We start from the raw sequence: 56525 nt of genomic DNA, 5'->3' as shown, positions 1-56525 counted from the left end.
AGCGGCCTGGTGATGCTGGTGGCGATCCTCGGCCTGGTGTTCGTGCATTTCGACCAGACCGGCGTGTTGACCTTCAACTACGCCGATCTGCTGCAGACCAAGATGGCCGCCGGCACCGAGTACATCCTGATGCTCGGCTTCTTTATCGCCTTCGCGGTGAAGTTCCCGGTGGTGCCGTTCCACTCCTGGCTGCCGGACGCCCACGCCCAGGCACCAACCGCTGGTTCCGTGGACCTGGCCGGTATCCTGCTGAAAACCGCCGCCTATGGCCTGATGCGCTTCGCCCTGCCGCTGTTTCCCAATGCCTCGGCCGAGTTCGCGCCGATTGCCCAGTGGCTTGGCGTGTTCGCCATCATCTATGGCGCTCTGCTGTCGTTCGCACAGACCGATATCAAGCGTCTGGTGGCCTTCTCCAGCGTGTCGCACATGGGCTTTGTGCTGATCGCCATCTACTCGGCCAGCGAGATCGCCCTGCAGGGCGCGGTGGTGCAGATGATGGCGCACGGGCTGTCCGCGGCGGCGCTGTTTATCCTCTGCGGTCAGCTGTATGAGCGCCTGCACACCCGCGACATGCGCGAGATGGGCGGCATCTGGGCGCGTATGCCCTGGCTGCCGGCCATCAGCTTGTTCTTCGCCGCTGCTGCCTTGGGGTTGCCGGGTACCGGTAACTTCGTCGGCGAGTTCCTGATTCTGATCGGCAGCTTCCAGAGTGCGCCTTGGGTCACCGTGGTTGCCGCAACTGGCCTGGTGTTCGGCTCGGTCTACTCGCTGATCATGATTCACCGCGCCTACTTCGGTCCGGCCAAGGCGGATAGCGCCCTGCCAGGTCTGAAGCTACGCGAGCTGAGCATGGTGCTGGGCCTGGCCGTGCTGCTGATCCTGCTCGGCGTCTATCCGCAGCCGGTGCTCGACACCTCCGCCGCCAGCATGCAAGGCGTGCAGCAGTGGCTGGGTAGTGCAATCAATCAACCTGTTCCGGTCCGGTAAGTAGCGTATGGAATTCACGACTCAACACTTTATTGCGCTGCTGCCGCTGCTGATCACCAGTGTCACCATCGTGCTGGTGATGCTGGCGATTGCCTGGAAGCGCAATCACGCCATGACCTTCGGCCTCTCGGTGCTGGGTCTCAACCTGGCCCTGCTGTCGTTGCTGCCCGCCCTGGACGTGACGCCGATTGAGGTCACCCCGCTGTTGCTGGTGGATAAATTCGCCTGCTACTACATGGCCCTGGTGCTAGCCGCCACGCTGGCCTGTGTGACCCTGATCCACGCTTACCTGGGCGGCGAGTCCGGCAAGGGCTATCCAGGCAACCGTGAAGAGCTGTACCTGCTGATGCTGCTGTCTGCCGCTGGTGGTCTGGTGCTGGTCAGTGCGCAGCACTTGGCGGGCCTGTTTATTGGCCTGGAACTGCTCTCGGTGCCGACCTACGGCATGATCGCTTACGCCTTCTTCAACAAGCGCTCGCTGGAAGCCGGCATCAAGTACATGGTGCTGTCCGCCGCAGGCTCTGCGTTTCTGCTGTTCGGCATGGCGTTGCTGTATGCCGAGTCGGGCAACCTGACCTTCGCCGGTATCGGCGCCAAATTGGCCGCCGATGGCCTGCCGAGCATGCTGGCGCAGTTGGGCGTGGGCATGATGCTGATTGGTCTGTCCTTCAAACTGTCGCTGGTGCCGTTCCATTTGTGGACCCCGGACGTTTACGAGGGCGCGCCGGCTCCGGTGGCGGCCTTCCTCGCCACGGCCAGCAAGGTCGCGGTGTTTGCCGTGCTGTTGCGTCTGTATCAGATGTCGCCGGCCACCGCAGGCGGCTGGTTGAATGACCTGCTGACGCTGATCGCCATCGCCTCGATCATCTTCGGCAACCTGCTGGCGCTGTTGCAGAACAACCTCAAGCGTCTGCTCGGTTATTCCTCCATTGCCCACTTTGGCTACCTGCTGGTGGCGTTGATCGCTAGCAAGGGCTTGGCTGTGGAAGCGGTTGGCGTTTACCTGGCCACCTATGTGCTGACCAGCCTGGGTGCATTCGGAGTAATTACCCTGATGTCGACGCCCTACAGCGGCCGTGATGCCGATGCTCTGTATGAATACCGTGGGCTGTTCTGGCGCCGCCCTTACCTGACCGCGGTGCTCACCGTGATGATGCTGTCGCTGGCTGGCATTCCGCTGACGGCCGGGTTTATCGGCAAGTTCTACGTAGTCGCTGCTGGCGTGCAATCGCAGCAGTGGTGGCTGCTCGCCGCCCTGGTGATCGGCAGTGCCATCGGTGTGTTCTATTACCTGCGGGTGATGGTCACCCTGTTTATGGTCGAGCCGAACCTGCGCCGCCATGACGCGCCTCTGCATTGGGGGCAGCAGGCGGGTGGTGTGATGTTGCTGTTCGTCGCGTTGCTGGCGTTCTTCCTCGGTGTGTATCCGCAGCCGCTGCTGGAGCTGGTGCAACAGGCCAGCTTGGTGGCACTGTTGCCCTAATAAGCAACAGCCCTAAGGAATACGCAACGATGAGTAAGACACTGATGATTGCCGGCTGTGGTGATGTCGGCGGCCGTCTGGGTCAGCAGCTAAGCGCTGCAGGCTGGACGGTGTATGGCCTGCGCCGCAGTGTGGCGCTGCTGCCACAGGGTATTCGCCCGGTAGCCGGAGATCTGCATGCCGATGCCTGCCCGGCCGCCTGGCCGAGCGAACCGCTGGATTACCTGGTCTATTGCGCGGCCGCCACCGACCATGATGAGGCCGGTTACCGCGCCGCCTATGTCGATGGCTTGCGCCGCGTGCTCACCTGGCTGGCACAATACAGCCAACGGCCCAAGCGCCTGCTGTTTGTTTCCAGCAGTGGCGTCTATGGCCAACAACTCGGTGAATGGGTGGATGAGCAGTCCCCTGCAGAAGCTGGCAGCTATTCCGGCCGCATCATGCGCGAGGCTGAACAGCTGGCGTTGAACAGCGGGCTGCCCGCCAGCCTGGTTCGCCTTACCGGCCTATATGGTCCCGGCCGCGAGTGGTTGCTCAAGCAAGTGCGCCAGGGTTATCGGGTGGTCAGTGAGCCGCCGTTGTATGGCAACCGCATCCATGTCGATGACGCGGCTGGGCTACTGGCCTATCTGCTGCAGGCCGATGCCCGTGGTGTGGCGCTGGATGACTGCTATATCGGCGTCGACGATCAGCCTGCGCCGCTGTATGACGTGGTGGCGTGGTTGCGTGAGCAGCTGGAAATCAGTCATTGGTCCGACGACTCAACGGTGCGCCGTTCCGGTAGCAAACGTTGCAGCAACGCCCGTGCTCGCGCCTTGGGTTGGACACCGCAATACCCGAGCTACCGCGAGGGTTACCGGGCGATTTTGCAGCAGCTGTAGCTTGGCATTTCGCGTGGTTTAGCGTTTGACTAACAGCCAGCGCTGCTGGCCTTTGTAGTAGTTGGGCATTTCATCGATCTGTGAGCGATTGAGCGCTTCAAAGACGCGCAACTGGTCGCCTTCACGCTCGAACAGCCAGCTCTGACCTTGGTCGCCCAGTTGCAGCCAGAGGCTGTCGAACTCGCCGCTCATGGCCGCGCAATCACCCGCCAGACAAAGGGCATAACGCTCGGCGCCTGGCAGGCCCTGCAAGCTGCCGTCGGCCTGGAACAGTACCAGGCCGCCTTGGCCCAGCCCTTCCTCGATCAACCAGGTGCCGCCCAGGTAGGCGCTGTACAACGCCTGCTCGAAGCTGCTCCCTGGTGGTGCAAGTGGACCTGGGGCTGTCGGTGCGCGGACAAAGCGCTGCTCCGGCCAGGTATCGCTCTGCGCCTGAATCAGCTCGTCATTGTTAAGGCTTAGGCTTTCTTCAAAGTCGCCGTAGAAGTGCACGCGCAGTTCGCCATCTGCCTGGCGTTTAAAACGCCCTTCACCACGTTCAAAACCGTTGCTGAAACTGGCCAGCTGGCGCGGGCTGTCGAGCTGCCACTCCAGGTTAGGCCCATAAGCCAGCAAGGCTTCGCGCAGATTTCCGCTTTCGACGGCGGCATCAATTGCGGCCTGGTTGATCCAGGTGCCGCTTGGGTCTTGCGGTGTGCTGGCGCAACCGCTGAGCAGGACACCGGTGAGCAGGGCAACAAACAGGCAACGCATGCGGCGTCCTCAAGAGAGAAGGGCGGGACAGCGGCCCCGCCGAGGGACTTATTCGAGAACCAGAATAGCGTCCATTTCCACCTGTGAGCCGCGTGGCAGGGCGGCTACGCCGATGGCGGCGCGGGCTGGGTAGGGCTGCTCGAAGTAACGGCCCATGACTTCATTGACCTTGGCAAAGTGCGACAGGTCGGTGAGGAAGATATTCAGCTTGACGATGTCCTTGAACGAACCGCCAGCGGCTTCGGCTACGGCCTTGAGGTTCTCGAATACCTGAACGGTCTGGGCTTCGAAGCCTTCCACAAGCTCCATGGTTTTCGGGTCCAGCGGGATCTGCCCGGACATGAACACGGTGTTGCCCGCCTTGATCGCCTGGGAGTAGGTGCCAATTGCCGCAGGGGCCTTGTCGCTGGTAATAACGCTTTTGCTCATGGGAACTCCTGTAAAGCTGATGTGGAGGAACATTGCAGCGCCATCGGCACGCTGCCAGTTAGATTGCCTAGGTTGGGTGAAAGCCACCGCAGCTGTCAAAGTACAGCTGGCGGCTGATTGCGCTGTTCAATTCGGGTATTCGCCGATCAGGCGCGCGCGCGGGTGATGCGGATCACCCCGGTGAGGGCGCGCAGTTTCTTGATCACCCGGGCCAGATGCACGCGGTCGTGCACGCTGACCACCAGCTGCACGACGCTGATGCGGCCATCGCGCTCGTCCATGCTGATTTTCTCGATGTTGCCATCGGCGGCATTCACGCTGCCGGCCAGCAGGGCAATCAGGCCGCGCTGGTGCTCCAGCTCGACGCGCAGTTCGACATTGAATTCGCCGGTAACGTCCTTGGCCCAGGACAGCTGGATGCATTTTTCCGGGTTGTGGCGGATCTCGCCGATGTTCTTGCAGCTGTCCAGGTGCACCACCATGCCCTTGCCGGCGGACAAATGGCCGACAATCGGGTCGCCCGGAATCGGCGTACAGCATTTGGCGTAGCTCAACACCAGACCTTCGGTGCCGCGAATCGCCAGTGGGCCTTCGCTGCTCGGCAGCGCTTCGTTGCTGTCACTGAGCAGGCGACGCGCGACCACGTAGGCCATACGGTTACCCAGGCCGATGTCTTCGAGTAGGTCTTCGAGTACATCCTGGTGATATTCGGCGAGCACCGTCTGCACCCGCTCGGGCGAGAGCTTGTCGACGCGGCTGTCGAAACCGGCCAGCACCTTGTTCAGCAGGCGTTCGCCAAGGCTGATGGATTCCGAGCGGCGCTGCAGTTTCAGTGCATGGCGAATATGCGTACGGGCCTTGCCGGTAACCACGAAGCTCAGCCAGGCCGGATTCGGTCGTGCACCAGGCGCGGTGACGATTTCCACCGTCGAGCCACTTTCCAGGGCTTGCGACAGCGGGGCCAGGCGGCGGTTGATGCGGCAGGCGATACAGGTGTTGCCGACGTCGGTGTGCACGGCGTAAGCAAAGTCGACCGCCGTGGAACCTTTTGGCAGCTCCATGATGCGGCCCTTGGGCGTGAACACGTAGACCTCGTCGGGGAACAGGTCGATCTTCACACTCTCGATAAATTCCAGCGAGTTGCCGGCGCGTTGCTGCATCTCCAGCACGCCCTTGACCCACTGCCGCGCGCGGGCGTGGCTGCCCTTGGGCTGGTCTTCCTCGTTGGATTTGTACAGCCAGTGTGCGGCAATGCCGTTGTTGGCCAACTCTTCCATCTCGCGGGTACGGATCTGGATCTCGATCGGTACGCCGTGCATGCCGAACAGCGTGGTGTGCAGCGACTGGTAGCCGTTGGCCTTGGGGATCGCGATGTAATCCTTGAAGCGCCCCGGCAGGGGTTTGTACAGGTTGTGCACGGCGCCGAGCACGCGGTAACAGGTGTCGACCTTGTCGACCACGATGCGGAAGGCGTAGACGTCCATGATTTCGTTGAACGCCCGGCGCTTGCCACGCATCTTCTGGTAGATGCCGTAGAGGTGCTTCTCACGGCCCATTACCTCGCCTTCCATGCCTTCGCGGGCCAGACAATGGATGATCGACTCTTCGATCTTGTTGACGATTTCCTTGCGGTTGCCCCGAGCCCGCTTGACCGCTGTGCGGATGCGCTCGGAGCGCATCGGGTGCATGGCCTTGAAGCCCAGATCCTCGAACTCGATGCGCATGCTGTGCATGCCCAGGCGGTTGGCAATCGGTGCGTAGATTTCCAGGGTTTCCTTGGCAATGCGCCGGCGTTTCTCACCGGACAGCACTTCCAGGGTGCGCATGTTGTGCAGGCGGTCGGCGAGTTTGACCAGGATCACCCGGATATCACGGGCCATGGCCATGGCCATTTTCTGGAAGTTCTCGGCCTGGGCTTCGGCCTTGGTCTCGAAGTTCATCTGGGTCAGCTTGCTGACCCCATCAACCAGTTCAGCCACGGATTCGCCGAACTGGGCGTCTAGAGCTTCTTTGGCGATACCGGTATCTTCGATTACGTCATGCAGCATCGCGGCCATCAGACTCTGATGGTCCATGTGCATGTCAGCCAGGATGCTCGCCACCGCTAGGGGATGGGTGACGTAAGCTTCGCCGCTGCGGCGGCGTTGGCCGTCGTGGGCTTGTTCGGCATAGAAATAAGCGCGGCGAACCAGGTTGACCTGATCGCCGTCGAGGTAGGTCGAAAGTCTGTCGGCGAGGGCGTCTATACTCGGCATGGGCGTTCCCCTTGCCGATTCAGATGACCCTGCGCCTGACGACGTCGACCCGGCATAGGCTTACAGAGGCTCGTTAGCCTCTTCCTCGAATGCAGCAAACAGTGGTTCTTCTTCGACGATATCGTCTTGCGCGATGACGTCGTAGCTCATCAGGCCAGCAGCGATTTCGCGCAGCGCGACTACGGTCGGCTTGTCATTTTCCCAAGCCAGCTTCGGCTCTTTGCCACCGGTAGCCAGTTGGCGCGAGCGCTTGGTAGCGAGCATGACCAGCTCGAAGCGGTTATCAACGTGATCCAGGCAATCTTCGACGGTAACGCGGGCCATGGTGTTCCTCGTAGCAAATGCGTAATAGAGCTGGGCCCAAATGGGCGAGCGGACTGGATAGTCTAAAAAATCACCAGCATTAAGGGAAGCTTTGATTTGCCGCAGCGTAATAAGTCAGACCAGTAACTCGCTGAGTAAGCCGCTGTGGCGTTGCTGTTGCGGGCCTTGCAGCAGCTGATTGGTGCGGAAAATCGCCTTCAGATCGCTCAAGGCGTGGGCGAAGTCATCGTTGATCAGCAGGTAGTCGTATTCGACGTAGTGGCTCATCTCGCTGACGGCTTCACGCATGCGTCGCTCGATGATCTCGCCGCTGTCCTGGCCGCGGTTGGTCAGGCGGTGGCGCAGCGCTTCCTGGGTCGGCGGCAGAATAAAGATTGATTTGGCTTCCGGCATCAGCCGGCGTACCTGCTGCGCGCCTTGCCAGTCGATCTCCAGAATCAGGTCGAAGCCGTCGCGCAGGGTCTGTTTGACCCATTCCTGCGAGGTGCCATAGAGGTTGCCGAAGACTTCCGCGTGCTCAAGGAACTCGGTCTTGTCGAGCATGGCGTGGAACTGCTCGCGGCTGACGAAGTGGTAATTCACCCCATCCACTTCGCCCGGGCGCATGGCGCGGGTGGTGTGCGACACGGAGACTCGGATCTGCGCCTCGCTGTCGATCAGCGCTTTGACCAGGCTGGTTTTGCCTGCGCCGGACGGGGCGGAAATGATGTAGAGGGTGCCGGTGGTTATGCTCATGGATCAATCCTGGAACGCGTTGTTCGAAGAGTAGCAGTAGCGGTTTGTCTTACTCGATGTTCTGCACTTGTTCGCGCATCTGCTCGATCAGCACTTTGAGGTTTACTGCCGCCTGAGTGCTGCGGGTGTCGAAGGCCTTGGAGCCGAGGGTGTTGGCTTCGCGGTTCAGTTCCTGCATCAGGAAGTCCAGGCGGCGACCGGCCTGGCCGCCGGTTTTCAGCACGCGGCGCACTTCGCTGACGTGGGTGCTGAGGCGATCCAGCTCTTCGGCGACATCACTTTTCTGCGCCAGGATCACTAGCTCTTGTTCCAGGCGCTGCGGGTCCAGCTCGGCCTGCATCTCGGCGCAGCGGTCGAGAATCTTCTGCCGTTGTCCGGCGAGCATCTGCGGCACCAGTTCGCGCAGGGCGACTACCTGCTCAAGAATGCTATCCAAGCGTTCATTGAGCAGCTTGGCCAGTTCGCTGCCTTCGCGCTCGCGGCCGTTCTTCAGTTCGTTCAGCGCCTCGGTGAACAGGCTCAGGGCGCTCTGATTCAATGCTTGTGGGTCAGCTGCATCGGCCACCAGTACGCCTGGCCAGCCCAGCACTTCCAGCGGGTTGAGTGCGGCAGGTTGCTTGATCAAGCCGGCCACGCTTTCGGCGGCGGCGACCAGTTGGGCGGCGCGTTCAAGGTCCACTTGCAGGGCTTTGCCGACATTGTCGTCGCTAAAGCGCAGGGTGCATTCGACTTTGCCGCGCGACAGGCCGTTGCGCAGTGCTTCGCGTACCGCACCTTCGAGGTCACGGAAGCTTTCCGGCAGGCGCAGATGAGGTTCCAGGTAGCGATGGTTGACCGAGCGCAGCTCCCAGCTCAGGGTGCCGTTGGCGCTCGCCTGTTCGGCGCGGGCGAAGGCAGTCATGCTGTGGATCATGGGTGAACCTCGCGAAAAGTCGGAACGAAAGGCGCAAGATTGTAGCGCAGTGCGTCGGCCGCTCCCAATTCGGCACACCCGCTACGGGCTTACGGCCCTATAATGCCGAGCAGATTTTTTATTCAGAGCAGGAATTCCTAGATGAAACGTCCTAGTGGCCGCGCCGCCGATCAGTTGCGCTCGATTCGCATCACCCGCAACTACACCAAACATGCCGAGGGTTCGGTGCTGGTGGAATTTGGCGATACCAAAGTGATTTGCACGGTCAGTGTCGAGTCGGGCGTTCCGCGCTTTCTCAAGGGTCAGGGCCAGGGTTGGTTGACCGCCGAGTACGGCATGCTGCCGCGCGCCACTGGTGACCGTAACCAGCGTGAAGCCAGTCGTGGCAAGCAGGGCGGCCGCACCCTGGAAATCCAGCGTTTAATCGGCCGTTCGCTACGCGCCGCATTGGATATGTCGAAGCTCGGTGAGAACACCCTGTATGTCGACTGCGACGTGATTCAGGCTGACGGCGGCACCCGCACCGCGTCCATCACCGGCGCCATGGTGGCTCTGGTCGACGCGCTGAAAGTGATCAAAAAACGTGGCGGTCTGAAAGGTGGTGATCCGCTCAAGCAGATGATTGCCGCCGTATCGGTAGGCATGTATCAGGGCGAGCCAGTGCTGGATCTGGATTATCTGGAAGATTCCGCCGCCGAAACCGACCTCAACGTGGTGATGACCAGCACTGGCGGCTTTATCGAAGTGCAGGGCACTGCCGAAGGCGCGCCGTTCCAGCCTGCGGAGCTGAACGCCATGCTGGCGTTGGCGCATAAAGGCATGACTGAGCTGTTCGAGTTGCAACAAGCAGCACTGGCAGACTGATTGAGCTGTATTACACGCCCATCACGCACGGAGAAGCACCATGAGCGACGAGTCCCAAGCGCCACAACCGGTTCCCGGTCCTGAAGCCCGTCAGTGGGCTATGTTTTGCCACTTCGCTGCCTTTCTCGGGCTGGTAATTCCCTTTGGCAACCTGCTTGGGCCGTTGATCGTCTGGCAGATCAAGAAGGACCTTGACCCGTTCGTCGATGCTCAAGGCAAGGAAGCGCTGAATTTCCAGATCAGCGTGGCTCTGGCTGCGCTGCTGTGCTTCCTGCTGATGGTGGTGGTAATCGGTTTCCCGCTGCTGCTGCTGGTTAGCATCGCGGCGCTGGTGCTGACGATTATTGCCGGGATCAAAGCCAATGAAGGCCAGGCCTATCGCTATCCATTCGCCTGGCGCTTGGTGAAATAAGCGTAGTGCGAACAACAAAAAGCCGGCGATTAGCCGGCTTTTTTGTGCGCTGCTGATCAGGCTATACGCTGAGCATCCAGTCGTAATCGACTATCAGCGGCGCGTGCTGTGAGAAGCGTGGCTGGCGCGGCAGGCGGGCACTACGAATGCTGCGGCGCATGCCGGGCGTGAGCAGCTGGTAGTCGAAGCGATAGCCGAGATTAAGCATTTCGGCCTGCTCGCTGTCAGGCCACCAGCTGAACTGGTCGCCTTCCCGGCTGACTTCGCGCAGCGCGTCGACATAGCCCATGGTGCCAATCACTTCATCCAGCCAGGCGCGTTCCGGAGCGAGGAAGCCGGGTGATTGCTGGCAGTCGCGCCAATTCTTCACATCGAGCTTCTGGTGTGCCACGTAGAACGAACCGCAATAGATGTACTCGCGGCGCTTGCGGCGCTGCTTGTCCAAATAATGGGTGAAGTCGTCCATAAACTTGAATTTCTGATTCAAGCTTTCATCACCCTGCTGCCCAGAAGGCATCAGCATGGTGGCAATACTTACTTTGTCGAAATCGGCCTGCAGGTAGCGCCCGTAGCGATCGGCCATTTCAAAGCCGAGGCCGCTGATTACCGCCTTGGGTTGCAACCGCGAATACAGTGCCACGCCACCTTGGCTGGGCACTTCTGCATCGCAGGCATAGAGGAAATAGCCATCCAGTTGGAGGGCTTGGTCGTCCAGTTCAAAGGCGGAGGCGCGGGTGTCCTGCAGGCAGATGACGTCGGCATTCTGTGCTTGCAGCCAACTGAGCAAACCGCGCTCGACTGCCGCATGAATACCATTCACGTTCACACTGATGATCCGCATAAATGGCCCCCAAAATCACGTGCGTGTATGATACCCGAGCTCACCTCTATTAGCTAAATTACCTAGTAAATCCGTGCTGTCCGGAGCTTTTTAATGCAAGCGTATCAACGTGATTTCATCCGTTTTGCCATCGAGCGTGGGGTTCTGCGCTTCGGTCAGTTCACCCTCAAATCCGGGCGCATCAGTCCTTATTTCTTCAATGCCGGGTTGTTTGACAGCGGTTTGGCCCTGGCTCAGCTCGGGCGTTTCTACGCCGCAGCGGTGGTGGACAGTGGCATCGGCTTCGACGTGCTGTTTGGCCCAGCCTATAAAGGTATTCCGCTGGCTGCGACCACCGCAGTGGCGCTGGCTGAGCATCATCAGCGCGACATGCCATGGTGCTTCAACCGTAAGGAAGCCAAGGATCACGGCGAAGGTGGCACCCTGGTGGGCGCTCCGCTGGCGGGTCGTGTGCTGATCATCGATGACGTGATTACCGCTGGTACGGCGATTCGTGAAGTGATGCAGATCATTCAGGCTCAGGGCGCGCAAGCCGCCGGTGTGCTGATCGCACTGAACCGCCAGGAGCGCGGCAAAGGTGAGCTTTCGGCGATCCAAGAGGTCGAGCGCGACTACGGTATGCCGGTGGTGAGCATTGTGTCACTCGAACAGGTACTGGAATATCTGGCAGAGGATGCTGAACTCAAGCAGTATCTGCCGGCGGTACAAGCTTACCGCGCCGAATACGGAATCTAACCTGTCGATAAGGTGCTGCATCGATGCATAGACCTGCCCTGACCTGCTGTTCGCTGTTGCTAGGCCTACTGCTGCCGGTTGTGGCGGGTGCGGCTGAGTTGTACCGCTACGTCGATGACAAGGGCACCACGGTGCTTAGCCGTCAGGGTGTGCCGCCAGAGCACATCAGCAAGGGCTATGAAGTGTTGAATGACCAGGGACGAGTGGTTCAGGTGATCCCGCCGGCGCCCAGCCCGGAGGAAATGAAACACATCCTTGCTGAAAAGGCCCGCGCCAGCTCTGATGCACAGTTGTTGCGGCTCTACAGCACGCCAGACGATGTCGAGCGCGCGCGTGAGCGCAAGCTGGCCGAGTTGGATGGCTTGATTGGTGTTGCGCGCGGCAACCTACAGTCGGTGCGTACGCAGCAGGCCAACCTGCAAAGTCAGGCCGCTGACCATGAGCGCGCGGGGCGTGCAGTGCCGGCGCATTTGCTGGCGCAGATCGATAACCAGAAAGCCGAACAGGAACGTCTCAAGGACGACATCCTGCGTTATCAGGCTGCACGTAAAGAGGCGGATAGCAGTTTCAATGCTGATCGTGATCGCCTCAAGGAACTGCTGGGCCGCAACCGGTAGCGTTATTGCTCGGGCGCGCAGCGCTCAAAGGCCAGAATCTTCTCCCTCAACCATGCCGGTAGCGGACTGCTGCTGCGGTTTGCGCTGTCCGCGTGCACATAAATCACTTCGCCGGCGGTCAGTGCCTGCTCGCCACACCAGATGCCCATGGCAAAGCTCAGGCTGGAGCGGCCCAGGCGGGCGACGCGGATGCCAATGTTCAACTCGTCATCAAAACGGGCGGGGGCCAAGTACTCCAACACGGTCTTGATGGCGAAGAAATCCCCGCCGTCGCGGCTCAAATCGTCCGGATAGCGGATGTCCAGGGCACGGAAGTATTCGGTGATAGCGACATCGGCATAGGTTAGGTAGTGGCCGTTGAACACGATGCTCTGCGGGTCGACTTCGGCCCAGCGCACTCGCAGCGTGTGGAAAAAGCTGAAGATTTCACGGGATGGCGCGGTTGGCATGCGGTACACCTCTGGCTGGCAGTGGGATCACTGAGCTTCGGTGCTGCGGCGTCCTGCTGCAAGGGTTGCAGCAGGCTATCAGGCGGCTGAATCAGCCAGGATTGCCCGGCTGATTCGCATTGTAGGCAGGCGCTCAGTGGCGCTTACGGTTGCAGATCAGGGTACCCACACCGCTGTCGGTGAAGATTTCCAGCAGCACAGCGTTCGGTACACGACCGTCGATGATATGTGCGCTGGTCACCCCGCCTTGCACCGCTTCCAGGGCGCAGCGTATCTTCGGCAGCATGCCGCCGTAGATGGTGCCGTCGGCGATCAGGCTGTCGACCTGTTCGGTCGTCAGGCCGGTGAGCACCTGGCCTTGCTTATCCATCAGGCCGGCGATGTTGGTCAGCAGCATCAGCTTCTCGGCTTTCAGTGCTTCAGCGACCTTGCCGGCCACTAGATCAGCGTTGATGTTGTATGACTCGCCATCCTGACCGACGCCAATCGGCGCAATGACCGGAATAAAGTCGCCCTTGACCAGCATGTTCAGCAGGTCGATGTTAACCCCGGTGACTTCGCCGACATGGCCGATATCGATGATTTCCGGCTGGGTCATCTCCGGCGTCTGCCGGGTCACGGTAAGTTTCTTGGCGCGGATCAGCTGGGCATCCTTACCGGTCAGGCCGATGGCGCTGCCGCCGTGCTGGTTGATCAGATTGACGATGCTCTTGTTGACCTGGCCGCCGAGGACCATTTCCACCACGTCCATGGTCGCGGTATCGGTGACGCGCATGCCGTCGACAAAATGGCTTTCGATGGACAGGCGCTTGAGCAGATCACCGATTTGCGGGCCGCCGCCGTGGACGACTACCGGGTTGATACCCACCGCTTTCATCAGCACGATGTCGCGGGCGAAGCCTTGCTTGAGCTCTTCGCTTTCCATGGCGTTGCCGCCGTATTTGATCACCAGCGTCTTGCCGACGAAGCGGCGGATATACGGCAGCGCTTCGGAAAGTACCTTGGCGACGTTGGTGGCGGCATCACGTTCGAGGGTCATGCAGGGCTCCAGTAGAAAATTCGCTAATCAATCAGAACGGCAGGTCGAGGTCGGGCACCGTGCTGTACAGCTGGGCGCGGAAGACTTCCTTGATCCGTTCAAGTTCTTCTTCGGTTTCCGCCTCGAAGCGCAGTACCAGCACTGGCGTGGTGTTGGACGCGCGCACTAGGCCCCAGCCTTTGGGGTAGTCGACGCGGACGCCATCGAGGTTGGTGATATTGCCTTCACCCCATACGCCGTCGCGCTGCAGGCGTTCGATGATGCTGAACTTGCTCTGCTCGGTGACCTGGATATTGATTTCCGGGGTGGCAATGTCATTGGGGAAGGCACTGAACACGTGTTCAGCGTCGCGGCGATCCTGGCTGAGGATTTCCAGCAGGCGGGCGGCGGCATAGATGCCGTCGTCAAAGCCGAACCAGCGCTCCTTGAAGAAGATATGCCCGCTCATTTCGCCGGCCAGCAGCGCACCGGTTTCCTTCATTTTTTTCTTGATCAGCGAGTGACCGGTTTTCCACATCACCGGCCGGCCGCCGTAACCGCTGATCAGCGGGGTCAGGCGGCGCGTGCATTTGACGTCGAAGATGATGTCCGCGCCGGGGTTGCGTGACACCACGTCTTTGGCGAACAGCATCAGCAGACGGTCGGGGTAGACGACGGTACCGGTATTGGTCACCACACCGACGCGGTCGCCGTCTCCGTCGAAGGCCAGGCCGATATCGGCTTTCTCGCTTTTCACCTTGGCGATCAGGTCCGCCAGGTTTTCCGGCTTGCCGGGGTCCGGATGATGGTTGGGGAAGTTGCCGTCGACTTCGCAGTACAGCGGAATAACCGAGCAGCCCAGGGCCTCGATCAATTGCGGCGCGATCACTCCGGCTACGCCGTTGCCGCAATCGACTACCACGCGCATGGGCTTGGCCATGGCGATGTCGTCGCGGATCTGCTTGAAGTAGCGCTCCAGCACGTCAACTTGCTCGACCGTGCCGACGCCACTGGCCAGATCGTTGTTGTCGATGCGTGCTTTCAGCGCCTGGATCTGTTCGTTGGCCAGGGTGTCGCCGGCGATGACGATCTTGAACCCGTTGTAATCGCGTGGGTTGTGGCTGCCAGTGAGCATCACCGCTGATTTGCCGGTGAGGATATGCCCTGCGTAATACACCACAGGCGTCGGCACCATGCCGACATCGCTGACGTTACAGCCGCAGTCGAGCAGGCCCTGGATCAGCTGCTGTGCCAGCTCTGGGCCGGACAGGCGACCGTCGCGGCCGACGGCGATGTTCGGCTCGCCCTGGGCCAGGCTTTGCGAGCCGATGGCGCGGCCGATCCAGTAGGCGGTTTCGGCATTCAGGGTGCGACCGACTACGCCACGAATATCGTAGGCGCGGAAGATATCGGCCTGCAGTTTGGGTGCTTTCGCCTGCACGGGGGCTGGCGCCGGCTCATCGAGGCCGAGCAGGTCCTGGTCTTCATCGAGAATATCGATATCGAGGATGTCGGTGTCCTGAAACAGTGGGTCGACCATGGCGCTGGCAGGCGTCTGCATAGCGGCGACGCCTGGATTGACTGCGCCTGCATTATTAGTCGGCGCGGCGGCCTGTTCCGTAGCGCGGCGCGGCATGCGTGCAAGGTTTTGCGCCAGAATATCCAGGGCAGGCAGGCTCAGGCTGAACGCCTTGACGGCCTTGCCGGCGGAAAGCTCCTTGAGCATCTGCCCCAGCTGCAGCACGTCGTCACGCAGGTGGCGTTGCAGGCTGCTCTGCAGCAGGTAGAGGCCGGTAATGGCGCCAGCCAGAGCCAGTAGCCCGGCGATGGCCAGCAGCAGCGGCGAGAACACCGGGTTGGTCAGTGACGGGCCAGGGGTAAAGCTGACCGTCCAGTTGGGGTTGCCAGTGCTGAATGACTGCGCGTTGCCTTGCGCGTCACCGCGCTGGGCCAGGACCTGGGCAGCGGTGTTATTGAATTGCTGGATCAGCTGGATCTGGCCGATTTCGGCAGGCATCACCGGTAGGCTAGCGAGCAGACGCTCCAAGTCTACAGCCAGCAGCAGGGTGCCATGCAGCGGCTCACCTTCGCTTAGACGCAGCGGCGCGGCGCTATACACCAGCCAGCGTTGGCCGACCTTGTAGGCCTCGGGTGCAGGCGTCTGGCCGTTTTCGGCGCGGCGCAGCATGTCCAGCGCGGCGAAGTTCATCGGCGCGCTGCGGCCCATGTCCTGCACAGCCTGGCCGCGGGCATTGAGGTGCGCGTCGACTACCCCGTACCAGTAGGTGAGGTTGCGTTCGGCTGCGCGTACCTGAGCAATGTCCTGACTTTGTAGGGCCTGCAGCAGTTGCGGGTTGCGAGCAGCCGCCTGGGTGTCAGCGCTCAGCTGTTGCAGGGCTTTCTGCAGCACAGTCGCCTGACCACCGCCCCACGCCTGACTGAGTTGTTGCAGTTGCTGCTGGTAAGCGCTGTTAAGCGGGCCAAACCACAGCAGTGCACCGGCCAGGATGATGCCGATCAAGGCAGCCAGCATGCCCGGTAACAGGGCGTTGGGGCTGTTCTTGGCCGCTTTGGCCTCGACGGGGGCGCTGGTCAGTTGGGCGCTGGCGGTTGTCTCGTCAGTGTCCTTGGCCGTGCGCTTGAAGAGTTTCATGCAGCGTCTCCTCGGCAATTCATCCTGGAAATTAGATTAAGGCAATCAATGGCTACCGGAGTGGCCAAAGCCGCCTGCACCGCGCTGACTCTCATCGAACTGTTCAACCAGTTCGAAATGCGCTTGCACCACCGGGACCAGAATCAGCTGGGCGATGCGTTCGCCGATGGCGATGGTGAAGGCGCTTTGTCCGCGGTTCCAGCAAGACACCATCAATTCGCCCTGGTAGTCCGAGTCGATCAGGCCGACGAGGTTTCCCAGCACGATGCCGTGTTTGTGGCCCAGGCCCGAGCGCGGCAGGATCATCGCGGCGAGACCGGGGTCGCCGATGTAGATCGACAGGCCAGTGGGGATCAACACGGTTTGCCCCGGCTCAAGCACAAGCTCCTGCTTGAGCATGGCGCGCAGGTCGAGGCCGGCGGAGCCCGGTGTGGCGTAGTGCGGCAGCGGAAATTCGGTGCCCAGGCGCGGGTCGAGGATCTTGGCTTGTAAGGCGTGCATATCGGGCTCTATTCGGTAAGTGGGCGTCAGCAGCTGGCCATGCGCTCGGCAATAAAGCTCACCAGCTGGCGTGCAATCTTGCTCTTGCTGGTCTGGGCAAAGCTGCTTTGTTGCAGTTCACGGTCGATGATGGTGATGGCGTTTTCTTCGCTGTTGAAGCCGATGCTGGGGTTGGCCACGTCATTGGCGACGATCAGGTCGAGATTCTTGTCGCGCAGCTTGCGCGAGGCGTACTCCAGCAGATTCTCGGTTTCGGCGGCAAAGCCGACGCTGAACGGCCGATCACTGCGCCCCGCCAGGGTGGCGAGAATATCCGGGTTACGGACCATTTGCAGGAGTAGACCATCACCACTGGTGGGGTCTTTTTTCAATTTGTGCTGGGCGACCACTTCCGGGCGGTAATCGGCTACCGCAGCGGCGGCGATCAGCAGGTCGCAGGGCATCGCGGCTTCGCAGGCGGCGAGCATGTCGCGGGCGCTGGTGACGTTGATGCGGGTAACGCGTTCAGGGGTTGGCAGGTGTACTGGGCCGCTGATCAGGGTGACTTTAGCGCCGGCCTCGGCTGCCGCTTCGGCGAGGGCAAAACCCATTTTGCCGGAGCTGTGGTTGGTGATGTAGCGCACCGGGTCGATGTTTTCCTGAGTCGGGCCCGCTGTGATCAGCACGTGCTTGCCGGTCAGTGCCTGATGCTGGAAGCAGTCGGCGGCACATTGCACCAGCTGTTCCGCTTCGAGCATACGGCCCAGGCCGACATCGCCGCAGGCCTGGCTGCCAGCAGCAGGGCCAAATAGGTGTAGGCCCCGCGCGCTGAGCAGCTCTGCGTTGGCCTGGGTCGCCGGGTCGCGCCACATGGCCTGGTTCATTGCCGGTGCGAGAGCGACGGTGGCGTCGGTGGCCAGCACCAAAGTGGTCAGCAGGTCATCGGCGACACCCTGAGCCAGGCGCGCCATGAGGTCGGCGGTGGCGGGGGCGATGAGGACCAGGTCGGCCCAGCGCGCCAGGTCGATGTGGCCCATGGCCGCTTCGGCCTCGGGGTCGAGCAGGTCGAGGTGCACCGGATGCCCGGACAGGGCTTGCAGGGTCAGTGGCGTAATAAACTCACGGCCGCCTTTGGTCATGACCACGCGTACATCGGCGTCCTGGTCCTTGAGTCGGCGAATCAGCTCAGCACTTTTATACGCGGCAATACCGCCGCCCACGCCAACAATGATGCGTTTCCGATACAGCCGCTGCATAGGCCTGCCTTTTATAGAGATGGGTATACACCGCGACGCTGACACCTCCCCAGGCCGGTCGCCGCGTAAAAGTTGGGCTACGATAGCACAAGGGTTGTATGCGAGTAGCGCTGCCAAGTGCTTGCCTGGCTTGGCTTTGCGCTCGCTGACGTGGCGCTTTGTCGCGCCTTTTAGCACACATGGAGGTGTGATGAGTATTCGTGATTGGCCGGCGGCCGAGCGCCCACGGGAAAAACTCCTCGCTCAAGGCGCCGCCGCGCTCACCGACGCTGAGTTGTTGGCAATTTTCTTGCGCACCGGAGTGGCCGGGCAGAGTGCTGTGGATCTGGCGCGTCACCTGTTGGGTGACTTCGGCAGCTTGCGTGCTTTGTTACAGGCCGACCTGTCTTCGTTCAGTCAGCGACTAGGCCTGGGGCCCGCCAAATTCGCCCAGTTGCAGGCGGTGCTGGAGATGGCGCGCCGACATCTGGCCGAGCAATTGCGCCGCGATTCGGCGCTGGAAAGCCCGCAGGCTGTGCGTGATTACCTGAAAGCGCTGCTACGCCACGAGCCGCATGAAGTGTTTGGCTGCCTGTTTCTCGATGCCAAACACCGCGTGCTGGCGTTCGAGGCGTTGTTTCATGGCTCCATCGACAGTGCTAGCGTTTACCCCCGTCAGGTGGTCAAACGCGCGTTGGCGCACAACGCGGCCGCACTGATTCTGACTCATAACCATCCGTCCGGTATCGCCGAGCCCAGTCAGGCCGATCGGGTGCTGACCCGCCGCCTGAAAGAGGCGCTGGAGCTGGTGGATGTGCGCGTACTCGACCACTTTATCGTCGGCGACGGTGAGCCGCTGTCGATGGCGGAGTACGGTTGGCTCTAAGGCGCCAGTCGCACTTTGGAAAAATCCTGGCGACCGAACGGACTGACCTGGTAACCCTCGACCTGTTTGCGCGTCAGCGCGTAGGCGGTTGGGTGCGCCAGCGGTAGCCACAGCGCCTGCTGCTGGATGATTTGCTGCGCTTCTTTATATATCCGGCTGCGCTGTGCCTGGTCGCTGGTGCTTTTGCCATCGGCGATCAGCTTGTCCAGTTGCGGGTCGCAATAGCGCGCGAAGTTCAGCCCGGATTCGAGCGAGGCGCAGGCAAACTGCGGGGTGAGGAAGTTGTCCGGGTCGCCGTTGTCGCCTGCCCAGCCCATAAACAGCAGGTCATGCTCGCCGGCTTTGGCGCGGCGAATCAGCTCGCCCCATTCGATCACGCGGATTTCTGCTTTTATGCCGACTTTGGCGAGGTCAGCCTGCAGCAACTGCGCGCCCAGGCTCGGGTTGGGGTTGAGCACGCTGCCGGTGGGGCGGGTCCAGATTGTGGTGCTGAAGCCATCGGCTAGGCCGGCCTGCTTGAGCAGGTCGCGGGCTTTCTGCGGGTCGTGGGGGTAACCGGGCAGTTCGCTGGCGTAGCTCCAGGTATTCGGTGGGTAGGGGCCGTTGGCGGCCTCGGCGCTATTTTCGAATACTGCCTTGAGGTAGCTGGATTTATCGAACGCCAGGTTGATCGCCTGGCGTACGGCGGGTTGATCCAACGGTGGATGCTGACTGTTGATTCCGACGAAGGCGGTCATAAAGGCTGCGGTATGGGCGCTTTTCAGATTGTTATCAGCGCTGATCGCCTGAACATCCTGTGGTTTCGGCGACAGTGCGATATGGCACTCACCGCGGCGTAACTTCTGCAAGCGCACGTTGGCGTCGGGTGTGATCGCGAATACCAGATTGTCCACCGCAGGCTTGCCTGCGAAGTAGCTCGGGTTGGCGCTGTAGCGCACGCTGGCGTCCTTCTGGAAGCGCTTGAAGACAAACGGCCCTGTGCCGATGGGCTGGCTGTTGAGGGTTTCCGGCGTACCGGCTGCCAGTAATTGCGCCGCGTACTCGGCGGAATAAATAGACGCGAAGCCCATGCTCAAGGTGGCGAGAAAGGTGGCATCCGGGCGATTAAGGCTAAAACGCAGGCTGTGTTCGCCGGTTTTTTCGATGGATTTGATCAGGCTGGGCAGCTGCATCGACTGGGCGTGGGGATAACCACTGGGGGCGACCTTGTGCCACGGGTGCGCCTGATCAAGCATGCGCTTAAAGCTGAACAGCACGTCATCGGCATTTAGTGGGCGGCTGGGGGTGAAGTACTCGGTCTTGTGGAACTGCACGTCAGGACGCAGGGTGAAGCTGTAACTCAGGCCATCCGGGCTGACTTCCCAGGCTTGCGCCAGGCTCGGCTGCAACGTGCCGCTGGTCGCATCGAAATCCACCAGGCGGTTCATCAGCACGTCGGCTGATGCGTTGGTGGTGGTCAGCGAGTTGTACTGCACCACATCAAAGCCATCTGGGCTGGCCTCGGTGCAGACGCTGAGCGTACTGGCCTGGGTCAGGGCGGGCATAATCAGTGAAACGAGCAGTAGCGGAAGGGCGGCGAGACGCATGGCAAACTCCTTGGTCGCGTGGGGACGCTGGCGCAGGTCTTACCCTAGGCTATTAAACGAAGGCAGGGCAATCAGTCTTGGCGACGAGCGGTCGATCTGCGCTATTGCTGTTGCTGGCAGGTCTGGAAGCGGAAATTGCAGTGCGAAGCTCGCCGGGAGATGTGCGTTTAACCTTGTTGCGCTGGGGGCTTTCTGGTATAAAGCAGCGCTCTTTTGTAGGGGCCCGGTTCTTGCGCTTTCAGGTACGGCCGGTAAGACCCTCGAGATACGCGGCGCTGAGCGCCAAGATTGAATAATTAGCGGCCAACCCATGCCGGGTTGGGCATGTGGTTTTAGAGGGCTGAGGCATGTCGAGAGTCTGTCAAGTTACCGGTAAGGGTCCGGTAACCGGGAATAACATTTCCCACGCAAACAACAAAACCCGTCGTCGTTTCCTGCCGAACCTGCAGCATCACCGCTTCTGGGTCGAGTCTGAGAACCGTTTTGTGCGTCTGCGCGTTTCTGCCAAAGGCATGCGTTGCATCGACAAGCGTGGTATTGACGTCGTTCTGTCCGAGCTGCGTGCTCGCGGCGAAAAGGTTTAAGGGGAAAGTCATGCGTGAATTGATCCGTTTGATCTCGAGTGCCGGTACTGGTCACTTCTACACTACCGACAAAAACAAGCGCACCACTCCGGACAAAATCGAAATCAAAAAATTCGATCCGGTTGTGCGTAAGCACGTGATGTACAAGGAAGGCAAGATCAAGTAATTGATCTGGCGCCTTGCCGAAAAAGCCCGCTTTTATAGCGGGCTTTTTCTTGCCTGCGATTTACTGTCGTGATGTGCAGGCCACAAAAAGCCCGCCATAAAGGCGGGCAAAGGATGACGCATGAAGAGTGGCCTGATCAGCGGCTGGCTTGCTCGAAGATCACATAGACCTTGCGGCAGGGCTCCAGCACTTCCCAGGTACCGGAAAAGCCGGCCGGGATAACAAAACGGTCGCCGGCGCGCAGGGTCTTGGCGTTGCCGTCCTGGTCGCGCAGCACCGAGACACCCTGCAGAATCTCGCAGTACTCGTGTTCGGTGTAGTTGATGGTCCAGTGGCCGACGTCGCCTTCCCAGATCCCCGTATTGAACTGACCACACGGGCTGCCGTAGTGGTTGCGCACGCTTTGCTCGGGGTCGCCCTTGAGCACTTTCTCTGCTGCCGGACGGTAATGTTCAGGTGTAGTGGTGGCGGTGGCGAAGTCGACGATCTTTTCGATATTCATAAGCATGTCCGGTAGGAATTGAGCGCCGGTTTAGGCCAGGCTTGTTGTCGGTTTGGGTGGTAATTTCGGCAGTCTATGTTTAATAAAGCACACATAACAAGGCAGCTTTGCCAGTTTTTGTAAAAAATATTGGAAGTGTGCAGGCCGCTGGTTTAGTGTTGCCGGCAGGATTGGGTGAGCAGGTTTTTGCGGCCCCATGCAGAATAATTGACAGCGCAGCGACCACCAGCGGCGCTTTACTAGCGATAGAGGATGTTCGAATGACTAGCCTGACTCGTGCCGACTGGGAGCAGCGCGCCAAGAACCTGAAGATCGAAGGCCGCGCCTTTGTTCATGGCGAGTACCGCGCCGCCGTCTCCGGGGCCACCTTTGAGTGCATCAGCCCGGTCGACGGACGCCTGCTCGGCCTGGTAGCCAGCTGTGACCTGGCCGATGCCGAGTTGGCCGTCGCGGATGCCCGTGCCACCTTCGAGTCCGGCGTCTGGTCGCGTATGGCGCCGGCTCAGCGCAAGCGCATCATGATCCGTTTTGCCGACCTGATGGATCAGCACGCCGAAGAGCTGGCCCTGCTGGAAACCCTCGACATGGGCAAGCCGATCAGCGATGCCCTGGGTGTCGACGTGCCGGGTGCCTCGCGGGCGATTCGCTGGAGCGGAGAAGCGGTCGACAAGATTTACGACGAAGTGGCGGCTACCCCGCATGACGAGCTGGGCCTGGTGACTCGCGAGCCGGTCGGCGTAGTCGCGGCCATCGTGCCGTGGAACTTCCCGATGATCATGACCGCCTGGAAGCTCGGCCCGGCGCTGGCCACCGGCAACTCGGTGATCGTCAAACCGTCCGAAAAATCCCCGCTGACCGCCCTGCGCATGGCGCAGCTGGCACTGGACGCCGGCATCCCGGCGGGCGTACTCAACGTGCTGCCAGGTTACGGCCACACCGTCGGCAAGGCGCTGGCGCTGCATATGGACGTCGACACGCTGGTGTTTACCGGGTCGACCAAGATCGCCAAGCAACTGATGATCTACGCTGGCGAATCGAACATGAAACGCGTCTGGCTGGAAGCCGGCGGCAAGAGCGCGAATATCGTCTTCGCCGATGCGCCGGACCTCAAGGCCGCAGCCGAGGCTGCTGCTGCAGCGATCTGCTTCAACCAGGGCGAGATGTGCACCGCTGGCTCGCGCTTGCTGGTGGAACGCTCGATCAAGGACACCTTCATGCCCATGGTTCTGGAAGCTATGCAGGACTGGAAAGCTGGCTACGCTCTTGACCCAGATACCAAGGTCGGCGCGCTGGTCGATGCGGGTCACCTGAATGCCGTGCTTGGCTACATCGACGCCGGCCACAAGGATCAGGCCAAGCTGCTCTGCGGCGGCAAGCGCACCCTGGAAGAAACGGGCGGCCAGTATGTCGAACCGACCATTTTCGATGATGCGCACAACGCCATGCGCATCGCTCAGGAAGAAATCTTCGGCCCGGTGCTGACGGTGATTCCGTTCGACAGCACCGAAGAAGCCATCGCGATTGCCAACGACAGTATCTACGGCCTGGCAGCCGCCATCTGGACCAGCAACCTGTCCAAGGCGCACCTGGCCGCCAAGGCGCTGCGCGTTGGCAGCATGTGGGTCAATCAGTACGACGGCGGCGACATGACCGCACCGTTCGGCGGCTTCAAGCAGTCCGGTAACGGCCGTGACAAGTCGCTGCATGCCTTCGACAAGTACACTGAGATTAAGGCGACCTGGATCAAACTGTAACGCTACCGGGACGACCTCCGGGCCTTCGGCCATGCTGCGTTGCGTCCTCGCTTAAAAGCTCCGGGGCGCCTTGCCTGGCTTTAGTCCCGTAGCTCTGACGGGGTTGGCTCCACTAAATCCATTTGCGGCCGGGTTCCTATGGAGCCCGGCCGTTTTGCATCTACGTGGCGGGTGCTGAGCGAGCCAGGGAGTGGAGTGAGAAGAATGAATTGGATGACCTATTTTGCCGTCAGTGCGGCGGTGGTGATCGTCGGGTTGGCGCTGGGCGTGACGCTACCGCTGGTGTCGTTTCGCCTTGAGGCTTGGGGTTATGGCCCCTTTGCCATTGGCGTGATGGCGGGCATGCCGGCCGTTGGCGTGTTGCTCGGCGCGCGGCTGACCGGGCACTTGGCCGGCTGGTTCGGCACGCCGCAGACCCTGCGCTTGTGTCTACTGGCCAGCGCCGCCTCGGTGGCGCTGCTGAGCGTGATGCCGAGCTATCCGCTGTGGCTGCTGCTGCGTCTGCTGATTGGCATCTCCTTGACCGTGGTGTTTGTGCTCGGCGAAAGCTGGATCAATCAGCTGGTTGAGGACCGTCTGCGCGGCCGTCTGGTGGCGCTGTATGGCACCGGCTTTGCGCTCAGCCAGCTGTGCGGGCCGCTGCTGCTGACCCTGCTGGGTACGGAAAGTGACCGCGGTTTCTGGTTCTCTGCCGCGCTGCTGGTGGGCGGTAGCCTGCTGCTGTTGGGGCGCGATGGAGCGCCCAAGGTCGATGCGCAGAGTGCGTCCGGGCGTGGCATCCTGGCGTTCTGCCGCACTTCGCCAGCGATTGCCTGGGCGGTGGTGCTGTTTGCCGCGTTCGAGGCGATGGTGCTGACGCTGCTGCCGGTGTATCTGGTGCGCGAAGGCTTTGCCCAGCAGATGGCATTGATCATGGTCAGTGCGGTGGTGGTGGGCGATGCGGCGCTGCAATTGCCGATTGGCTGGATGGCCGACCGGGTACCACGGCAGACGCTATTCCGCTGCTGCGGGGTGGTGCTGCTGCTGTCGAGCCTGAGCATTCCGTCATTGCTGCACACGCCGCTGATCTGGGTCGTGCTGGTGCTGTTTGGCGCCAGCGCGGGCGGCCTGTACACCCTGTCGCTTATTCTGGTCGGGCAGCGCTATCGTGACGATGCGCTGGTGCGCGCCAACTCGCATATCGCCCTGCTCTGGGGCGCGGGTTGTCTGCTCGGGCCGCTGTCGACCGGTGCCGCCAGTCAGTGGGTCAGCGGTCATGCGCTGCCGATCCTGATGGCGATTGGCGCGGCGCTGTTTGTCTGGCTGGCGTTTCAGCGGGGGGCATTCAGCGAGGTGGCGGCCATCAAGGCGTGACCGCAACCTCTGCGCTGTTGTGTGGGAGCTGTTGCTCGGTGAGCAGCGCGGCCACGCATTCGCCGACCTGGCGAATTGACTGTTCAAGCGCTGGAGTGGGTTGCCCGGCGTAGTTGATGCGCAGGCAATTGCGGTATTTGCCGGCGGCGGAAAAGATGCTGCCGGGCGCGATCTGGATGTTGTATGGCTGCAGCTCACGGTTCAGGCGTTGGCTGTCAAAGCCCTGTGGCAGCTCCAGCCACAGCATAAAGCCGCCCTGGGGCCGGCTGACCCGCGTGCCGGCGGGGAAGTAGCGGCTGACCCAGTCGATCATGCAATCGCGGTTGCGCGCGTACTGGCTGCGCATCCGGCGTAGGTGCGGCTCGTAATGCCCGCTGGCGATGTACTCGGCCAGGGCGAGCTGGGGCAGTTGTGCGGCCATGCCGGTGCTCATGTATTTGAGGTGCAGCACCTGTTGCAGGTAGCGGCCCGGGGCAATCCAGCCAGCCCGCAGGCCGGGCGCCAGGGTTTTGGAAAACGAGCTGCAGAAGAGCACGCGACCGTCCTCGTCGAATGATTTGATGCTGCGCGGGCGTGGGTAGCTGTAGGCCAGCTCGCCGTAAACATCATCCTCGATAATCGCCACGTCATAGCGCTGTGCCAGGGCCAGCAAGGCGCGTTTGTTGGCCTCCGGCATGATGTAACCGAGCGGGTTGTTGCAGTTGGGGGTGAGCTGGATGGCCTTGATCGGCCATTGCTCCAGCGCGAGCTCTAGCGCCTCCAGGCTGATCCCGGTGAGCGGGTCGGTGGGCAGTTCCAGGGCCTTCATGCCGTAGCCCTTGAGTGCTTGCATCACGCCATGAAAGCTCGGTGAATCCACGGCCACGATGTCGCCCGGCTCGCACACGGCGCGAATGCCCACGGACAGTGCTTCGTGGCAGCCGGTGGTGGTGATGATCTCTTCAATGGCGATCTGGCAGCCGGAATCGAGCATCAGGCGTGACAGTTGTGCGCGCAGGCCAGGGTCACCATACAGGCTGCCATAGCTCAGCTCCTTGACCTCCTGGCGGCGGCTCATGCGTGACAGGGTACGCAGCAGCGGTTTCAGGGTTGGGCTGCTGATATCCGGCATGCCGCGCCCCAGTTGCAGCACATCACCGCCAGGCGGTCGGCTGATCAGTTCCAGTACCTGGTCCCACTGGGAAATATCCACCGGTCGCTGCGCGGCGCGGCTGACCATCGGCAGCGCCGGCTGCTGGCGCGCCTGGGGCACAAAGTAGCCGGACTTGGGCTTGGGCGTGGCCAGGCCCTGATCCTCCAGGTGGCGGTAGGCCTGCTGCACCGTGCTCAGGCTGACGCCATGTTCCAGGCTGAGGGCGCGCACGGAGGGTAGGCGATCACCGGGGCGATACAGGCCCTGTTCAATACGGGCGCCGAGCAACTCAGCCAGGTTGACGTAAAGCGTCATAACAGTTGCCTCGCAATTTCTCTGTGTGCCGCACCAAGCCAGTACAGATAGGGAACAAATCCACCATTCAGAGCTTGGTTTCTGAAATCTGTATGGATTTAAAAGTATATTTTTGAATCTGTCATGCTTTTCCCGTGTCACCCATCATGACCTCCCATCAGGCTTACGGGCAGGAGCAGGCGATGAACGGGTTGAGTGATGTCAGGCTGACAATGAAATCAGGCGAGCTGCAGCAGTCTGCGGGCGGGCATCTGTATGCTCAGCAGGGTACAGCGAAGCCAGCTGCACCCCGCTGGAGCACATTCTGGCAGCGCCTGACGACTCGCCGCGCGCTGCTGAGGCTGACCGATGAACAGCTCAAGGATATCGGGCTAAGCCGCGGGCAGGCCCTGCGCGAGGCGCAGCTGCCGTTCTGGAAGCTGTGAGGGAAATGCGCAGCAGGTCGTTGTGGCCTGCTGCGTAGTACGTCAGACCAGTTCTTTCATCCGGTGCCAGAGCATGCCCAGGGCGAGCAGCGGCGAGCGCAGGTGTTTGCCGCCGGGGAAGGTCATGTGCGGCACCTTGGCGAACAGGTCGAAGCCGCTGCTGGCCTGGCCGGCGATGGCCTCGCCGAGCAGTTTGCCGGCCAGGTGCGTGGCGTTGACGCCGTGGCCCGAGTAAGCCTGGGCGTAATACACGTTGGGCTGTTCCTTGAGCCGGCCGATCTGCGGCAGGCGGTTGGCGCCGATGCCGATCATGCCGCCCCATTGGTAGTCGATTTTCACGTCGCTCAGATGCGGGAAGACTTCCAGCATTTTCGGTCGCATATAACCGGCGATGTCTGCAGGATCGCGGCCGGAATAATGGCAGGCACCGCCGAACAACAAGCGCCGGTCAGCGGACAGACGGTAATAATCCAGGGCCACACGCTGGTCACACAGTGCCATGTTCTGCGGAATGATCGCCCGCGCTTCGGCTTCGGACAGCGGTTCTGTGGCGATCACGTAGCTGCCGGCGGGCAGCACCTTACCGCCCAGATTGCTGTTCAGGCCATTCAGGTAAGCGTTGCAACCGAGCACTAGGGTAGTTGCGCGCACCACGCCTTGGGCAGTGTGAACCTTGACCTCACTGCCATAGTCGATGCGCGTCACTGCCGAATTCTCGAACAGTTGTACGCCCAGGCTCTGCGCCGCGGCGGCTTCGCCGAGAGCCAGATTGAGCGGGTGCAGGTGGCCGGAGCCCATGTCGATCATGCCGCCGACGTAGCGGTTGGAGCCGACCACCTCGTGCATCTGCTCCGGTTGCAGCAGGCGCATTTCATGGCGATAACCCAACTGCTTGAGTTCGGCCATGTCTTCGGCGAAGTCGGCGAGGTGGCTGGGTTTGTTGGCCAGGTCGCAGTAGCCCCAGGTCAGGTCGCAGTTGATGTTGAAGTGCTCGATACGCTGGCGGACGATTTCCACCGCTTCCAGGCCCATCAGTTTCAGTTCGCGCACGCCTTGCGCGCCAATCACCGATTCGAATTGCTCCACGCCATGGCCGACGCCGCGAATCAGCTGGCCGCCGTTGCGCCCGCTGGCGCCCCAGCCGATCTTGTGCGCTTCCAGCAGCACCACCGAGAGGCCTTTCTGCGCCAGTTCGATGGCGGTGTTAAGGCCGGAAAAACCACCGCCGACGATGCACACATCGGTGCGCAACTCACCCCCCAGGGCGGGGTAGTCGAGTTGGCGATTGGCGCTGGCGGCGTAATAGGAGTTGGCGTGCTGGCTGCTGTGAACCGGCTGGTGAACGCGGGCGTTCATGTGTGGAATCCTGATTATTATGTTTGGAAAATTTTACGAAGCATAAGCGTCGAATTTGCCAAACGCCAAGAGGCAATCGCGAAATAAGCGGATTTTCGTCGGTTAGCCGCTGCTCCTGTCGCGATTCAACTTTGGCCACGGTTACTATGCCGACCTGTGTTTCAGGATCACGTCCATGAGTTGCACCAGTCGAAAGATCGATCAGCTGCGTTTGCAGATTCCCAGTTTCGCCTGCGTGCCGGGCTGCCACGATTGCTGCGGCCCGGTCACGGCCTCATCCGAAGAGATGTCGCGGCTGCCGGTAAAGAGTGATGCCGAGCATGACGCCGCGCTGGCTGAGTACAACTGCGTACACCTCGGCCCGCAAGGGTGCACGGTGTATGACCAGCGCCCGCTGATCTGCCGGCTGTTCGGCACCACGCCAAGCCTGCCGTGCCCGCGCGGCCAGGGACCGGAGCAGATGATCGAACCGGCGGTGGCAAAGCAGGTGCATCAGTTGATTGCGACTACCCGCCAAGTTCTAGTCTGACGGCTAGTCGGCAATCGGCAGGCTCAGGCTCTCTTTCACTTCTTCCATGACGATGTAGCTCTTCGACTCACGCACGTGCGGCAGCTTGAGCAGGATGTCGCCGAGCAGCTTGCGGTAGCTGGCCATCTCGTTGATCCGCGCCTTCACCAGGTAGTCGAAGTCACCAGACACCAGGTGGCATTCGAGCACGTGTGGCAGCTTCAGTACGGCGCGGCGGAACTCCTCGAAGGTGTCGCCGGATTTGTAGTCCAGGCTGATCTCGACAAACACCAACAGGCTGGCTTTGAGCTGCTGCGGGTTGAGCCGGGCGTGGTAGCCCATGATGATCCCTTCGCGCTCCAGGCGGCGTACGCGCTCGGTGCAGGGTGTGGTCGACAGGCCAACCCGCTCGCCCAGTTCGGTAAAGCTGATGCGCCCGTCTTCCTGCAGGATGCGCAGGATATTGCGGTCGATCTTGTCCAGTTCGCGGCGGCTCTGATGTTGGGTGCGCACGGTGGATACCCCTCTGTGGAAGGCGATTTTGCCAAGAATTGTCGCCAAATATAGCTATTTATATAGTGAAAAGCACTGCTGATCTCTTCCTATACTGCGCTCAATTGTGATCTCAGGAATTATCCGTCGCGCATTGTCGCGGCGAGGAGAGCGGCATGCGGGTTTTAGTTCTCGGCAGCGGTGTGATTGGTACAGCCAGTGCGTATTACCTGGCGCGTCAGGGTTTTGAAGTGGTGGTGGTCGACCGGCAGCACGCCCCGGCTATGGAAACCAGCTTCGCCAACGCTGGCCAGGTGTCCCCTGGCTACGCCTCGCCGTGGGCTGCGCCGGGCGTGCCGCTGAAAGCGATCAAGTGGCTGCTGCAAAAGCACGCGCCGCTGGCGATCAAGGCCACCGCCGATATCGACCAATACCTGTGGATGGCGCAGATGCTGCGCAACTGCACCGCCAGCCGTTACGCGGTGAACAAGGAGCGCATGGTGCGTTTGTCCGAGTACAGCCGCGACTGCCTCGACGAGCTGCGCGCGGAAACCGGCATCGCCTATGAAGGTCGCAGCCTGGGCACCACCCAGCTGTTCCGCACCCAGGCGCAACTGGATAACGCGGCGAAAGACATCGCCGTGCTGCAGCAATCCGGTGTGCCCTATGAAGTGCTCGACCGCGCTGGTATTGCTCGCGTTGAGCCGGCTCTGGCCGCTGTGACCGACAAGCTGGCCGGCGCGCTGCGTCTGCCGAATGACCAGACAGGCGATTGCCAGCTGTTCACCACCAAACTGGCCGAGATGGCCAAGGCGTTGGGCGTGGAATTCCGCTTCGGTCAGGACATTCAGCGGATCGACGCCGTGGGCGACCGGGTCAATGGCGTTTGGATCGACGGCAAGCTGGAGACCGCCGACCGCTACGTGCTGGCGCTCGGCAGCTTCAGTCCGCAATTGCTCAAGCCGCTGGGCATCAAGGCGCCGGTTTACCCGCTCAAGGGTTACTCGCTGACCGTGCCCATCACCAATGTGGCGATGGCGCCGACCTCGACCATCCTCGATGAAACCTACAAGGTGGCGATCACCCGTTTCGACAACCGCATCCGCGTGGGTGGCATGGCGGAAATCGCCGGCTTCGACCTGAGCCTCAACCCGCGTCGCCGCGAAACCCTGGAAATGATTACCGCCGACCTCTACCCGCAGGGCGGCGACCTGCGCCAGGCCGAATTCTGGACCGGCCTGCGTCCGGCCACTCCGGATGGCACGCCGATTGTTGGCGCCACCGGCTTGCGCAATTTGTTCCTCAACACCGGTCACGGCACACTGGGCTGGACCATGGCCTGCGGCTCCGGTCGCCTGCTTGCCGATCTGATGGCGAAAAAGCGTCCGCAGATCAGCGCCGAAGGCCTGGATATTTCCCGTTACAGCCGTTCCCAGGAGAGTCACAAGCATGTCAGTACAGCGCCTGCACACTGAAAGTCGTTACAGCGAAATCGTCATCCATAACGGCACGGTCTACCTGGCCGGCCAGCTGGCGGACGACTACAGCGGCGACATCGTGCAGCAAACCCGCGAAACCTTGGCAAATACCGACCGCATGTTGGCCGAGGCCGGCAGCGACAAGTCGAAGATCCTCTCCGTGACCATCTACCTGAAGGACATGGACCGCGATTACGCCGGGCTTAATCAGGTCTGGGATGCCTGGGTCGCGCCAGGCGCGGCGCCTGCACGGGCTTGCGTCGAGGCGAAGATGTATAAGCCAGAGGTGCTGGTGGAAATGATGATCGTGGCCGCCCTGTAAATCGGCCCGTCCCGTTTGCGATAAGTGTTTGCCCGGCCATCACACCGGGCTTTTTTACTTCTGAAAACTGCTGATAGCCGAGAACGTCATGCGTCCTGCCCGCGCCCTGATCGACCTGCAAGCCTTGCGTCACAACTACCAACTGGCCCGTGAAGTCAGCGGCGCCCGCGCCCTGGCGGTGATCAAGGCGGATGCCTACGGCCATGGCGCGGTGCGTTGTGCCCAGGCGTTGCAGGAGCAGGCCGATGGTTTTGCCGTGGCCTGTATCGAGGAAGCGCTGCAGCTGCGCGAGGCCGGTATTCGCGGGCCGATTTTGTTGCTGGAGGGCTTTTTCGAGGTCGACGAATTGCCGCTGATCGAGCAGCACGAGCTGTGGTGTGTGGTGCATTCGTTGTGGCAGCTGGAGGCGATTGAGCGCAGCGCGGTACGCCGTCCGCTGACGGTGTGGCTGAAGATGGACAGCGGCATGCACCGCGTCGGCCTACACCCGGCCGATTACCAGGCGGCCTATCAGCGCCTGCTGGCCAGCGGCAAGGTGGCGAAGATTGTGCTGATGAGCCACTTCGCCCGTGCCGACGAGCTGGATTGCCCGCGCAGTGCTGAGCAGTTGGCGGTGTTTCAGCAGGCGCGCCAGGGCATAGTCGCCGAGGTCAGCCTGCGCAATTCGCCAGCCGTATTGGGTTGGCCCAATGTGCCGAGCGACTGGGTGCGTCCCGGCATCATGCTCTACGGAGCCACACCGTTCGAACAGGCGCAGGCCGTGGCTGCGCGGTTGCAGCCGGTGATGACTCTGGAGTCGAAGATCATCAGCGTGCGCGAACTGCCGGCCGGCGAGCCGGTGGGCTATGGCGCACGCTTTGTCAGCGAGCGGCCAACCCGCGTTGGCGTAGTTGCCATGGGCTATGCCGACGGTTACCCACGCCATGCGCCGACAGGCACACCCGTGGCGGTGGACGGCCAACTGACCCGCCTGATCGGCCGTGTGTCGATGGACATGCTCACCGTCGATTTGACTGATCTGCCACAAGCGGGCCTGGGCAGCCGGGTCGAGCTGTGGGGTAAACAGGTACTCGCCAGCGACGTGGCCACCCAGGCCGGCAGTATTCCTTATCAGCTTTTCTGCAACCTGCGAAGGGCGCCGCTGCTCTACCTCGGGCACTAACAGCCACGCTGTAGACGAGTTTGAACGCGAGTGTTGTAAATTCTGAACGCTATGCCATGATACGGCGACTTTTCCGTATCACTCCCAAGGGGGACTCCAGCATTGGACGTCGGTGTACGCCTGCAATCCATTCGCAAACTCAAAGGCCTTTCCCAGCGTGAACTCGCCAAACGGGCGGGCGTCACCAACAGCACCATTTCGATGATCGAGAAGAACAGCGTAAGCCCTTCGATCAGTTCGTTGAAAAAGGTGTTGGCGGGTATCCCCATGTCCCTGGTGGAGTTCTTCTCCCTGGATGTGGAGCAGGATAGCCAGGCCCAGGTGGTTTATCGCGCCGCCGAACTCACCGATATCTGCAGTGGGGCCATCACCATGAAACTGGTGGGTAAGGCGCATCCCAGCCGGGCCATTTCCTTCCTCGATGAAACCTACCCGAGCGGCACTGACACAGGCGATGAGATGTACGCCCACGAAGGTGAAGAGGCCGGCATGCTGGTTGAAGGCAAGCTGGAACTGACCGTCGGCGACGAGGTGTTTATCCTTGAACCGGGCGATAGCTACTACTTCGAGAGCAGCAAGCCGCACCGTTTCCGTAATCCATTCGAACAGCCTGCCCGGCTGATCAGTGCGACCACGCCGGCCAATTTCTAAATAACCCTGCGACAATCTGGGTTGTTTCGGCCAGCCCGGCTTGCCGTTATACTGCTACCCGCTCGCGAAACCGTGGCCGCGAGCGTGACTAGCCACGAAGAGGGTGTACCGTGAACCTGATTAAAAAGCTCCTGGTAGCACCGGCTACCGTATTGGCCCTGTGGGCAGTGACTGCTCAGGCCACGACCGACGACGCCATTGCTGACCGACTGAAGCCGGTTGGCCAAGTCTGTGTGATGGGTGAAGAATGTAAGGGCGTGGGTGCTGTAGCCGTTGCTGCTGGCGGCGGTGCGCGTACTGCCGATGACATCATTGCCAAGCACTGCGGTGCCTGCCACACCCCAGGTATCCTGGGTGCGCCGAAAATTGGCGACACCGCTGCCTGGAAGGCACGTGCTGATAAAGAAGGTGGTATCGACGCTATCCTGAAAACCGCGATTGCCGGCATCAACGCCATGCCGCCGAAAGGCACCTGCGCTGACTGCTCGGATGACGAGCTGCGTGGTGCAATCCAGAAGATGTCCGGCCTGTAAGTCGCTTGACGCTGCTGTGAAAAAGCCGCCTTAAAAGGCGGCTTTTTTGTGGGCGCTAGAAACGGCTCAAGGTAATTCCCGGTGGGCTAAGGCTCTTAGTCGATAAAGCTGACCTGACCATCCTTGAGTGAATCAATGCGCGCCAGCGACTCGACCCGATAACCCTGTGCGTCCAGCTCGGAGCGGCCGCGCTGGAAGGATTTTTCGATCACCACACCGATACCGGCGATGCTTGCACCGGCCTGGCCGATCAGATCAATAAGGGCGCGGGCGGCATGGCCGTTGGCGAGAAAATCGTCAATTAACAGGACATGGTCGTGGGCGCCCAAGTGCTTGGCCGAAATGGCCAGCGTGCTTTCGGTCTGCTTGGTGAAGGAAAACACCTTGGAGATGTACAAGTCGTCCTTGAGCGTCAGTGACTGGTACTTGCGCGCAAAAATCACCGGTACGCCTAACTCCAGGCCTGCCATCACTGCCGGAGCAATGCCCGAGGCTTCGATGGTGACGATCTTGGTGATGTTCTGGCCGGCAAAACGCTGGGCAAACTCATGACCGATCTGCTGCATCAGCTTGGGGTCGATCTGGTGATTGAGAAAGGCATCAACCTTGAGAACATGCTCCGAGAGCACGGTGCCTTCTTCGCGAATCTTCTGTTTCAGCGCTTCCACGCGGTTACCCTCGTCGTTCTTTCTGATACCCGGTCTGCGCCGGGATGTAATGGTGCAGCGTAGCGCGGATGCAGGCGGTGACGAAATACGTCTACCTGTGCCCGCGCGGTGCTGTTGGTTATTTTTTCAGCATGGCGCGCATATTGGCCAGCGCCGAGTTGCCGGTAGCGGCTTTAACCTCCGGTGCGGCGTCTTCCAGGCCTTCCCAGACCAGATCTTCAGGCGGCAATTCATCAAGGAAACGACTCGGCGAGCAGTCGATGATTTCGCCGTACTGTTTGCGCTTGGCGGCAAAGGTCATGGTCAGGTTGCGTTTGGCGCGGGTGATGCCGACATAGGCCAGACGCCGCTCTTCCTCGACCGTATCGGCCTCGATACTGGAGCGATGGGGAAGGATTTCTTCCTCCACACCGAGGATATACACCGAGGGGTACTCCAGGCCCTTGGACGCATGCAGGGTCATCATCTGCACACCTTCGGCGCCTTCCTCTTCTTCCTGCTGGCGTTCGAGCATGTCGCGCAGCACCAGCTTGCCGATGGCGTCCTCGATGGTCATGTCACCCTCTTCGTCGCGCTCCAGGGTGTTCTTCAGTGCTTCGACCAGGAACCAGACGTTGCCCATGCGTGCGTCGGCGACTTTGTCGCTGGAAGCGTTCTGCCGCAGCCAGTTCTCGTAGTCGATGTCCATCACCATGCTGCGGATCGCCGCAATCGGATCGTTCTGCGCGCATTCCTGGCGCACCCGGTCCATCCATTTGGTAAAGCGCGCCAGGCGCTCGGTGTAGCGTGCATCCAGTTGCTCGCCCAAGCCGATTTCGCCGGCAGCGGCGTACATGCTGATCTTGCGGTTGGTGGCGTAGTTACCGAGCTTTTCCAGTGTGGTCGAGCCGATTTCGCGGCGCGGCACGTTGATCACGCGCAGAAAGGCGTTGTCATCATCCGGGTTGACCAGCAGGCGGAAGTAACTCATCAGGTCCTTCACCTCCTGGCGGGCGAAGAAACTGGTGCCGCCCGAGAGGCGATAGGGAATCTGATGGTGCTGCAGCTTCAGCTCCATCAGTTTGGCCTGGTAGTTGCCGCGGTAGAGGATGGCGTAATCGCTGTAAGGGCGCTGGGTGCGCAGGTGCTCGGTGAGGATTTCCAGGGCCACCCGTTCACACTCGGCGTCTTCGTTGCGGCAGCGGATCACGCGGATCTCGTCGCCCATGCCCATCTCGCTCCACAGCTGTTTTTCGAAGGCATGTGGGTTGTTGGCAATGAGGATGTTGGCGCACTTGAGGATGCGGCTGGTGGAGCGATAGTTCTGCTCCAGCATCACCACCTTCAACGAGGGGTAATCCTCTTTCAGCAGCATCAGGTTTTCCGGGCGCGCACCGCGCCAGGCGTAGATCGACTGGTCATCGTCGCCGACCACGGTGAACTGGTTACGCATGCCCACCAAGAGCTTCACCAGCAGGTATTGGCTGGCGTTGGTGTCCTGGTATTCGTCGACCAGCAGGTAGCGGATACGGTTCTGCCATTTTTCCAGGATGTCAGCGTGTTCCTGGAACAGCATCACCGGCAGCAGGATCAGGTCGTTGAAGTCCACCGCGTTGTAGGCGCGCAGGGTGCGCTGGTAGTGCAGGTAGACGATGGCCGCAGTCTGCTCCTTGGGGTTGCGTGCGCCGGCCAGGGCTTGCTCGGGCAGGATCAGGTCATTCTTCCAGCTGTCGATGATGTTCTTGATCTCATCCGCACCGTCATCACCGGCATATTCCTTCTGCATGATGTCGGTGAGCAGTGCCTTGATATCGCCGTCATCGAAGATCGAGAAACCCGGCTTGTAGCCCAGGCGCGCGTATTCCTTGCGGATGATGTTCATGCCCAGGTTGTGGAAGGTCGAGACCGTCAGGCCGCGGGCTTCGGGGCCTTTGAGCAGGGAGCTGACGCGCTCTTTCATCTCGCGCGCCGCCTTGTTGGTAAAGGTCATGGCGACGATATGGCGGGCCTGTATGCCGCAGTTCTGCACCAGGTGGGCGATCTTGCGGGTAATCACGCTGGTCTTGCCGGAGCCTGCGCCGGCGAGCACCAAAAGTGGGCCGCCGACATAGTTCACGGCTTCCTGCTGCCGGGGGTTCAGTCGGGACATGGAATCAATCGTCAGGTGAAGTGGGCGCGCATTTTAACAGGCCTGGCGCATTGTGCCGTGACCATCTGGAAGTGTGTTGCAGTGCACATAATGGCAAACCGCCAGGCTTGGTTAATTTTCCTATTCCAGTACTCTGGTGCCACTTTCGGGTCCAGCCTCGCCGCAGGACACGCGCCACTGACACAAGGATGTGCGTGATTAGACGTCGATTACGACGCATCCGAGCGGTTGTAATGCTCTTTATTTGTGCTGTGGGGGAAGTTGTTTGTCCGCGTTCGTCGAACCATTACGCTTGCTGTTGCTGGCGGAAACGCCGGGCTGGGCGCAGTTGCTGCGTGAACGTCTGGGTGCGCTCGGCAGCGGTTATGCGCTGATTACCGCACCGTCCTGGGAGGCGGCCAGCGCGCTGTTCGATAAACCCAGCAACGCCTTGCTCCTCACCACCCCCCAATACCTGCCTACCTCCGGGCGCTGTTCCCTGCCGATTGTCCTGCTGTTGGATGCCGAGCCCGACGTCGAGCCCGAGGGTGTCTGCGACTGGCTGGTGCGTCATCAGCTCAGCAGTGAAGTGCTGCGTCGCTGCCTGCGCTATGCCCGTGAGTACGGCAAACTCAACGACACCTTGCACCGCCTGGCGGATCAGGATGCCCTGACCGGCATTGCCAATCGCCAAGGATTCCAGACCCTACTGGCCGCGCGCCTGGCCGAGTATGAAGGCCGTGGCCTGACCCTCGGCCACCTCGATCTGGACAACTTCCGCCACGCTAACGATGCCCTCGGCTACCAGGGTGGCGACAGTCTGATTCTGCAAGTGGTGGCGCGGATCAAGGGGCAGCTGCAGGCAGGCGACCAAGTGGCGCGCCTGGGCAGCGATGAATTTGCCTTGCTGATCGACAGCCGACGCGACCCGCAACGCGCAGAGCGCTTAGCCGCGCAGATTACCGAAGCCCTTGGCGAGCCCTACTGGATTGACGGCGAAAGTCTGCTGATCGGTTGCAGCCTCGGCCTTGCCCATTCCCGCGCCACAAGTAGCGCTGACCCACTGATGTGGCATGCGCATATCGCCATGCAGCAGGCTAAGAGCCAGCAGGGCTGCTCTTTTCATGTTTATGACGAGCGGATCAACCGCAGTGCGCGCAACCAGGCTGACCTGGAAAGCGAGCTGCGCCGAGCCCTGCGCCGTGACGAGCTGGAGCTGCACTACCAGCCGCGCCTGTGTTTACAAACCGGACGCATCCTCGGCCTGGAAGCGCTAGTGCGCTGGCGCCACAGCGTGCATGGTCTGCTGGCGCCCAATGAATTTGTACCGCTGGCCGAGGAAAGCGGACTGATCGTACCGCTCGGCTACTGGGTGATCAGCCGTGCGCTGCGCGATATGCAGTGGCTGCGCGGGCGTGGTCTGCCAGCGCTGCATATGGCGGTCAACCTGTCATTTCGTCAGTTTCAGGACAGCCAGCTACTGCCAACTCTCAGTCGGCTGATCGAAGAGCGTGGCGTTGATGCGCAGTGGCTGGAATTCGAGCTAACCGAAACCGCGGTGATGCGCCGCAGTGATCAGGTGCAGCAGACCATGCTGGCCCTCGGTCGCCTCGGCGTGCGCTTCTCGCTGGACGACTTCGGCACCGGCTTCTCTTCCTTTGTGCACTTGAACAACTTACCGATCACCCTGCTGAAGATCGACAAGAGCTTTGTCGGTGGCATGTGCGAGCGTGCGGAGAACCGGCAGTTGGTGCGGGCGATGATCAACCTGGCGCACAACCTCAACCTGCAGGTGGTGGGCGAGGGCGTAGAAAATGCCGAACAACTGGCACTGCTGCGCCAATACGGCTGCGATCAGGTGCAGGGCTACCTGATCAGCAAGGCGTTGCCGCTCCCTGAGCTGGCGCGCTTTCTGGTGTTCGGCACACGTCAGCCATTGTTTGGACTAAGCAGCTAGGCATCGCCTGGATCAGGTCTGCGGGATAGCTTGAAACGTATCTGGGCGCTCACTCCAGCAATTTCAGGACGCCGGTAATCCTGGTGCGATGAAATAGGCGTGTCTTCTTGGTGCGGCCCTCTATCGGCAAGCGAAAGCCGATCAATTTTGGTTGGCTATATTCTTAGTTCTCCGCTCAAGTATTCTGTGCGGTCGCCGAGTAAATGAGGGCGATTACGCCTTTCATGGCTCTTTAACTGCCGTTTTATGCCCTTGGAGGCATGCATGACCTCTCCACGCTCTCGTATTGCTTGGCAGTTGGCCACAGCATTGGCCTTGGTTCTGGTTCTACTGATCAGTGTCAGCACCGTATTCGCTCTGCGTTCGTTGAACGAGGCCAACCTAGTTACGCGACAGGAGCACTTAGGCAGCGAAGCGCGTTTGCTTGCTGATCAGCTGAGCACTTTTCATGACAGCCTGCGTGAGAGCACTCAGCGTCTTGCCGGTCTGTTTGAGCGGCGTTTCAGTGGCGGTTTGAGTGTGCAGGGGGCCGAGCGAATAGCTGTGGCCGGCATGCAAACCCCGGCGCTGTACCTGGGCTCGAGCCTGTTGAACAACGACTTCACTCAAGTCGATGAGTTTAATCAGCTGACTGCAGGCGTGGCCACGGTGTTCGTGCGCGATGGCGATGAGTTTGTGCGCATCAGCACCTCGCTGACCAAGCCCGATGGCACCCGCGCCATCGGTACGGTGCTCGACCATCTGCACCCCGCTTATAAACGCCTGCTTGCGGGTGATGGTTATGTGGGGCGGGCGTTGCTGTTTGAGCGCTTCTACATGACGCAATACACCCCGGTGCGCGACGTTAGCGGGCGGGTAATCGCGGTGCTGTTTGTCGGCTTCGACTACACCGACGGACAGAACGCGCAGTTTGAGAATCTCAAGCGCTTCCGCATCGGCACCACGGGGTCGCTGGCGTTGCTCGACGATCAGGGTAAGTGGTTGGTTGCCCCAGCCGGTGCACGGGAGCCTGAGCAAATCGCCGGCAAGCTAGCTGAAGTACTGGCTGAACCAGGCCATGGAGCGTTCTGGAGTGACGGTGTCGAGGAGTTCTTCAGCGTAGCCATGCCGTTTTCCGGCGGGCCCTGGCAGGTGCTGGCGAGTATGCCGCGTGAAGAAATCCAGTCGGTGACCTGGCGCGTGGGAAGCCAGTTGGCGATCGGCAGTCTGGTGACTTTGCTGCTGGCGGTCGCGGCAGTGATCTGGTTATTGCGGCGCAAGCTGCGCCCGCTGGGTGATCTGGTGCAACAGGCGCAGGCATTGGGCGCAGGCGATCTGAGCGCGCGTCTTAACGTTACTAGCCAGGATGAGATCGGTGAGCTGGCGCGCAACTTCAACCAGATGGGTGAGGCGTTATCGACCATGGTGGCGCGCATTCGCGGCGCCGCGCACAACGTAACTAGTCGTGCTCAGGCACTGTCTGGCCTGGCCAGTGGTGCTTATGAGGCTATCGAGCAACAGTCTGGCGAGATCAGCAGCATGGCCGGCGCTGTGGAAGAGTTCAGTGCCACCTCGCTGAATATTGCCGACAATATGCGTAATACCGAGCGCCTGGCTAGCGACAATGCCCAGCAGACCCGTATTGGACGCAGCTCAATGGCTGAGGCTTCGAGCGCCTTGGAGCAGATTGCCAGCTCACTGAATGACACGTCTGTCGTGGTCAACACCCTTGGCCAGCGCTCGCAGGAAATCGGTGGAATTGTCAGCGTGATCACCTCGATTGCTGACCAGACTAACCTGCTTGCGCTCAATGCGGCCATTGAGGCCGCCCGCGCTGGCGAGCAGGGCCGTGGTTTTGCCGTGGTCGCCGATGAGGTGCGCAGTCTGGCTTCGCGCACCCGCGAGGCGACTAACGAAATCTCCGCAATGATCGGCAGTATTCAGGGCGAGACCAACAGTGCGATCAGCACCATGGAGCAGGGCAAGCTGCTGATGCAGGATGGGCTGCAGCGTAACGCTAAGGTTGCTGCTGCACTGGGCCAGATTGCCGAGCAGAGCAATGCAGCGGGTGAGCAATTCACCGCCATTACTACCGCTACCAGCGAGCAAAGCAGTACCGCGACGTTGCTCAGCAGTAACCTGCAAAGCATTGCGCTGGCCAACAGCGAACAGCGCGAAGTGGTGGCCAATTTGGCACAAACTGCCCGCGAACTGGATCAGCTGGCCGAAGAGCTGCGTCAGGAGGTCGGACGCTTCCAGTAATGCCTCAGGTATTAGGTTGAGGCATTTCTATCTGTGGAGGGCGGCACGACGAAGTGCCGTGCTGATCTGGCTGCTTACCTGTTCGCTACTGCGTGGCGTTGGCCTGGCGCTGCGCCAGTTTCTGCTGGCGGTAGCTGATGGCCGCTGGTGGCACAGCGGTGACTTTGCCCGTTTCCAGCCAGCGCTTGAGGCGGTTGGCGTCGGCCATGTGGGTGTATTTGCCGAAGGCATCCAGCACCACGAACGCCACCGGACGGTTATTCATCACGGTATTCATCACCAGGCAGCGGCCGGCCTCACCTGTGTAGCCGGTCTTGCTCAGCTGCACGCTCCAGCCCGGTTTGCGCACCAGGTTGTTGGTGTTGCGAAAACCCAGGGTGTAGTTGGGTTTGCGGAACGCCTGGGTCTTTTCCGAGGTGGTGCTGAACTGGCTGATCAGCGGGTACTGGCGTGCGGCCTTGAGCATCAGCACCAGGTCGCGGGCACTGGAGACGTTGTGTTCCGACAAGCCGGTGGGCTCGACAAAGCGCGAATGCTTCATGCCCAGGGCGCGGGCCTTGGCATTCATCGCCGCGACAAAAGCCGCGTGGCCACCCGGGTAGTGATGCGCCAGGCTGGCGGCGGCGCGGTTTTCCGAGGCCATCAGGGCCAACAGCAGCATGTCGCGGCGGCTCAGCTCGCTGCCCACGCGCACGCGGGAGAACACGCCGCGCATTTCATGGGTGTCACGAATCATGATCGGCAGCTGCTGATCCAGTGGCAGCTTGGCGTCGAGGGTGACCATGGCGGTCATCAGTTTGGTCACCGAAGCAATTGGCACCACGCTGTCGGCGTTACGCTCGTAAAGCACCTGATTGGTTTGCAGATCGACCAGCAGCGCGCTGCCAGCGGCCAGGTCCTGTTGTTTGGCGGGTGCAGCCAGGGTGTTCGATACAACTACAACGCAGCTGCAAATCAGCAGCAGGCTTACTATCGATTGGCGGATTTTCACGGGGCGCTTCACGGGCAGGTTGAAGGGGATGCAGCGGCGCTCAGTATACGGAAATCTGCGTCCGGTCTTGAGCGGTGCGCGCTTAAATCGTCATGCGCTCGCGCTATAGTGCGACCGCGTTTATTGCCGTGAGTAGCTCGTATGCCTGAATCGTCCGCACCGTCTGCGCCACCCGCCGTCAGCCTGGGCGAGGCCTTCTGGTTCTGGCTGAAGCTGGGGCTGATCAGCTTCGGCGGGCCGGCTGGGCAGATCGCGATCATGCATCAGGAGTTGGTGGAGAAGCGCCGCTGGCTGTCCGAGCGGCGTTTTCTGCATGCGCTGAACTACTGCATGCTGCTGCCGGGGCCAGAGGCGCAGCAGCTGGCCACCTATATCGGCTGGCTGTTGCACCGCACCTGGGGCGGGGTGATTGCCGGGGTGCTGTTTGTGCTGCCGTCGCTGTTTATTTTGATCGGTCTGTCCTGGCTGTATACCGCCTTCGGTGATGTGCCGCTGGTGGCGGGGATTTTCTATGGGATCAAGCCGGCGGTGACCGCCATTGTCATGCAGGCGGCCTGGCGCATTGGCTCGCGGGCGTTGAAGAACAACTGGTTGTGGGGCATTGCCGGCGCGTCCTTTGTCGCCATCTTTGCCTTCAATCTGCCGTTTCCGTTGATCGTGATAAGTGCCGCGCTACTCGGCTACCTAGGTGGCCGCTTGTTGCAGCAACAGTTCAGCCTGGGGGGCGGGCATGCAGCGGCGGATGTGAGCTACGGCCCGGCGTTGATCGACGATGACAGCCCGCCGCTAGCACATACGCGCTTTCGCGCATCACGCCTGGCGCTGTTGCTGGCGGTGGGAGCGCTGCTTTGGTTGCTGCCGATGGGCCTGCTGACCTGGCTGTTCGGCTGGGACGGCACGCTGACGCAGATGGCCTGGTTCTTTACCAAGGCGGCGCTGCTGACCTTTGGCGGCGCCTATGCGGTGCTGCCGTATGTCTACCAGGGCGCCATCGGCCATTACGGCTGGCTGACCCCGACGCAGATGATCGACGGCCTGGCGCTGGGCGAAACCACGCCGGGGCCGCTGATCATGGTGGTTGCGTTCGTAGCGTTTGTCGGGGCTTATCTGCAGCCGGTTTTCGGCGGCGATTCGGGTTTTGTCAGTGGTGCGCTGGCGGCAGCGCTGGTCACCTGGTTCACCTTTCTGCCGTCCTTTCTGTTCATCCTCGCCGGCGGGCCGCTGGTGGAATCCACCCACGGCGAGCTGAAATTCACCGCACCCCTGACCGCTATTACCGCGGCTGTGGTGGGGGTGATTCTGAATCTGGCGCTGTTCTTTGCCTATCACGTGTTCTGGCCGCAGGGTTTTTCCGGCACTTTCGACTGGCCGTCGGCGCTATTGGCCGTGGGCGCAGCGCTGGCGCTGCTGCACTTCAAACGTGGGGTGATGGAGGTGCTGCTGGTGTCGGCGTTGGCCGGGCTGGCGGTGTATCTGCTGCGTTGAAGTCGCGCGCCCGCTGCCAAGGCAACGGGCGCGTTACGTGTTAGAGAAACCAGCGGTATTCCCGCGCACTCACTTCCTGCATAAAGGCCAGGTGGTCCTGGCGCTTGTTCTCGCAGTAGACCATCACAAACTCACTGCCCAGGCCCTGGTTGACCACCGGGTGGTCGCGCATGGCGCTGACCGCGCCGAGCATGTCCTGAGGAAAGTCGATGCCGCTCTGGCGGTTTTCGTTGAGCGGGGCAATCGGCTCCTGGCCGGCATCCAGGCCGTGCTCCATACCGGTGAGGATTGCGGCCAGCACCAGATAGGGGTTGGCGTCGGCGCCGGCCAGGCGGTGTTCGATACGCAGGTTCTTGCCGTCCGATTCGGGGATGCGGATGCACGCATCGCGGTCCTCGAAGCCCCAGCTGGCACGGCTGGCGGCGTTGACCATGGCACCGTAGCGGCGGAAGGCGTTGTGGTTGGCGGCGAAGATCGGCATGCAGTGCGGCAGCAGCTCCAGGCAGCCAGCCACGGCGTGGCGCAGCGGGCGCTGCTCGTCGGCTGCCAGCAGGTTGTGGCCGGCGGCGTCATACAGGCTTACGTGCACATGCATGCCGCTGCCTGGCGCCTGCAGATAGGGCTTGCTCATAAAGCTGGCGCGCTGGCCATGTTTGAGCGCCACGCCGCGGGTGCTGCGGCAGAACAGGGCGGCCCAGTCGGCGGCGCGTAGGCCGTCGTCGCAATGGCCGAAGTTGATCTCGAACTGGCCGGGGCCGAGTTCGGCGGTGATCACGTTGGCGTCCACGCCCTGCTCATTAGCGGCGTCGACGATCTCGTGCAGCACATCGGCAAAACGCGACAGGCGTTCGATATGCATATTCGGCTGGTCATCGGCATCGCCGCACAGCGGGTCGCGGGGGAACTGCGGCAGGCCGTCCTGCAGCTTGCGATCAAACAGGTAGAACTCCAGCTCGAACGCCACCACCGGGCGGATACCGCGTGCGGCCAGGCGCTTGAGCACGCGGGCGAGCACTTCGCGCGGTTCGAACTCGATCGGTGCTTGCGTGCCGTCGGAACTGATCAGCATCTGCCCCAGCGGCTGGCTTTCCCAGCGCACCGGTTTGAGCGTGCCGGGAATCAGCCGGCGCGGTGCATCCGGGTCGCCGTCGTTAAAGCAGTAATCGCCAATCGGGTGCAGGCCGCCCTGCACGCCAAGCAGCACGCAGTTCTGCGGGATTTTCAGCGGGCTGCCGGCGGCGACCTTCTCGAGCATCTCGATGGGGTAGCGCTTGCCGTAGAAATGCCCGGGGATGTCCAGGCTGATCAGGTCGACATAGCACACCTCGGGGTGGGCGCTGCGGAAGGCACGGACTTCGCTGAGCAGGTCGGGGAATGCTGTTGTTATTGTCATGGTGTCTATCTGCGCGGGTCAGGTGAAGACCCAGAGCACTCGTGTGGGGGAATCGGAAAGGTTGGCGTAGCGAAACTGCGCATGCGGCGGCAGCTGGAAGCTGTCATTTGGGCCGAGGGTGACCGGCTCGGCGGCGTCGCCGTACCAGATCGTCAATTCGCCTTCGAGGACGAAGCCGCCTTGCTCGGAACTGTCGTTCAAATGCCCGTCGCCGCTGGTGGCGCCCGGGTCCAAACGGCTTTCGAGCATGGAGAAACCGCCAGCCATGGTCGGTGAGGCGAGTACATCGGTGATGCCGCCGGCGTAATACAGCGTACGGCGCTCGCCGGGACGGGTGACCCAGGGCACGTCGCGCGGCTTGCTCAGGCTGTAGAAATAGGTGGTCGGCACGCCGAGGGTTTCGCTGATCGCGGTCAGGTCGGCCACGGTTGGGCGCGATAGGCCGCGCTCGACCTGGGACAGGAATCCCACCGAACGGTCGATGCGCGCGGCCAGCTCACCCAGGGTGAGGTTCTTGTGCTTGCGCAGGTCGCGGATCAGGATCGCCAGACCTTCGACTTCTTCCTGCATATCCATGGTCAACGTCCTTAAATCACATCGCGCAGGCGATACCAAGCCTTGCCCACCGCTTCGATCGGCGCGGCCAATAGATCGCCGCCGGGGAAGCGCGGGTTGCTCAGGCCCTGATAAAGCTCAAGCAGGTCGGCGTCACCGAGGATCGCATCGCTGACCGCGCGGGCGGCAGCCAGGGTCGGCAGGATGCCGTGGCCGGAGAAGCCCTGCAGCCAATACTTTTGCCTGCTGCGGCCGACATCCGGGGTGCGGTGCATGGTGCAGTCGATATGCCCGCCCCAGCCGTAGTCGATCTGCACGCCGCGCAGTTGCGGGAACACCCGCTCCAGATAAGGTCGGGTGGCTGCCGGCACGTCCGCGGGGATACCACCGAGGTAGGTGCAGCCCCCGCCGAACAGCAGGCGGTTGTCCGGGGTAACGCGGAAGTAGTCCGGTACGAACTGGTTGTCGATGGCGCAGGTGCCACGCGGGAACAGTGAGCGCGCCAGCTCCGGGTCCAGTGGCGCGGTGGCAACCTGGTAGGAACCGACCGGCAGCAGGCGTTTCGACAGTTGCGGGTCGAGCTTGTCGATATAGGCATTGCAGGCCAGTACCAGCACGTCGCTGCGAATTTCGCCCTGTTCCGTGCGGGCCAGGTAACCGTCAGCCGTTTCCTGATAGCTCAGCGCCTTGCTCTGCTCGAAGATTTTTCCGCCCGCCTTCTCGATGGCATCGGCCAGGCCCTGGGCCAGTTTCAGCGGGTTGAGATGCGCGGCGCCGCTGTCATGCAGGGCAGCGAGGTAGCGCGGGCTGGCAATCCACTCGGGCAATTGCTCCTTGGGGATAAAGCTCAGCTGCGTATAGCCGTACTTCTGCTCGGCTTCTTCCAGGCTTTCCTGCAACTGGCGCACACGGCGCGGCAGTACGGCGGTGTAGATCGCGCCGGTGCGGTAGTCGATATCGAAGTTGTGCCGCTCGGGCAGTTCGCGCATTTCCTCGGCAGCCCAGACCATGCTGTCCCACAGGCGGCGGGCGCGCTCCAGGCCTAATGCCTTCTCAAACGGCGGCATATCGCAGGACCAACCCGGCAGCGCCTGACCCCCGTTGCGCCCGGAGGCCGCCCAGGCCAGGCGGCTGGCTTCCAGCAGCACCACCTTCTTGCCCGCCAGGGCCAGGCGCAGCGCCGTGTGCAGCCCACTGAAACCACCGCCGATAATCAGCACATCGCATTGCAACGCTTCCTGCAGGCGCGGGCGTAGCGGGATGGCGCCGGGGTAGGTGCCGGCGTAGTAGGTGCCGATGTGCTGGGCGGATTGTTTGAACATGGCGCGCCTCATGAAATTCTATTTAAATAATTTCATGAAAATCTACGCGATAAATTTCACAAAGCCAAGTGTGGCTACATCTCATCGGTCCGCCAACAAAAAAGCCGACCCTAAACAGGGTCGGCTTTTGTGCAGCTTTGGTGCGGTTTACTTGGGCAGTACGACTGAGTCGATGACATGGATCACACCATTACTGGCTTCAATGTCGGCACTCGTGACGGCTGCACCGTCGACGGTCACGCCATTGCTGGTGTCCAGCGTCAGCTCACCACCTTGTACAGTTTTCAGGCTGGTTTTCCCGGCCAGGTCAGCGGCCATCAACTTGCCGGGTACGACGTGATAAGTGAGCACGGCGGTAAGCTTTTCCTTGTCGGCCAATAAAGCATCGAGGTCGGCTTTAGGGATCTTGGCAAACGCCGCGTCAGTGGGGGCGAAAACGGTGAAAGGGCCTTCACCTTTGAGGGTTTCAGCAAGGCCGGCGGCGGTTACAGCGGTCACTAGGGTGTTGAATTGGCCGGCGGCAACCGCGCTGTCGACGATGTCTTTCTTATCACCGTGCATGTCGGCGAACGCTGGCATTGCCGCGAATGTCAGTGCGGCAGTTGTGAGCATGAGCGTGCGCTTGAGGCGTTGAGTGGTCGAAGTCAGTTGGGCAAACATAAAAATCTCCTGATACAGGGTTATTTGTTTTGCATAACCTTTGTACAACAATATGCCGCAGAGTTCAGGCTTCGACATGATTTGTAAAGCTTGTCTGGCGAGCAGGCGCAGTCCATCCCGGCTGAGCGTTGGCCAGTGGCGTGAGGTGGTGGCAGGTCGAGGGGCTGTTCGACGGCGGCTATCGCACTTGATTGCGTCCGCCGTGTTTAGCGGTGTAGAGCGCGCGGTCGGCCTTATCCAGCAGGTCGTCGGCACTAGCCGGTGCATCATCGGTGGAGGCAATGCCGGCGCTCAGCGTGACCGAAAATTGCTGGCCGTCGGCAATAAAGTGCAGGTCGGCAAAGCGCTGGCGGATTTCATCAAGAATCCGTAAGGCTTGATCGGGCGGGCAGTCCGGTAGCACCACGAGGAACTCTTCGCCGCCGTAACGTCCCAGGCTGTCGATGCGCCGCAGGCGCTGGCGCAGCAAGTTGGCCAGGGCACGAATCACGTTGTCGCCGGCGGCGTGGCCGTAACTGTCGTTAACCTTCTTGAAGAAATCGATATCGAGCATGGCCACGCTGGCGGGTTTGCCGCTGCGCTGCGCACGCTCCAGTTCGACTGCCGCCTGCTCTTTGATGTCGGCATGTTTGAGTAGCCCGGTGAGGCTGTCGCGCGACAGCGCATTGCTCAACAGGCGCGCACGCTGGGCACGGGAGAACACGGCGGCGACCAGGGCGTTGTCGGAAATCGGTTTGGTGACGAAGTCATCGCCGGCCTTGATCAGTGCGTTCATCTGCCGGTTGATATCGGTTTCCGCCGACAGGTAAACGATGGGCACACGCAGCCAGTCGTCGTTCATGCGGATGATCTGCGCCAGCTCGGGACCGGTACAACCGGGCATGCTCACGTCCAGCAGCACCACCTCGGGGTTGAAGCTGCGCATGCGGGCGAAGATATCGGCCGGTTCGTGAAGCATCTCCACCAGCATATTGGCGCCGCGCAGAATCAGGCTGAAGCGGCTGGCCAGTTCGCGGTCATCATCGATGATCAGCACCCGGTACGGTTCCCCCTGTTGCTGGGCAAAACAGCGCTCCAGACGGTTTTCCAGTTGTGGGATGTCGACGGGCTTGGTGAAGAAACCCATGGCGCCAACGCGCACGGCTTCAAGGTAGGTGGCGAAATCGTCCTGGGTGGTGATCACCAGCAGCGGCAGCGGTTCATCCAGGCGTTGTTGCAGGCTGGCGGCATATTCCAAGCCGGTGAGGCTTTCGTCAGGCAGGTTGACGTCGACGATCAGCGCATCGGGCAGTTGTTGTTGCAGTGCGTGGTCGAGGTCGGCGATATGGCTGAAGTGTTCGGCGTGATAGCCGAAGTTGTTCAGTGTCAGGCGCATGTTTTCGCCAATCGCCAATTGATCTTCGAGGATATAAATGCGCCGCGCACTGCTGTTCGGCCGTGGCGGTTTGACTGCGCGGGTGGCGGCTTCCTGCCCGCGTTCGGCTTGAAACTGCTGAAGTGCGAGTTGCTGCAGGCTGTGGCTGAAGTCTTGCAGGCTCTGTTGTTCCTGCTGCAGGGTTTCCAGCCATTGATCGGCTTCCTGTTCCAGCTCGCGGGCGCGCTGGCCCAGGCTGCTGAAGCCAAAGGTGCCAGCGGCGCCGGCCAGTTTGTGTAATTGGTCGCGCAGGCTTTGCAGGTGCTGCAGCTGCTCCTGCGGATCGGCGGCGTGCAATAGGCGTTCGGCGTTCTGTGCGAGGGCGGGCAGTTCTACCTGCAGGCGCACAGCGAAGGCGTTGCTTAACTGCTGCAGGTGTTGCTGCAGTTCATCAGCGGTGCTTTTGCCTTTACTCATGGGCCAGGCTCCAGATCTGGCGCACCTGCGCGGCCAGCTGCATTGGGTCGAAGGGTTTGATGATCACATCGCGGGCGCCGAGGCTGCGGTAATGCGCGATTTCCGCCGGTTGCACCTTGGCGGTCATAAAGGCCACTGGCAACTGGTTGATGTCGATCAGTCGGGCGATCTGCGCCAGGGTTTGCGGGCCGTCCATGTCCGGCATCATCACGTCCAGCAGGATAAAGTCCGGGGCAAAGCCCTGCAGTTGATCCAGGGCGTCCTGGCCAGATGAGCAGCTGAGCACCTGAAAACCGCCCACTGCTTCCAGCGCGAGCTTGGCCACGGCTTGGATGGAGGGGTCGTCTTCCACGTGCAAAATACGCTGTAGCTCAGACATGCCGGGTTTCCTCAGGGCTGGCTTCTTGGGCCAGGGTAGTCAGTTCAAACCAGAAAGTCGCGCCATGACCGGGGCTCGAGTCGAAACCGATGTGACCGTTCATCCGCTCGATGATTTCCTTGCTGATCGCCAGGCCCAGGCCTGTGCCGCCTTTCTGCCGGGTATCGGTGGCATCCGCCTGGGAGAATTTGCTGAAGATGCGCGCCTGGAAATTCTCTGGAACACCGGGCCCGTGGTCGGTCACGCTGACGCGAACGCGCGTGCCCTGTTCGTGCACGCGCACATCAACGGTCTGGCCCTGCGGTGAGAACTTCGCGGCATTGGACAGCAGGTTTGCCAGCACCTGAGCCAGGCGCAGTTTGTCGACACGCACGCGGGTCTTGATAGGCAGGTCGTGTAGCTGCAAGTGCACCTGATAGTGGCTGGCGTAAGGCTGGTTTTCTTCAATGGCCTGTTCCAGCAGCGGTTGCAGTGCTTCGTCCTGTAGCTCGAAGAGCATCTTGCCGGCCACCAGTTTTTCCATGTCGAGCAGGTCATTGATCAGCAAGTTGAGGCGTTGGCTGTTGTCCTGAGCGATCTGCAGCATCTGTTGCATGCCCGCCGGCACGTCTCCCAGCGCGCCGCCATTGACCAGGCCTAGGGAGCCGGCAATCGCGGTCAGCGGCGTGCGCAGTTCATGGCTGACGGTGGAGACGAATTCGTTCTTCATCCGCTCAATGCGTTTGCGCTCTTCAATATCGCGGATGACCGCAATAAAGCGCCGCTCACCCTGGTGACTGATCTGCGAAATGGCCAGCTCAATGGCGAAGCTCTCGCCATTCTTGCGCAGGGCGGTCAGCTCGATTTCCTTGCCCAGAATCTGCTGGATGCCGGTTTTCAGGAAATGGTTGAGGTAGCGGGCACGCATTGAACGTTGCGGCTCAGGCAGCAGCAGGGTGGCCCGGTGCCCGGAAACCTCCAGGTGGCTGTAGCCGAAGATGCGCTCGGCGGCGTGGTTGAAGGTTTCGATATAGCCCTGCTGGTCGATGGTAACGATTGCGTCGAGCACGTTGTCGAGCAGGGTGCGCAGGTAATCTTCGCGCTCACGGATGGCCATTTCGGCGGCGATACGTTCGTTGAAGTCCTGGATCTGCACCACGAAGTGCACCGGCGCATCGTTGCTGTCGCGTACCAGTGACACGCTCATCAGCACCCAGATGATCCGCCTCTGGCTATCCAGGTAGCGCTTCTCCATCTGATAGGTATTGATCTCGCCGGCCAGCAGCTCTTCGATATGCTGCAGATCGGCATCCAGGTCGTCAGGGTGGGTGATCTGCTGAAAGTTACTGCGCAGCAGCTCTTCGCGGCTGTAGCCAAGCATCTCGCAGAGCACTTCGTTGACCTCCAGCCATTGCCCCTGCAGCGAGACCAGCGCCATGCCCTGGGGCGCGGTGCTGAAGGCGCTGCTGAAACGCTGTTGACTGAGGCGCAGCTGGTCTTCCACGGCCTTGCGGTCGCTGATGTCCCAGATGAAGCCGGAAATCCATTGCAACTCGCCGTGGCTGTCGTATTCGCCGCGGCCCTTTTCCCGTACCCAGACGCTGCGGCCGTCGGCATGCAACAGACGGTAGGTCAGTTCGAAGGACTCCTTACGCTCAATCGCGGCCACTGCGCGGTAGGTGATCGGCAGGTCATCCGGGTGCACCACGCTGGAGAAGCTGCGCACGCGGTTGTTGATAAAGTCGTGGGCAGGGTAGCCGCTGAGCGCATAAATCTCCTCGCTCAGGTAGCTCATTGACCAGTTTTCGTCATTGCGGCAGCGGTACACCGCGCCCGGTAAATTGCTGACCAGGCCGCGAAAACGACTTTCACTCTTTTGCAGAGCGCGGGTGGTCATGTGCTGGTCATTGATGTCGCTGGCGATGCCCAGGTAACCGGTGATCACGCCCTGTGTATCACGCATGGTGCTGACGGTGAGGTTGACGATACGCAGCTCGCCGTTTTTACGGCGGTAGGTCCACTGGCGGGTTTCCGGCTCGCCTTGGTCGGGAACGCGGGTGAATACTGCAAAGCCGCTGACGTCCGTGCCCAGCGGGCGAGTCAACTGCTGGCCGCGCGCCTGAATTTCCTCGGTCAGGTGGAACAAGGCTGGGGTGTGGCGGCCAATGACTTCGGCGCTGCGATAACCCAGCAGGCGTTCGGCGCCGGAGTTGAACAGGGTAATCAGGCCGTCGGTATCGGTGGTGATGATGCTGACTCCGGTCGCAGAGTCGAGCACTGCCTGCAGAAAGCTGCGCGCTTCGCGGGTCTGTTCTTCATGGCGCATGCGCTCCAAGGTGGCGCCGACCCAGCGGGCGAACAGGCGCATAAACTCTTCATCGGCCTCATCAAAGGGCGTCGCGCGCGCCTTGCTGGACGCGAAGCACAGAGTGCCGAAGCGCTGACCGGTGACCCAGATGCTGGTGCCGATATAGCTTTCCAAGGCAAACAGCGGGTAACAGGGGTGGGCGGCATGTTCACTCAGGCCCATGGCCGCAATGGCGACTACATCATTGCTGCGCAGGGTAATGCTGCAATAGGTGTCTCCGAGGACGAAGTATTGACCGTCCTGCAGGGTGTCGGGCGGCGACACTTGAACCCTGACCTGGTAGGTGTCCGCCTCGATCTGGCTGATGATGCCGATTGGCATGTCATAGAATTGTGCACCCAGTTGCAGGGCCTGACGCAGTTGTTCGTGGCTGCTCAGCTTAGGCAGTGCAGCAATTTCATTGAGCGCGCGTAAGGCTGCTTGCTGACGCTGCATATGTTGCTGGGTCTGCATGCGTTGATGGTCGCGGCGCAGGGCTTCGAGCAGCTGACCGAGGGTGGTCAGCAGCGGTTGCAGTTGCGTAGCGAACTCTTCGTCGTAGCCACCTTCGCGGTTCGCCAAACCGAGCATGCCGCGCAGCTCGCCGTTGGCATGAATGGGCAAGCCGGCAAATGCCAATAGCGGCGGGTGACCGGGGGGCAATCCAGCACGGTTCGGGTGATTGGCCGGGTCGTTGCTGATCAGTGCATGACCACTGCGGATCACCTGGCCAAACAGGCTATTGAGGTTGCGAAACTCCAGGCCTTGCGGTGCATGGGCGGCGAAGAACGCGCTGCTCTGGGCATCCCAGGCGATATTGCTGATGGCGAATGTACGCAGGTAGGGCGCCCCGGCTTCGTCACGACGGATTTCGCCGATAAAACCGAACTGACTGGCACTGACTTGCAGAATACGGCCGAGCAGCGTTTCGAAGGACTCTCGCTGATTGTCGGCATTGATATAGGCCGCCTGCGTTTCGGTGATCAACGCCAGTAGCTGGCGCGCCTCTTCGCTTTGTTGGTGCTTGGCCTCAAGTTCGGCGTTGTGGCGCTGAATAAACCGTTGGCTGCTGTGACGGGTGGCCTTGAGCAGCAACAGCAACAGCATTTCGGCGGCCAGCCAAGCCAGTAACCACTTGGCCACCAGCCAGTGGTTGTCGCGCAGGTGCAGGCTGTACAGCGTGGTGATGTCACGCCAGCTCAGGACGGTAACGGTGCTTTCGGGGTTGGCCGGCTCGACTTGGTAGTCATTCAAGAGCACCTGGTTGAGCAGGTAGGTGCGGCCGCGGTCCTCCAGCAATGTGAAGGTATTGCCTGCGTCCGGGGCGGGCAGGCGATGCTCTGCTTGCCAGTGTTGTATCTGCACCTGTGAGAAGCCCGCCAGGTGCCAGTAAGCGTGCGGTGTCGCCGTAGCGTTGCGCGCGTCGTCGCGGCTGGCGGACGTTTGAATCTGGCGTTTGACCAACAGGGCTACGCCGGCATCCAGCTCACGGTCCAGCTGCGGCAAGTTATTCAATACATCCAGGCTGACTTCCAGCGCGCCGACATTCATGCGGCCGTCAGGGGTGTCCACCGTCAATGGCACAATGGCGCGCATGCTTAGGGCGTCGCCATCCACCGTCAGGCCTGCCTTGGCGGCACCTTCGCTCAGGCTGTCGAGCAACATGGGGCGCTGCGCGCTGGGGAAGTCGGCAAACGACTGCGGTTCATGTACACGCAGCAGCACTTCGGCCGAAGGAGCCAGGTGGATCGAGAGGTTAAACGGGCGAATGCCTTGCAGGTTGCGCCAACGCGGCGCAAGGCGGGTGTAGAGCTGGTCGCGGATAGCGTTGAGGTGTTGTCTGTCTGCGGGCGCACCGCCTGTTAGCGTCTGTGCCTGGCGCACCAGGTCAACCAGCCAGGCGTCGGCCGCGAAGGTTTCAGCCAGTAGCTGCGCCTGTTGCTCCAGCTCATGCTGGCTGTTGTTCAGGGTGAGGCGTTGCAGCTCATGCTGTTTGGCGATTTGCAGTGTCCACAGGGTTTCCCGCTCGTTCAGCGCAATACCGCCGAGCACGCTGAAAAGCAGCGCCAGGCCCAGGCTACCCAAGCCGACAATCCCGTGGATGGCGTTGAGTTTGAAGGGTTTAAACATCCTTCAGCTCCGTCTCGCGTCTAGCCAGGCAGAGTGCCATTCAGATCAGCCCCGCCAGCCGGCGTAGGCGGGCCAACTCGGGGTCATCAGGTGCACTGTTGAGTTCACAGGCGGCCAGGCGCATGAGGATGTTCTCGCGTTTGAGGTTGTGGGCAGGCAGGTTGTAGCACGCGCCGATCAGCTCGCGCAGCTGCAATGGCACGTGCCATTGTGCCTTGATACTGATGGCAAACGGGCCGCTGAATTGGTCCAGGGCCTGTAACACATGGCCTTCACTGAAACACTGCCCGCTGTCCTGCCAGACCTGCGCCAGGTACAGCACACACAACTCGCCCATGCGGTGCAGCAGGGCCGCGGTGTGGAACGGCGCTGGGTCCAGGGCGCATTGGCGGGCGAGCTGAGTGCTGCGCTCAATCAGTAACTCGGTGCTGTCCAGGTGGGCCTGGGCAAACAGGCGCAGCAGGGCGTTATCCAGCACGCTGCATTGGCGTAATGCCAGGCCCAGCGCCAGGTTCAGGCTGTTATCTGCGCCCAGTTTCTGCAACGCGTCGAGTAGGCTGATGCAGGGTTTGCCCGCCAGGTTGTAGGCGCTGCTATTGGCTACGGCGAGCAGGCGTGCGGTGAGTGCGGGGTCGTGCTGCCATTTGCTGGCCAACTGGCGTAAGTCGACAGATTCACCCTTGAAGCGTTGCAGCAGATGATCGCGAACATGTGATTTGAGCGGTAACTGCAGCTCATGACTGGGCACGTTGGCCAGATGGCTGAGCAGGTCCTGGTGTTCGGTGCGCGGGTGGTGTGACTCATCACCTGTCGAGGGCAGCAAGACGGCCAGGCTGGCGGCGACATGCGCGGCCTGAAAGGGCTTGCTGATAAAAGCGCTGATTTTCAAAGCACGCACGGCCAGTACGCTGGCGCGGTCGGAACGGCCGGTGATCACCACCAGCGGCGTGCTGCTGTTGTCGCGGCGCACCTGCTCAAGCAAGCGGGTGCCGGGGCCGTCCGGCAGATTCCAATCACAAATGACCAGCTCAGCGGGGCGCTGCTGCCATTCGCGCAGGGCCGCGCTGACGCTGTCGAGGCATACCACGTGGCTGGTAGGGCGCAGGCTGAGGACGATCTGCTTGAGCAGATCGGCGATCCAGCTGTCATCCTCCAGAATCATGACGCGCATGCGTGCTGCCTTAGCTCGTGGTTATGGCGCTGCGCGCCAGGTGTGCGATCAAGTGTTCTGCCGGTTGCGGGCGACCGAAATAGTAGCCCTGGGCATGGTCGCAGCCGAGTTGTTGGAGCAATTCGACCTGTTCGAGCTGCTCAATGCCTTCGGCCAGTACCTTGAGCCCCAGGCTATGACCTAACGCGATGACGGCTCGCGTGATGGCCACGTCGTCCTGATCATGCGGTAAGCCACTGACAAAGCTCTGATCCAGTTTAAGTTTGTGCACGGGCAGGCGCTTAAGGCGTGCCAGCGAGCTGTAGCCCGTGCCGAAGTCATCAATCGCCAGGCGGATACCGAGTGCGCGCAGGCGCTCAAGCAAGGCCAGCGCGGCGTCGGGGTCTTCCATCACCGCGCTTTCGGTAACTTCCAGCTCCAGGTATGCCGGGGCCAAGCCGGTATCACGCAGTACCTCTGCCACTCGTCGGTCCAGCCCACCCCGGCTGAACAGGCGACTTGAGGCATTCACGGAAACAAAGCGCAGTGAATACCCCGCGATCTGCCAGGCGACCATCTGTCGACAACTCTGCTCCAATACCCAGGCGTCGATGGCGCCGATCAACCCGGTTTCTTCGGCAATCGGGATAAATTCGCCGGGCGGCACCAGCCCGCGTTGCGGGTGCTGCCAGCGCACCAGGGCTTCAACGCCGATCATTTCCTGGCTATGCAGGCAGATCAGCGGTTGGTAGTAGACGCGCAATTCCTGATGATCCAGGGCATGACGCAGGGCGCTGGCCAGTTCGACGCGCTGGCGGGCGTGTTCAGTCAGCTCCTGGCTGTAAAAGGCGTAGCTTTCGCGGCCGTTACTTTTGGCTTTGAACAGCGCTGAGTCGGCATTGCGCAGCACCTGGCCAACATCAGTGGCCTCTGCAGGGTAGAGGCTGATACCGATGCTGGCGGTGACGAACAACTCCTGTTGATTGATTCGGAAGGCCCGGGTCAGGCACGCCTGCAAGCGCTGGGCGACCACGGCGGCCTGCTCGGCGCTGCTGCAGCTCTCATCGAGTAGGCCGAACTCGTCGCCGCCCAGGCGGGCGAGCGTCATACGCTTGCCGAGCTGCTGGCCGAGGCGCTCGCCCACCTCCTTGAGTAGCATGTCACCGATGGTGTGGCCGAGGCTTTCGTTGATGTGCTTGAAATGGTCGAGGTCAATCAGCAGTACCGCGCCACGCTGCTCATCATGCGTGGCGCGCTCGAGGGCGCGCTCGACCCGCTCGGTGAACAGCAGGCGGTTGGGCAGGTTGCTCAATGGGTCGTGATGCGCCAGGTAATCCAACTCGCGTTGTGAGCGTTTCAACGCGCTGATATCAGAGAACACTGCGACGTAATGGCTGATCTCGCCCTGCTCGTCGTGAATCACGCGGATGCATTGCCACTGCGGGTAGATTTCGCCGCTTTTGCGCCGATTCCAAATTTCGCCGCTCCACGCCCCGCGGTTTTGCAGGGCATGCCATAGGCTGTCGTAAAAGGCCTGGTCATGCCGCCCGGATTTCAGGATGGCCGGCGACTGGCCGAGGATTTCATCCTGGCTGTAACCGGTGATACGGGTAAAAGCCGGGTTGCAGTGCACGATGTGTTGCTGCACATCGGTGACCAGTACGCCTTCTTGGGTAGCATCGAAGACCGCGGCGGCCTGGCGCAGGCTGTCTTCGTCGTAGCGGCGCTGGGTAATGTCGCTGGCGGTACCGATCAGGCGTTCGGCCTGGCCATGCTCGTCGAGCAACAGGCGTCCGCGTGACTGAATCCAGCGGTAGCTGCCGTCCTGGTGCAGCAGGCGATAGTTGACTTCGTAGGGCGCAGGGTTGCAGGCGGCCAGGCGCTGCTCCAGGTTACGGTCGAAGAGCAAGCGGTCATCGGGGTGCAGTCGCTGCCGCCAGAGGTCGGGGTCATCGCCCAGTGCTTCAGGGGCAACGCCCAGGAGGGCCGAGTAGCCGGGGGAGAAGTACAGCTTCTGGGTTTGCAGGTCCCAGTCCCACATACCGTCCTTGGCCGCCTCTA

At 61.3% G+C, this 56525-nt stretch carries 51 protein-coding genes and 1 pseudogene (2 of these 52 cut by a window edge); 23 read left to right on the top strand and 29 right to left on the bottom strand.

The genetic code is table 11. The features are described 5' to 3' along the window. The 3 genes in view from nuoM to ALTER154_RS07865 are tightly spaced (at most 29 nt apart) and all read left to right on the top strand, a layout consistent with a single transcriptional unit that may run on beyond the window. On the top strand, window positions 1-987 hold the 3' portion of the coding sequence (gene nuoM / locus ALTER154_RS07875) for an NADH-quinone oxidoreductase subunit M (RefSeq protein WP_160086019.1). The gene continues 543 nt to the left of window position 1, outside the view; 987 of the gene's 1530 nt are visible here — the last part of the coding sequence; its start codon lies off the left edge, out of view; its stop codon occupies window positions 985-987. 7 nt (window positions 988-994) lie between these two features. After that, a complete protein-coding gene (gene nuoN, locus ALTER154_RS07870) occupies window positions 995-2470 on the top strand; it encodes an NADH-quinone oxidoreductase subunit NuoN (protein ID WP_160086017.1) in 1476 nt (491 codons plus the stop codon). A gap of 29 nt (window positions 2471-2499) precedes the next feature. Then, a complete protein-coding gene (locus tag ALTER154_RS07865; RefSeq protein WP_160086015.1) occupies window positions 2500-3351 on the top strand; it encodes an SDR family oxidoreductase in 852 nt (283 codons plus the stop codon). Window positions 3352-3369: 18 nt separating this feature from the next. Here ALTER154_RS07865 and ALTER154_RS07860 read toward each other — a convergent pair whose 3' ends face one another. From ALTER154_RS07860 to ALTER154_RS07835, 6 genes are all read right to left on the bottom strand, one after another. Continuing rightward, entirely contained in the window at window positions 3370-4104 is a 735-nt protein-coding gene (locus tag ALTER154_RS07860) for a hypothetical protein (protein WP_160086013.1), read from the bottom strand. Between the two features lie 48 nt (window positions 4105-4152). Further along, window positions 4153-4533 (bottom strand): RidA family protein, encoded by a 381-nt coding sequence (locus ALTER154_RS07855; protein WP_160086011.1) that lies wholly within the window; start codon window positions 4531-4533, stop codon window positions 4153-4155. A 146-nt stretch (window positions 4534-4679) separates the two neighbouring features. Further along, window positions 4680-6788 (bottom strand): bifunctional GTP diphosphokinase/guanosine-3',5'-bis pyrophosphate 3'-pyrophosphohydrolase, encoded by a 2109-nt coding sequence (gene spoT, locus ALTER154_RS07850; RefSeq protein WP_160086009.1) that lies wholly within the window; start codon window positions 6786-6788, stop codon window positions 4680-4682. A gap of 60 nt (window positions 6789-6848) precedes the next feature. Beyond that, window positions 6849-7112 carry a DNA-directed RNA polymerase subunit omega gene (gene rpoZ / locus ALTER154_RS07845; protein ID WP_090250565.1) on the bottom strand — a complete coding sequence of 88 codons (264 nt, stop codon included), beginning with the start codon at window positions 7110-7112 and terminating at the stop codon, window positions 6849-6851. A 114-nt stretch (window positions 7113-7226) separates the two neighbouring features. Further along, window positions 7227-7847 carry a guanylate kinase gene (gmk, locus tag ALTER154_RS07840; protein WP_160086007.1) on the bottom strand — a complete coding sequence of 207 codons (621 nt, stop codon included), beginning with the start codon at window positions 7845-7847 and terminating at the stop codon, window positions 7227-7229. 49 nt (window positions 7848-7896) lie between these two features. Further along, entirely contained in the window at window positions 7897-8760 is an 864-nt protein-coding gene (locus ALTER154_RS07835) for a YicC/YloC family endoribonuclease (protein WP_160086005.1), read from the bottom strand. 141 nt (window positions 8761-8901) lie between these two features. Between ALTER154_RS07835 and rph the strand changes: the two genes are divergently transcribed. Further along, on the top strand, window positions 8902-9624 hold the full coding sequence (gene rph, locus ALTER154_RS07830) for a ribonuclease PH (protein ID WP_160086003.1): 723 nt from the start codon (window positions 8902-8904) through the stop codon (window positions 9622-9624). A gap of 40 nt (window positions 9625-9664) precedes the next feature. Beyond that, on the top strand, window positions 9665-10036 hold the full coding sequence (locus ALTER154_RS07825; RefSeq protein WP_160086001.1) for a DUF4870 domain-containing protein: 372 nt from the start codon (window positions 9665-9667) through the stop codon (window positions 10034-10036). Between the two features lie 61 nt (window positions 10037-10097). On the opposite strand, the gene ALTER154_RS07820 is transcribed toward ALTER154_RS07825, so the two are convergent. Continuing rightward, on the bottom strand, window positions 10098-10877 hold the full coding sequence (locus tag ALTER154_RS07820; protein ID WP_090250555.1) for an exodeoxyribonuclease III: 780 nt from the start codon (window positions 10875-10877) through the stop codon (window positions 10098-10100). Window positions 10878-10970: 93 nt separating this feature from the next. Between ALTER154_RS07820 and pyrE the strand changes: the two genes are divergently transcribed. Together pyrE and ALTER154_RS07810 are read left to right on the top strand one after the other, a co-directional pair. Beyond that, complete coding sequence (pyrE, locus tag ALTER154_RS07815; RefSeq protein ID WP_160085999.1) at window positions 10971-11612, top strand: orotate phosphoribosyltransferase; 642 nt, start codon at window positions 10971-10973, stop codon at window positions 11610-11612. A 23-nt stretch (window positions 11613-11635) separates the two neighbouring features. Beyond that, window positions 11636-12229, top strand: coding sequence for a DUF4124 domain-containing protein (locus ALTER154_RS07810; protein WP_160085997.1), 594 nt, complete (start codon window positions 11636-11638; stop codon window positions 12227-12229). A 2-nt stretch (window positions 12230-12231) separates the two neighbouring features. Here the strand turns inward: ALTER154_RS07810 and ALTER154_RS07805 are convergent, their stop codons facing one another. From ALTER154_RS07805 to coaBC, 5 genes are all read right to left on the bottom strand, one after another. Beyond that, window positions 12232-12678, bottom strand: a complete 447-nt coding sequence (locus tag ALTER154_RS07805) for a thioesterase family protein (RefSeq protein WP_160085995.1) — start codon at window positions 12676-12678, stop codon at window positions 12232-12234. A 133-nt stretch (window positions 12679-12811) separates the two neighbouring features. After that, window positions 12812-13717, bottom strand: a complete 906-nt coding sequence (gene argB, locus ALTER154_RS07800) for an acetylglutamate kinase (RefSeq protein WP_090250547.1) — start codon at window positions 13715-13717, stop codon at window positions 12812-12814. A 31-nt stretch (window positions 13718-13748) separates the two neighbouring features. Further along, on the bottom strand, window positions 13749-15137 hold the full coding sequence (algC, locus tag ALTER154_RS07795; RefSeq protein ID WP_256665694.1) for a phosphomannomutase/phosphoglucomutase: 1389 nt from the start codon (window positions 15135-15137) through the stop codon (window positions 13749-13751). Between the two features lie 1257 nt (window positions 15138-16394). Then, a complete protein-coding gene (gene dut, locus ALTER154_RS07790) occupies window positions 16395-16850 on the bottom strand; it encodes a dUTP diphosphatase (RefSeq protein ID WP_090250542.1) in 456 nt (151 codons plus the stop codon). Between the two features lie 26 nt (window positions 16851-16876). After that, window positions 16877-18085, bottom strand: coding sequence for a bifunctional phosphopantothenoylcysteine decarboxylase/phosphopantothenate--cysteine ligase CoaBC (gene coaBC / locus ALTER154_RS07785; RefSeq protein ID WP_160085991.1), 1209 nt, complete (start codon window positions 18083-18085; stop codon window positions 16877-16879). Window positions 18086-18275: 190 nt separating this feature from the next. On the opposite strand from coaBC, the gene radC reads away from it, so the two are divergent. After that, window positions 18276-18950, top strand: a complete 675-nt coding sequence (gene radC, locus ALTER154_RS07780) for a DNA repair protein RadC (RefSeq protein ID WP_160085989.1) — start codon at window positions 18276-18278, stop codon at window positions 18948-18950. Here the strand turns inward: radC and ALTER154_RS07775 are convergent. Beyond that, window positions 18947-20536: an ABC transporter substrate-binding protein gene (locus ALTER154_RS07775; RefSeq protein ID WP_160085987.1), complete on the bottom strand. Its 1590-nt coding sequence runs from the start codon at window positions 20534-20536 to the stop codon at window positions 18947-18949. The two genes, radC and ALTER154_RS07775, sit on opposite strands and share 4 nt — an antisense overlap. A 347-nt stretch (window positions 20537-20883) precedes the next feature. Here ALTER154_RS07775 and rpmB point away from each other — a divergent pair, with 347 nt between their 5' ends. Together rpmB and rpmG are read left to right on the top strand one after the other, a co-directional pair. Then, window positions 20884-21120, top strand: a complete 237-nt coding sequence (rpmB, locus tag ALTER154_RS07770; protein WP_090240685.1) for a 50S ribosomal protein L28 — start codon at window positions 20884-20886, stop codon at window positions 21118-21120. A 10-nt stretch (window positions 21121-21130) separates the two neighbouring features. After that, window positions 21131-21286, top strand: coding sequence for a 50S ribosomal protein L33 (gene rpmG, locus ALTER154_RS07765; protein ID WP_022960960.1), 156 nt, complete (start codon window positions 21131-21133; stop codon window positions 21284-21286). Between the two features lie 136 nt (window positions 21287-21422). Here the strand turns inward: rpmG and ALTER154_RS07760 are convergent, their stop codons facing one another. Next, the gene (locus ALTER154_RS07760; protein WP_160085985.1) at window positions 21423-21788 is read right to left on the bottom strand and encodes a cupin domain-containing protein; all 366 of its coding nucleotides are present in this window, start codon (window positions 21786-21788) and stop codon (window positions 21423-21425) included. A 260-nt stretch (window positions 21789-22048) separates the two neighbouring features. Here ALTER154_RS07760 and ALTER154_RS07755 point away from each other — a divergent pair, with 260 nt between their 5' ends. Then, the gene (locus tag ALTER154_RS07755) at window positions 22049-23542 is read left to right on the top strand and encodes an aldehyde dehydrogenase (RefSeq protein ID WP_160085983.1); all 1494 of its coding nucleotides are present in this window, start codon (window positions 22049-22051) and stop codon (window positions 23540-23542) included. A 204-nt stretch (window positions 23543-23746) separates the two neighbouring features. Continuing rightward, entirely contained in the window at window positions 23747-24895 is a 1149-nt protein-coding gene (locus tag ALTER154_RS07750) for an MFS transporter (RefSeq protein WP_160085981.1), read from the top strand. Here ALTER154_RS07750 and ALTER154_RS07745 read toward each other — a convergent pair. Continuing rightward, window positions 24885-26342, bottom strand: coding sequence for a PLP-dependent aminotransferase family protein (locus ALTER154_RS07745; protein ID WP_160085979.1), 1458 nt, complete (start codon window positions 26340-26342; stop codon window positions 24885-24887). The two genes, ALTER154_RS07750 and ALTER154_RS07745, sit on opposite strands and share 11 nt — an antisense overlap. Window positions 26343-26524: 182 nt before the next feature. Between ALTER154_RS07745 and ALTER154_RS07740 the strand changes: the two genes are divergently transcribed. Continuing rightward, window positions 26525-26767, top strand: a complete 243-nt coding sequence (locus tag ALTER154_RS07740) for a DUF1127 domain-containing protein (RefSeq protein ID WP_160085977.1) — start codon at window positions 26525-26527, stop codon at window positions 26765-26767. Between the two features lie 42 nt (window positions 26768-26809). Here ALTER154_RS07740 and ALTER154_RS07735 read toward each other — a convergent pair whose 3' ends face one another. Next, a complete protein-coding gene (locus tag ALTER154_RS07735) occupies window positions 26810-28123 on the bottom strand; it encodes an FAD-binding oxidoreductase (protein ID WP_160085975.1) in 1314 nt (437 codons plus the stop codon). Between the two features lie 175 nt (window positions 28124-28298). On the opposite strand from ALTER154_RS07735, the gene ALTER154_RS07730 reads away from it, so the two are divergent. Continuing rightward, on the top strand, window positions 28299-28652 hold the full coding sequence (locus ALTER154_RS07730) for a YkgJ family cysteine cluster protein (RefSeq protein ID WP_160085973.1): 354 nt from the start codon (window positions 28299-28301) through the stop codon (window positions 28650-28652). 3 nt (window positions 28653-28655) lie between these two features. Here ALTER154_RS07730 and dadR read toward each other — a convergent pair whose 3' ends face one another. After that, window positions 28656-29144 carry a transcriptional regulator DadR gene (gene dadR / locus ALTER154_RS07725; RefSeq protein WP_090250512.1) on the bottom strand — a complete coding sequence of 163 codons (489 nt, stop codon included), beginning with the start codon at window positions 29142-29144 and terminating at the stop codon, window positions 28656-28658. Window positions 29145-29299: 155 nt separating this feature from the next. On the opposite strand from dadR, the gene dadA reads away from it, so the two are divergent. The 5 genes from dadA (at window position 29300) to ALTER154_RS07700 (ending at window position 33269) form a co-directional block, all read left to right on the top strand. After that, window positions 29300-30598, top strand: a complete 1299-nt coding sequence (gene dadA, locus ALTER154_RS07720) for a D-amino acid dehydrogenase (RefSeq protein WP_090250509.1) — start codon at window positions 29300-29302, stop codon at window positions 30596-30598. After that, window positions 30573-30923, top strand: a complete 351-nt coding sequence (locus ALTER154_RS07715) for a RidA family protein (RefSeq protein WP_090250506.1) — start codon at window positions 30573-30575, stop codon at window positions 30921-30923. The genes dadA and ALTER154_RS07715 overlap by 26 nt, the downstream gene beginning before the upstream one ends. Before the next feature lie 88 nt (window positions 30924-31011). Next, the gene (alr, locus tag ALTER154_RS07710; RefSeq protein ID WP_160085971.1) at window positions 31012-32085 is read left to right on the top strand and encodes an alanine racemase; all 1074 of its coding nucleotides are present in this window, start codon (window positions 31012-31014) and stop codon (window positions 32083-32085) included. A 102-nt stretch (window positions 32086-32187) separates the two neighbouring features. Then, entirely contained in the window at window positions 32188-32736 is a 549-nt protein-coding gene (locus ALTER154_RS07705; protein ID WP_090250501.1) for a cupin domain-containing protein, read from the top strand. A gap of 110 nt (window positions 32737-32846) precedes the next feature. Next, window positions 32847-33269, top strand: coding sequence for a cytochrome c5 family protein (locus tag ALTER154_RS07700; protein WP_090250499.1), 423 nt, complete (start codon window positions 32847-32849; stop codon window positions 33267-33269). Window positions 33270-33364: 95 nt separating this feature from the next. On the opposite strand, the gene ALTER154_RS07695 is transcribed toward ALTER154_RS07700, so the two are convergent. Both ALTER154_RS07695 and rep read right to left on the bottom strand, forming a co-directional pair. Then, complete coding sequence (locus ALTER154_RS07695; RefSeq protein WP_160085969.1) at window positions 33365-33937, bottom strand: xanthine phosphoribosyltransferase; 573 nt, start codon at window positions 33935-33937, stop codon at window positions 33365-33367. 118 nt (window positions 33938-34055) lie between these two features. Then, window positions 34056-36065, bottom strand: coding sequence for a DNA helicase Rep (gene rep / locus ALTER154_RS07690; protein WP_160085967.1), 2010 nt, complete (start codon window positions 36063-36065; stop codon window positions 34056-34058). Window positions 36066-36330: 265 nt separating this feature from the next. Between rep and ALTER154_RS07685 the strand changes: the two genes are divergently transcribed. The 3 genes and pseudogenes from ALTER154_RS07685 to ALTER154_RS21230 all read left to right on the top strand — a co-directional run bounded on the left by ALTER154_RS07685 (window position 36331) and on the right by ALTER154_RS21230 (window position 40242). Beyond that, entirely contained in the window at window positions 36331-38001 is a 1671-nt protein-coding gene (locus ALTER154_RS07685; protein ID WP_160085965.1) for a bifunctional diguanylate cyclase/phosphodiesterase, read from the top strand. A 246-nt stretch (window positions 38002-38247) separates the two neighbouring features. Further along, window positions 38248-39387, top strand: a pseudogene (locus tag ALTER154_RS21235) (Cache 3/Cache 2 fusion domain-containing protein); the annotation flags it as partial. Beyond that, entirely contained in the window at window positions 39382-40242 is an 861-nt protein-coding gene (locus ALTER154_RS21230; protein ID WP_372239946.1) for a methyl-accepting chemotaxis protein, read from the top strand. The pseudogene ALTER154_RS21235 and the gene ALTER154_RS21230, both read left to right, overlap by 6 nt. Window positions 40243-40327: 85 nt before the next feature. Here ALTER154_RS21230 and pbpG read toward each other — a convergent pair whose 3' ends face one another. Further along, window positions 40328-41233 carry a D-alanyl-D-alanine endopeptidase gene (pbpG, locus tag ALTER154_RS07675; RefSeq protein WP_160085961.1) on the bottom strand — a complete coding sequence of 302 codons (906 nt, stop codon included), beginning with the start codon at window positions 41231-41233 and terminating at the stop codon, window positions 40328-40330. Window positions 41234-41374: 141 nt separating this feature from the next. Between pbpG and chrA the strand changes: the two genes are divergently transcribed. Next, window positions 41375-42718, top strand: coding sequence for a chromate efflux transporter (chrA, locus tag ALTER154_RS07670; RefSeq protein ID WP_160085959.1), 1344 nt, complete (start codon window positions 41375-41377; stop codon window positions 42716-42718). A 40-nt stretch (window positions 42719-42758) separates the two neighbouring features. Here chrA and ALTER154_RS07665 read toward each other — a convergent pair whose 3' ends face one another. The 9 genes from ALTER154_RS07665 to dibA form a co-directional block, all read right to left on the bottom strand. Beyond that, the gene (locus ALTER154_RS07665; RefSeq protein WP_178126361.1) at window positions 42759-44105 is read right to left on the bottom strand and encodes a glutamine synthetase family protein; all 1347 of its coding nucleotides are present in this window, start codon (window positions 44103-44105) and stop codon (window positions 42759-42761) included. A gap of 24 nt (window positions 44106-44129) precedes the next feature. Continuing rightward, entirely contained in the window at window positions 44130-44687 is a 558-nt protein-coding gene (locus ALTER154_RS07660; protein WP_160085955.1) for a helix-turn-helix domain-containing protein, read from the bottom strand. A gap of 11 nt (window positions 44688-44698) precedes the next feature. Further along, a complete protein-coding gene (locus ALTER154_RS07655) occupies window positions 44699-45988 on the bottom strand; it encodes an FAD-binding oxidoreductase (RefSeq protein ID WP_160085953.1) in 1290 nt (429 codons plus the stop codon). A gap of 147 nt (window positions 45989-46135) precedes the next feature. Beyond that, a complete protein-coding gene (locus ALTER154_RS07650) occupies window positions 46136-46648 on the bottom strand; it encodes a fasciclin domain-containing protein (RefSeq protein ID WP_090250478.1) in 513 nt (170 codons plus the stop codon). 178 nt (window positions 46649-46826) lie between these two features. After that, a complete protein-coding gene (locus ALTER154_RS07645; protein WP_160085951.1) occupies window positions 46827-48479 on the bottom strand; it encodes a diguanylate cyclase in 1653 nt (550 codons plus the stop codon). Further along, window positions 48472-48858, bottom strand: coding sequence for a response regulator (locus tag ALTER154_RS07640; RefSeq protein WP_160085949.1), 387 nt, complete (start codon window positions 48856-48858; stop codon window positions 48472-48474). The genes ALTER154_RS07645 and ALTER154_RS07640 overlap by 8 nt, the downstream gene beginning before the upstream one ends. Next, on the bottom strand, window positions 48851-53314 hold the full coding sequence (locus ALTER154_RS07635) for a PAS domain S-box protein (protein WP_256665618.1): 4464 nt from the start codon (window positions 53312-53314) through the stop codon (window positions 48851-48853). Before ALTER154_RS07635 ends, ALTER154_RS07640 begins: the two co-directional genes overlap by 8 nt. 40 nt (window positions 53315-53354) lie before the next feature. Then, a complete protein-coding gene (locus ALTER154_RS07630; protein WP_160085947.1) occupies window positions 53355-54485 on the bottom strand; it encodes an HDOD domain-containing protein in 1131 nt (376 codons plus the stop codon). Between the two features lie 10 nt (window positions 54486-54495). Beyond that, window positions 54496-56525, bottom strand: partial view of a phosphodiesterase DibA gene (gene dibA / locus ALTER154_RS07625; protein WP_160085945.1) — the 3' portion only. 259 nt of this gene lie beyond the right edge of the window; only the last 2030 of its 2289 coding nucleotides appear in the window; its start codon lies beyond the right edge, outside the window — the gene reads right to left on this strand; it ends in the stop codon at window positions 54496-54498.

The organism is Pseudomonas sp. 9AZ (assembly GCF_902506525.1).
Taxonomy (GTDB): Bacteria; Pseudomonadota; Gammaproteobacteria; order Pseudomonadales; family Pseudomonadaceae; genus Aquipseudomonas; species Aquipseudomonas peli.
The sequence above is the reverse complement of the archived record's forward strand: the minus strand, read 5'-3'. Positions and strand labels throughout refer to the sequence as shown.

Coding starts and splice junctions, on each gene's coding strand:
- nuoN (WP_160086017.1), top strand. CDS start 995: ATGGAATTCACGACTCAACACTTTATTGCGCTGCTGCCGCTGCTGATC.
- ALTER154_RS07865 (WP_160086015.1), top strand. CDS start 2,500: ATGAGTAAGACACTGATGATTGCCGGCTGTGGTGATGTCGGCGGCCGT.
- ALTER154_RS07860 (WP_160086013.1), bottom strand. CDS start 4,104: ATGCGTTGCCTGTTTGTTGCCCTGCTCACCGGTGTCCTGCTCAGCGGT.
- ALTER154_RS07855 (WP_160086011.1), bottom strand. CDS start 4,533: ATGAGCAAAAGCGTTATTACCAGCGACAAGGCCCCTGCGGCAATTGGC.
- spoT (WP_160086009.1), bottom strand. CDS start 6,788: ATGCCGAGTATAGACGCCCTCGCCGACAGACTTTCGACCTACCTCGAC.
- rpoZ (WP_090250565.1), bottom strand. CDS start 7,112: ATGGCCCGCGTTACCGTCGAAGATTGCCTGGATCACGTTGATAACCGC.
- gmk (WP_160086007.1), bottom strand. CDS start 7,847: ATGAGCATAACCACCGGCACCCTCTACATCATTTCCGCCCCGTCCGGC.
- ALTER154_RS07835 (WP_160086005.1), bottom strand. CDS start 8,760: ATGATCCACAGCATGACTGCCTTCGCCCGCGCCGAACAGGCGAGCGCC.
- rph (WP_160086003.1), top strand. CDS start 8,902: ATGAAACGTCCTAGTGGCCGCGCCGCCGATCAGTTGCGCTCGATTCGC.
- ALTER154_RS07825 (WP_160086001.1), top strand. CDS start 9,665: ATGAGCGACGAGTCCCAAGCGCCACAACCGGTTCCCGGTCCTGAAGCC.
- ALTER154_RS07820 (WP_090250555.1), bottom strand. CDS start 10,877: ATGCGGATCATCAGTGTGAACGTGAATGGTATTCATGCGGCAGTCGAG.
- pyrE (WP_160085999.1), top strand. CDS start 10,971: ATGCAAGCGTATCAACGTGATTTCATCCGTTTTGCCATCGAGCGTGGG.
- ALTER154_RS07810 (WP_160085997.1), top strand. CDS start 11,636: ATGCATAGACCTGCCCTGACCTGCTGTTCGCTGTTGCTAGGCCTACTG.
- ALTER154_RS07805 (WP_160085995.1), bottom strand. CDS start 12,678: ATGCCAACCGCGCCATCCCGTGAAATCTTCAGCTTTTTCCACACGCTG.
- argB (WP_090250547.1), bottom strand. CDS start 13,717: ATGACCCTCGAACGTGATGCCGCCACCAACGTCGCCAAGGTACTTTCC.
- dut (WP_090250542.1), bottom strand. CDS start 16,850: ATGCACGCCTTACAAGCCAAGATCCTCGACCCGCGCCTGGGCACCGAA.
- coaBC (WP_160085991.1), bottom strand. CDS start 18,085: ATGCAGCGGCTGTATCGGAAACGCATCATTGTTGGCGTGGGCGGCGGT.
- radC (WP_160085989.1), top strand. CDS start 18,276: ATGAGTATTCGTGATTGGCCGGCGGCCGAGCGCCCACGGGAAAAACTC.
- ALTER154_RS07775 (WP_160085987.1), bottom strand. CDS start 20,536: ATGCGTCTCGCCGCCCTTCCGCTACTGCTCGTTTCACTGATTATGCCC.
- rpmB (WP_090240685.1), top strand. CDS start 20,884: ATGTCGAGAGTCTGTCAAGTTACCGGTAAGGGTCCGGTAACCGGGAAT.
- rpmG (WP_022960960.1), top strand. CDS start 21,131: ATGCGTGAATTGATCCGTTTGATCTCGAGTGCCGGTACTGGTCACTTC.
- ALTER154_RS07760 (WP_160085985.1), bottom strand. CDS start 21,788: ATGAATATCGAAAAGATCGTCGACTTCGCCACCGCCACCACTACACCT.
- ALTER154_RS07755 (WP_160085983.1), top strand. CDS start 22,049: ATGACTAGCCTGACTCGTGCCGACTGGGAGCAGCGCGCCAAGAACCTG.
- ALTER154_RS07750 (WP_160085981.1), top strand. CDS start 23,747: ATGAATTGGATGACCTATTTTGCCGTCAGTGCGGCGGTGGTGATCGTC.
- ALTER154_RS07745 (WP_160085979.1), bottom strand. CDS start 26,342: ATGACGCTTTACGTCAACCTGGCTGAGTTGCTCGGCGCCCGTATTGAA.
- ALTER154_RS07740 (WP_160085977.1), top strand. CDS start 26,525: ATGAACGGGTTGAGTGATGTCAGGCTGACAATGAAATCAGGCGAGCTG.
- ALTER154_RS07735 (WP_160085975.1), bottom strand. CDS start 28,123: ATGAACGCCCGCGTTCACCAGCCGGTTCACAGCAGCCAGCACGCCAAC.
- ALTER154_RS07730 (WP_160085973.1), top strand. CDS start 28,299: ATGAGTTGCACCAGTCGAAAGATCGATCAGCTGCGTTTGCAGATTCCC.
- dadA (WP_090250509.1), top strand. CDS start 29,300: ATGCGGGTTTTAGTTCTCGGCAGCGGTGTGATTGGTACAGCCAGTGCG.
- ALTER154_RS07715 (WP_090250506.1), top strand. CDS start 30,573: ATGTCAGTACAGCGCCTGCACACTGAAAGTCGTTACAGCGAAATCGTC.
- alr (WP_160085971.1), top strand. CDS start 31,012: ATGCGTCCTGCCCGCGCCCTGATCGACCTGCAAGCCTTGCGTCACAAC.
- rep (WP_160085967.1), bottom strand. CDS start 36,065: ATGTCCCGACTGAACCCCCGGCAGCAGGAAGCCGTGAACTATGTCGGC.
- ALTER154_RS21230 (WP_372239946.1), top strand. CDS start 39,382: ATGGGTGAGGCGTTATCGACCATGGTGGCGCGCATTCGCGGCGCCGCG.
- chrA (WP_160085959.1), top strand. CDS start 41,375: ATGCCTGAATCGTCCGCACCGTCTGCGCCACCCGCCGTCAGCCTGGGC.
- ALTER154_RS07660 (WP_160085955.1), bottom strand. CDS start 44,687: ATGGATATGCAGGAAGAAGTCGAAGGTCTGGCGATCCTGATCCGCGAC.
- ALTER154_RS07655 (WP_160085953.1), bottom strand. CDS start 45,988: ATGTTCAAACAATCCGCCCAGCACATCGGCACCTACTACGCCGGCACC.
- ALTER154_RS07650 (WP_090250478.1), bottom strand. CDS start 46,648: ATGTTTGCCCAACTGACTTCGACCACTCAACGCCTCAAGCGCACGCTC.
- ALTER154_RS07645 (WP_160085951.1), bottom strand. CDS start 48,479: ATGAGTAAAGGCAAAAGCACCGCTGATGAACTGCAGCAACACCTGCAG.
- ALTER154_RS07640 (WP_160085949.1), bottom strand. CDS start 48,858: ATGTCTGAGCTACAGCGTATTTTGCACGTGGAAGACGACCCCTCCATC.
- ALTER154_RS07635 (WP_256665618.1), bottom strand. CDS start 53,314: ATGTTTAAACCCTTCAAACTCAACGCCATCCACGGGATTGTCGGCTTG.
- ALTER154_RS07630 (WP_160085947.1), bottom strand. CDS start 54,485: ATGCGCGTCATGATTCTGGAGGATGACAGCTGGATCGCCGATCTGCTC.